Origin of the sequence: Achromobacter marplatensis (assembly GCF_002209535.1) — a bacterium.
In the GTDB taxonomy this organism is placed as follows: Bacteria; Pseudomonadota; Gammaproteobacteria; order Burkholderiales; family Burkholderiaceae_B; genus Achromobacter; species Achromobacter marplatensis.
In genome coordinates, this window is record NZ_NJIG01000003.1 from 393,775 (window position 1) to 450,699 (window position 56,925).

Annotated in this window: 53 protein-coding genes (2 of these 53 cut by a window edge); 19 read left to right on the forward strand and 34 right to left on the reverse strand. The window is 64.2% G+C overall.

Annotation, left to right across the window (positions count from 1 at the left end):
• From fliH to fliR, 11 genes are all read left to right on the forward strand, one after another.
• Positions 1-394: the 3' portion of a flagellar assembly protein FliH gene (gene fliH, locus CEY09_RS08825; RefSeq protein WP_088588350.1), read on the forward strand. 350 nt of this gene lie to the left of the window's left edge; only the last 394 of its 744 coding nucleotides appear in the window; its start codon lies beyond the left edge, outside the window; it ends in the stop codon at positions 392-394.
• An 86-nt stretch (positions 395-480) separates the two neighbouring features.
• Positions 481-1,905 (forward strand): flagellar protein export ATPase FliI, encoded by a 1,425-nt coding sequence (fliI, locus tag CEY09_RS08830; protein ID WP_088588545.1) that lies wholly within the window; start codon positions 481-483, stop codon positions 1,903-1,905.
• Positions 1,898-2,347 carry a flagellar export protein FliJ gene (gene fliJ / locus CEY09_RS08835; protein ID WP_088588351.1) on the forward strand — a complete coding sequence of 150 codons (450 nt, stop codon included), beginning with the start codon at positions 1,898-1,900 and terminating at the stop codon, positions 2,345-2,347. Before fliI ends, fliJ begins: the two co-directional genes overlap by 8 nt.
• A gap of 24 nt (positions 2,348-2,371) precedes the next feature.
• Positions 2,372-3,748 carry a flagellar hook-length control protein FliK gene (locus CEY09_RS08840; RefSeq protein ID WP_088588352.1) on the forward strand — a complete coding sequence of 459 codons (1,377 nt, stop codon included), beginning with the start codon at positions 2,372-2,374 and terminating at the stop codon, positions 3,746-3,748.
• Between the two features lie 170 nt (positions 3,749-3,918).
• A complete protein-coding gene (gene fliL, locus CEY09_RS08845; protein ID WP_088588353.1) occupies positions 3,919-4,539 on the forward strand; it encodes a flagellar basal body-associated protein FliL in 621 nt (206 codons plus the stop codon).
• Between the two features lie 2 nt (positions 4,540-4,541).
• The gene (gene fliM, locus CEY09_RS08850) at positions 4,542-5,549 is read left to right on the forward strand and encodes a flagellar motor switch protein FliM (RefSeq protein WP_088588354.1); all 1,008 of its coding nucleotides are present in this window, start codon (positions 4,542-4,544) and stop codon (positions 5,547-5,549) included.
• Positions 5,542-6,096 (forward strand): flagellar motor switch protein FliN, encoded by a 555-nt coding sequence (gene fliN / locus CEY09_RS08855; protein ID WP_006224611.1) that lies wholly within the window; start codon positions 5,542-5,544, stop codon positions 6,094-6,096. The genes fliM and fliN overlap by 8 nt, the downstream gene beginning before the upstream one ends.
• 13 nt (positions 6,097-6,109) lie before the next feature.
• Positions 6,110-6,433: a flagellar biosynthetic protein FliO gene (gene fliO / locus CEY09_RS08860; RefSeq protein ID WP_006224610.1), complete on the forward strand. Its 324-nt coding sequence runs from the start codon at positions 6,110-6,112 to the stop codon at positions 6,431-6,433.
• 28 nt (positions 6,434-6,461) lie between these two features.
• Positions 6,462-7,253, forward strand: a complete 792-nt coding sequence (gene fliP / locus CEY09_RS08865; RefSeq protein ID WP_088588355.1) for a flagellar type III secretion system pore protein FliP — start codon at positions 6,462-6,464, stop codon at positions 7,251-7,253.
• Between the two features lie 19 nt (positions 7,254-7,272).
• Entirely contained in the window at positions 7,273-7,542 is a 270-nt protein-coding gene (gene fliQ, locus CEY09_RS08870) for a flagellar biosynthesis protein FliQ (RefSeq protein ID WP_006219058.1), read from the forward strand.
• A gap of 35 nt (positions 7,543-7,577) precedes the next feature.
• Positions 7,578-8,366, forward strand: a complete 789-nt coding sequence (fliR, locus tag CEY09_RS08875; RefSeq protein WP_088588356.1) for a flagellar biosynthetic protein FliR — start codon at positions 7,578-7,580, stop codon at positions 8,364-8,366.
• A gap of 94 nt (positions 8,367-8,460) precedes the next feature.
• On the opposite strand, the gene CEY09_RS08880 is transcribed toward fliR, so the two are convergent.
• The 16 genes from CEY09_RS08880 to flgB all read right to left on the reverse strand — a co-directional run bounded on the left by CEY09_RS08880 (position 8,461) and on the right by flgB (position 27,430).
• Positions 8,461-10,056 (reverse strand): methyl-accepting chemotaxis protein, encoded by a 1,596-nt coding sequence (locus CEY09_RS08880; RefSeq protein WP_088588357.1) that lies wholly within the window; start codon positions 10,054-10,056, stop codon positions 8,461-8,463.
• Between the two features lie 323 nt (positions 10,057-10,379).
• Entirely contained in the window at positions 10,380-12,110 is a 1,731-nt protein-coding gene (locus CEY09_RS08885) for a methyl-accepting chemotaxis protein (RefSeq protein ID WP_143219546.1), read from the reverse strand.
• A 141-nt stretch (positions 12,111-12,251) separates the two neighbouring features.
• Complete coding sequence (locus CEY09_RS08890; protein ID WP_088588358.1) at positions 12,252-12,722, reverse strand: hypothetical protein; 471 nt, start codon at positions 12,720-12,722, stop codon at positions 12,252-12,254.
• A gap of 29 nt (positions 12,723-12,751) precedes the next feature.
• Positions 12,752-14,620 (reverse strand): methyl-accepting chemotaxis protein, encoded by a 1,869-nt coding sequence (locus CEY09_RS08895; RefSeq protein WP_088588359.1) that lies wholly within the window; start codon positions 14,618-14,620, stop codon positions 12,752-12,754.
• 109 nt (positions 14,621-14,729) lie between these two features.
• Entirely contained in the window at positions 14,730-16,682 is a 1,953-nt protein-coding gene (locus CEY09_RS08900) for a methyl-accepting chemotaxis protein (protein ID WP_088588360.1), read from the reverse strand.
• A gap of 141 nt (positions 16,683-16,823) precedes the next feature.
• Positions 16,824-18,068: a flagellar hook-associated protein FlgL gene (gene flgL / locus CEY09_RS08905; RefSeq protein WP_088588361.1), complete on the reverse strand. Its 1,245-nt coding sequence runs from the start codon at positions 18,066-18,068 to the stop codon at positions 16,824-16,826.
• A 47-nt stretch (positions 18,069-18,115) separates the two neighbouring features.
• Positions 18,116-19,789, reverse strand: coding sequence for a flagellar hook-associated protein FlgK (flgK, locus tag CEY09_RS08910; RefSeq protein WP_088588362.1), 1,674 nt, complete (start codon positions 19,787-19,789; stop codon positions 18,116-18,118).
• Between the two features lie 73 nt (positions 19,790-19,862).
• Positions 19,863-20,840: a flagellar assembly peptidoglycan hydrolase FlgJ gene (gene flgJ, locus CEY09_RS08915; RefSeq protein ID WP_088588363.1), complete on the reverse strand. Its 978-nt coding sequence runs from the start codon at positions 20,838-20,840 to the stop codon at positions 19,863-19,865.
• 2 nt (positions 20,841-20,842) lie between these two features.
• Positions 20,843-21,979, reverse strand: a complete 1,137-nt coding sequence (locus tag CEY09_RS08920; RefSeq protein ID WP_088588364.1) for a flagellar basal body P-ring protein FlgI — start codon at positions 21,977-21,979, stop codon at positions 20,843-20,845.
• 2 nt (positions 21,980-21,981) lie between these two features.
• Positions 21,982-22,671, reverse strand: a complete 690-nt coding sequence (locus tag CEY09_RS08925) for a flagellar basal body L-ring protein FlgH (RefSeq protein ID WP_088588365.1) — start codon at positions 22,669-22,671, stop codon at positions 21,982-21,984.
• Entirely contained in the window at positions 22,671-23,456 is a 786-nt protein-coding gene (flgG, locus tag CEY09_RS08930) for a flagellar basal-body rod protein FlgG (RefSeq protein ID WP_088588366.1), read from the reverse strand. The genes CEY09_RS08925 and flgG overlap by 1 nt, the downstream gene beginning before the upstream one ends.
• A 64-nt stretch (positions 23,457-23,520) precedes the next feature.
• Positions 23,521-24,282, reverse strand: coding sequence for a flagellar basal body rod protein FlgF (locus tag CEY09_RS08935; RefSeq protein ID WP_006224596.1), 762 nt, complete (start codon positions 24,280-24,282; stop codon positions 23,521-23,523).
• Positions 24,283-24,320: 38 nt separating this feature from the next.
• The gene (locus tag CEY09_RS08940) at positions 24,321-25,790 is read right to left on the reverse strand and encodes a flagellar hook-basal body complex protein (protein ID WP_088588367.1); all 1,470 of its coding nucleotides are present in this window, start codon (positions 25,788-25,790) and stop codon (positions 24,321-24,323) included.
• Positions 25,791-25,861: 71 nt separating this feature from the next.
• Positions 25,862-26,560, reverse strand: a complete 699-nt coding sequence (locus CEY09_RS08945; protein WP_006224594.1) for a flagellar hook capping FlgD N-terminal domain-containing protein — start codon at positions 26,558-26,560, stop codon at positions 25,862-25,864.
• A gap of 20 nt (positions 26,561-26,580) precedes the next feature.
• On the reverse strand, positions 26,581-27,000 hold the full coding sequence (gene flgC, locus CEY09_RS08950) for a flagellar basal body rod protein FlgC (protein WP_006224593.1): 420 nt from the start codon (positions 26,998-27,000) through the stop codon (positions 26,581-26,583).
• Between the two features lie 22 nt (positions 27,001-27,022).
• Positions 27,023-27,430, reverse strand: a complete 408-nt coding sequence (gene flgB / locus CEY09_RS08955) for a flagellar basal body rod protein FlgB (RefSeq protein WP_006224592.1) — start codon at positions 27,428-27,430, stop codon at positions 27,023-27,025.
• A gap of 177 nt (positions 27,431-27,607) precedes the next feature.
• On the opposite strand from flgB, the gene flgA reads away from it, so the two are divergent.
• The 3 genes from flgA to CEY09_RS08970 all read left to right on the forward strand — a co-directional run bounded on the left by flgA (position 27,608) and on the right by CEY09_RS08970 (position 29,260).
• A complete protein-coding gene (gene flgA, locus CEY09_RS08960) occupies positions 27,608-28,324 on the forward strand; it encodes a flagellar basal body P-ring formation chaperone FlgA (protein ID WP_088588546.1) in 717 nt (238 codons plus the stop codon).
• A 127-nt stretch (positions 28,325-28,451) separates the two neighbouring features.
• Positions 28,452-28,745, forward strand: a complete 294-nt coding sequence (flgM, locus tag CEY09_RS08965) for a flagellar biosynthesis anti-sigma factor FlgM (RefSeq protein ID WP_088588368.1) — start codon at positions 28,452-28,454, stop codon at positions 28,743-28,745.
• Positions 28,746-28,783: 38 nt separating this feature from the next.
• The gene (locus CEY09_RS08970) at positions 28,784-29,260 is read left to right on the forward strand and encodes a flagella synthesis protein FlgN (RefSeq protein WP_006224589.1); all 477 of its coding nucleotides are present in this window, start codon (positions 28,784-28,786) and stop codon (positions 29,258-29,260) included.
• An 86-nt stretch (positions 29,261-29,346) separates the two neighbouring features.
• Here the strand turns inward: CEY09_RS08970 and flhF are convergent, their stop codons facing one another.
• From flhF to flhD, 16 genes are all read right to left on the reverse strand, one after another.
• Positions 29,347-32,115, reverse strand: a complete 2,769-nt coding sequence (gene flhF, locus CEY09_RS08975; protein WP_088588369.1) for a flagellar biosynthesis GTPase FlhF — start codon at positions 32,113-32,115, stop codon at positions 29,347-29,349.
• Complete coding sequence (flhA, locus tag CEY09_RS08980; protein ID WP_088588370.1) at positions 32,112-34,232, reverse strand: flagellar biosynthesis protein FlhA; 2,121 nt, start codon at positions 34,230-34,232, stop codon at positions 32,112-32,114. The genes flhF and flhA overlap by 4 nt, the downstream gene beginning before the upstream one ends.
• Positions 34,233-34,235: 3 nt before the next feature.
• Entirely contained in the window at positions 34,236-35,390 is a 1,155-nt protein-coding gene (gene flhB / locus CEY09_RS08985) for a flagellar biosynthesis protein FlhB (protein ID WP_088588371.1), read from the reverse strand.
• A gap of 185 nt (positions 35,391-35,575) precedes the next feature.
• Positions 35,576-37,123 (reverse strand): methyl-accepting chemotaxis protein, encoded by a 1,548-nt coding sequence (locus CEY09_RS08990; protein ID WP_377785542.1) that lies wholly within the window; start codon positions 37,121-37,123, stop codon positions 35,576-35,578.
• Positions 37,124-37,343: 220 nt separating this feature from the next.
• Positions 37,344-37,979: a protein phosphatase CheZ gene (gene cheZ, locus CEY09_RS08995; RefSeq protein WP_088588372.1), complete on the reverse strand. Its 636-nt coding sequence runs from the start codon at positions 37,977-37,979 to the stop codon at positions 37,344-37,346.
• An 8-nt stretch (positions 37,980-37,987) separates the two neighbouring features.
• The gene (cheY, locus tag CEY09_RS09000; protein ID WP_008159684.1) at positions 37,988-38,377 is read right to left on the reverse strand and encodes a chemotaxis response regulator CheY; all 390 of its coding nucleotides are present in this window, start codon (positions 38,375-38,377) and stop codon (positions 37,988-37,990) included.
• Positions 38,378-38,427: 50 nt separating this feature from the next.
• The gene (locus CEY09_RS09005) at positions 38,428-39,486 is read right to left on the reverse strand and encodes a protein-glutamate methylesterase/protein-glutamine glutaminase (RefSeq protein WP_006224582.1); all 1,059 of its coding nucleotides are present in this window, start codon (positions 39,484-39,486) and stop codon (positions 38,428-38,430) included.
• Positions 39,487-39,506: 20 nt separating this feature from the next.
• Positions 39,507-40,361 carry a CheR family methyltransferase gene (locus tag CEY09_RS09010; protein ID WP_035213051.1) on the reverse strand — a complete coding sequence of 285 codons (855 nt, stop codon included), beginning with the start codon at positions 40,359-40,361 and terminating at the stop codon, positions 39,507-39,509.
• Positions 40,362-40,369: 8 nt separating this feature from the next.
• Positions 40,370-42,073, reverse strand: a complete 1,704-nt coding sequence (locus CEY09_RS09015; RefSeq protein ID WP_088588548.1) for a methyl-accepting chemotaxis protein — start codon at positions 42,071-42,073, stop codon at positions 40,370-40,372.
• Between the two features lie 93 nt (positions 42,074-42,166).
• A complete protein-coding gene (gene cheW / locus CEY09_RS09020) occupies positions 42,167-42,667 on the reverse strand; it encodes a chemotaxis protein CheW (protein WP_006224579.1) in 501 nt (166 codons plus the stop codon).
• A gap of 17 nt (positions 42,668-42,684) precedes the next feature.
• Positions 42,685-44,811: a chemotaxis protein CheA gene (cheA, locus tag CEY09_RS09025; RefSeq protein WP_088588373.1), complete on the reverse strand. Its 2,127-nt coding sequence runs from the start codon at positions 44,809-44,811 to the stop codon at positions 42,685-42,687.
• Between the two features lie 30 nt (positions 44,812-44,841).
• A complete protein-coding gene (locus CEY09_RS09030) occupies positions 44,842-45,222 on the reverse strand; it encodes a response regulator (protein ID WP_006227419.1) in 381 nt (126 codons plus the stop codon).
• A gap of 2 nt (positions 45,223-45,224) precedes the next feature.
• Positions 45,225-46,214 (reverse strand): flagellar motor protein MotB, encoded by a 990-nt coding sequence (gene motB, locus CEY09_RS09035; protein ID WP_088588374.1) that lies wholly within the window; start codon positions 46,212-46,214, stop codon positions 45,225-45,227.
• 11 nt (positions 46,215-46,225) lie between these two features.
• Positions 46,226-47,101, reverse strand: a complete 876-nt coding sequence (gene motA / locus CEY09_RS09040; protein ID WP_006227417.1) for a flagellar motor stator protein MotA — start codon at positions 47,099-47,101, stop codon at positions 46,226-46,228.
• A 163-nt stretch (positions 47,102-47,264) separates the two neighbouring features.
• Entirely contained in the window at positions 47,265-47,846 is a 582-nt protein-coding gene (gene flhC, locus CEY09_RS09045) for a flagellar transcriptional regulator FlhC (protein WP_088588375.1), read from the reverse strand.
• Positions 47,847-47,879: 33 nt separating this feature from the next.
• Positions 47,880-48,203 (reverse strand): flagellar transcriptional regulator FlhD, encoded by a 324-nt coding sequence (gene flhD / locus CEY09_RS09050; protein ID WP_006219025.1) that lies wholly within the window; start codon positions 48,201-48,203, stop codon positions 47,880-47,882.
• A 428-nt stretch (positions 48,204-48,631) separates the two neighbouring features.
• Here flhD and CEY09_RS09055 point away from each other — a divergent pair, with 428 nt between their 5' ends.
• The 5 genes from CEY09_RS09055 (at position 48,632) to CEY09_RS09075 (ending at position 53,996) form a co-directional block, all read left to right on the forward strand.
• Positions 48,632-49,387, forward strand: coding sequence for an RNA polymerase sigma factor FliA (locus tag CEY09_RS09055; protein ID WP_006227415.1), 756 nt, complete (start codon positions 48,632-48,634; stop codon positions 49,385-49,387).
• 334 nt (positions 49,388-49,721) lie between these two features.
• The gene (locus CEY09_RS09060; protein WP_088588376.1) at positions 49,722-51,221 is read left to right on the forward strand and encodes a flagellin N-terminal helical domain-containing protein; all 1,500 of its coding nucleotides are present in this window, start codon (positions 49,722-49,724) and stop codon (positions 51,219-51,221) included.
• Between the two features lie 364 nt (positions 51,222-51,585).
• Positions 51,586-52,698, forward strand: a complete 1,113-nt coding sequence (locus tag CEY09_RS09065; protein ID WP_113914590.1) for a hypothetical protein — start codon at positions 51,586-51,588, stop codon at positions 52,696-52,698.
• Positions 52,699-52,884: 186 nt separating this feature from the next.
• Entirely contained in the window at positions 52,885-53,673 is a 789-nt protein-coding gene (locus CEY09_RS09070; RefSeq protein WP_088588378.1) for a hypothetical protein, read from the forward strand.
• Between the two features lie 131 nt (positions 53,674-53,804).
• Entirely contained in the window at positions 53,805-53,996 is a 192-nt protein-coding gene (locus CEY09_RS09075; protein ID WP_088588379.1) for a YjfB family protein, read from the forward strand.
• A gap of 107 nt (positions 53,997-54,103) precedes the next feature.
• On the opposite strand, the gene lpdA is transcribed toward CEY09_RS09075, so the two are convergent.
• Together lpdA and aceF are read right to left on the reverse strand one after the other, a co-directional pair.
• Complete coding sequence (gene lpdA, locus CEY09_RS09080) at positions 54,104-55,885, reverse strand: dihydrolipoyl dehydrogenase (RefSeq protein WP_006227410.1); 1,782 nt, start codon at positions 55,883-55,885, stop codon at positions 54,104-54,106.
• A 12-nt stretch (positions 55,886-55,897) separates the two neighbouring features.
• Positions 55,898-56,925, reverse strand: the 3' portion of a protein-coding gene (gene aceF, locus CEY09_RS09085) for a dihydrolipoyllysine-residue acetyltransferase (protein ID WP_088588380.1). It continues 646 nt past the right edge of the window; the window shows 1,028 of its 1,674 coding nt (coding positions 647-1,674); its start codon lies off the right edge, out of view; the stop codon is at positions 55,898-55,900.

Here is a 56,925-nt window from a genome sequence, read left to right on the forward strand (position 1 = left end):
AGCGTGCGCCGCGTCGCTGGGTTCGCTGGAAGAAAAAATGGGCCAGAGCCTGCTGACGCTGGCGCTGGACATCGCGCAGCAAGTCGTGCGCACGACGCTGGCCGAGCAGCCTGAAACGGTTGCCGCCGCCGTGCGCGACGTGCTGCACATCAACCCGTCGGCCGGCGGCCAGATGCGCTTGTGGGCGAACCCCGACGACATCGAGCTGATCCGCCTGCACCTGGCGGACGAACTGAAAGAAGGCCATTGGCGCGTGCTGGCCGATGAATCCATCGCGCGCGGCGGCTGCCGCGCCGAAACGCCTTACGGCGACATCGACGCCACGCTGCAGACGCGCTGGCGCCGGGTGGCGGCCTCGCTGGGCCGCAATGTCTCCTGGGAGGAGCCGGCGTGAACAGCCACCCGGCTCCGGCACAGCCCGGCCAGACGGCCGCGCCGACGTCGTCCGCGCCCGCCGTTGCGGCACCTGCCGTCCCGGTCATCGACCGCTGGAAGACGCAGCTGGAGATCGGCTCGATCCGCGCCGCGTCGACCGACCCGTGGCTGGTCAGTGGCAAGATCACCCGCGCGACCGGCCTGGTGCTGCATGCCACCGGCCTGCGCCTGCCCGTCGGCGCAGCCGCCCGCATTGAAATCGCGCGTGGCCATGACCATTGGGCCGACGCCGAGGTCGTGGGTTTCGACGGCCACACGCTGTACCTGATGCCGCAGGCCGACATTTCCGGCCTGCCGCCCGGCGCGCGCGTCGTGCCCGGCGAACCGCCCGTACAGCGGCAGATCCCGCTACCGCGCAAGGCTGAACTGAACGGCAACGCCAAGCCTCAGCTTGGCCGCCACCTGCCCGTGGGCAACGCCCTGCTGGGCCGCGTACTGGACGGCGCGGGCCGCCCGCTGGACGGGCTGGGTCCGTTGACGGGCGCTGAACTGGCGCCGCTGTCCGCCCTGCCCATCAACCCCTTGTCGCGCGCACCGATCGACACCGTGCTGGACACCGGCGTGCGCGCCATCAACGGGTTGCTGACCGTCGGGCGCGGGCAGCGCATGGGTCTCTTCGCCGGTTCGGGCGTGGGGAAATCCGTGTTGCTGGGCATGATGGCCCGCTACACCAAGGCCGACGTGATCGTCGTGGGCCTGATTGGCGAGCGGGGCCGCGAAGTCAAGGAATTCATCGAGCACAACCTGGGCCCCGAGGGCCTGGCGCGCTCGGTCGTGGTGGCGGCGCCTGCCGACGTGTCGGCCCTGCTGCGCCTGCAAGGCGCGGCCTACGCCACGCGCCTGGCCGAACACTTCCGCGACCAAGGCCTGGATGTGCTGCTCATCATGGACTCGCTGACCCGCTACGCCATGGCGCAACGGGAAATCGCGTTGGCCATCGGCGAACCGCCTGCCACCAAAGGCTACCCGCCGTCGGTGTTCGCCAAGCTGCCCATGCTGGTCGAACGCGCCGGGATGGGTGCGCCCGGCCCGTCGGGCAAGGCCGGATCCATCACCGCGTTCTATACGGTGCTGGCCGAAGGCGATGACCAGCAGGATCCTATCGCCGATTCGGCGCGCGCGATCCTGGACGGCCACGTGGTGCTGTCGCGCCATCTGGCTGAAGCCGGCCACTACCCCGCCATCGACATCGAGGCGTCGATTTCCCGTGCGATGACCTCGCTGATCACGCCGCAGCAGTTCGCCGTCGTGCGCCGGTTCAAGCAGAACCTGTCGCGCTACCAGCGTAACCGCGATCTGATCGCCGTAGGCGCCTATGCCGCCGGCAACGATCCGCAACTGGACGAAGCCATCGCGCGCTATCCCCGTCTGGAGGCGTACTTGCAGCAGGACATCGGTGAAAACGTCGGTTACGACGACGCCGTCAACCAGTTGCGCGCCAGTTTCGAGTTAAGGGACACCTATGCCTAGCCAATTGCCTTTGGACATGCTGATCAACCTGGCCAAGGAAAGCACGGATGAAGCCGCGCGCCTGTTGGGCCGGCTCAGCGCCGAACGCACCAATGCCGAGCGCCAGCTGGGCATGCTGAACGACTACCGCCAAGACTACCTGGAGCGCCTGCAACAGGCGATGACGACGGGAATGTCGGCGAGCGACTGCCATAACTACCAGCGTTTCATCGGCACCCTGGACGACGCGATCGGCCAACAGCAGACCGTACTGCGCCAGGCGGACGAGAACCTGGCCAAGGGCCGCCAGTACTGGCAGCAGGAAAAACGCAAGCTCAATTCCTACGACGCCCTGGCGCAGCGCGAAATGCGCGCGCAGGCCGTCGTGGAATCCCGCCGCGAACAGCGCGCCAACGATGAATACTCCGCCCGCCTGGTCCAGCGCCAGGCCGGCCTGCATTAAGCAATACCTCACAGGAAGCCCAAGATGACCGCTCCCCTGCCCTTGCCCACGATCGCACCCGTCGCGCCGACGTCGATCGCCGACGCGCTTGGCGCCAACAAATCCGCGTCCGCGAACAAGAAAGGTCCGAGCTTTTCCGACGTGCTGGCCCAGCAGCGTCCGAAGCCGTCCACCGATTCGCGCCCTGCGAACAATGGCGCCAAGACGCCCGGCAAGAACACGACTGCCAACGACCCGGCCAGCAAGGCTGAAAACGCTGCCGCCGGCGCAATCGACGATGCGGTGAAGACCGCCGCTGCCGCGGAAGCCGGCGCAATGGCTGTTGCCGCCACCCAACAACCGGCCGCGCCGGTCTTGCCGCAGCAAGCGCTTGAAATCGCCGCCCAGGCGGCTGAACAAGTGCAGCTTGCCCGCGGCAACGCCGAAGCCGCCGCGGCGGCGCTGGGTTCCGGCGCGGCCGTGCTCACCGCCACGCTGAATGCCGCCAACGTCAACGCCGGCGCCGCCGCTGCGCCTGGCACGCCGGTCGCCGCAACGGCCCAACAGGCCGAAGCGGCCGCCGCGCTTGCCGCGCGCGATGCCCAGGCCGCCTTGCCGGTGGTGACCGCCGCCGTCAAGCCGGGCAGCGCCGCGGCCCCGGCCGTGGAAGCCGCGCCCGCCAACGCGAAGCCTGCGGCGAAGACCGAGTCGGTTCGTCTTGCCACCGACCTTACGCTGCCGCGCGTACCGCGCGATGCCCGCGCCGAGACCGAACACACAACTACGCTGCCGGCGCGCACCGAAGAAGAACTGACCGCGGCGTTGACCAGCACAGCGCAACAATTCCAGGCGCCGCAACACGGCGCTTCGGCCCAGGATCATCTGGCCCAGGCCTTGGCCGCTGCTACGCAGCGCCAGGCCGTGCCCGTGGTGAATCAAGCCGCAGTTGCCGCACCGGCCGTGCCCGTCGTGATGCAGATCGCCACTCCCGTGGGCGGCACGCACTGGGGTACTGAACTGGGCCAGCAAGTCGTGATGATGAGCACCAACGCGCGCCAAGGCATGCAAACGGCAGAACTGCGCCTGGATCCGCCCGACCTGGGCCCCCTGCGCGTCAGCCTGAACCTGGCCGATGGCGTGGCTAGCGCCTCGTTCGTGTCGGCTCACGCGTCGGTGCGCCAGGCGATCGAAACCGCCATCCCGCAATTGCAGCAAGCGCTGGCGCAAGCCGGCATTTCATTGGGCCAGACCAGTGTCGGTGAACAGGCCGCGCAGCAGGAATTCGCGCAACAGCAGGGCGGCAATGGCTCGCAACGTCAGAACGGCGGCGGATCGGTGGTTGCCGATGCGACGGCCGGCAACGCCGCGCCCGTAGTGCCCTCGCCGCGCAATGCCAACGCCCTGGTCGACACCTTCGCGTAGCAAACAGGCGGCCCGCAGCCAGCAATGGATGCGGGCAGTGCAGCAATAGCTTGAGATACGCGGCTTTCGCCCTGTTTTTCGCCTCCAAGCCGAGGCGGGAATTGGGGCAGAATGCTTTCATCCACTAAGTATCCGTTTTCACCAGCGGCCCAATACGCATCGAAACCGAGATGGCGACTTCCAAAACCTTATCCGCGCCGTCGGGCGCGAAGACCTCCGGCGGCATCGGCCGCATCCTTCGCCCGATCCTGGCCATACTGGTCCTGCTCCTCGTCGCGGCCGCCAGCGCCGGCGCAACCTGGTTCATCACCCAACGCATGCAGCAGCCGCAACCCGGCGCCGCGGTGCAACTGGGCGTGGGCCAGGTCCCGGGCGGCCAGCCTGGCCAACCCGGTCAGCCGGGCCAGCCCGGCCAAGGCCCGCAGGCAGCGCCGACGACCTTCGTCGCCCCGCCCGCCGCTCCTGTCGCCGTGCCTGCGCCGATCTTCGTGCCGATCGAAGCATTCACCGTTACGTTGCAGAACGCCGACACCGAACGCATCATGCACGTGGGCCTGACCCTGCGCGTGAGCGACGAACAGACCCGCACCCGGCTTGAAAAGTACATGCCTGAAGTGCGCAGCCGCATCCTGATGGTGCTGTCCTCGCAATCGCCCACCGGCGTGCAGACGCAGCAAGGCAAGACGGATATGGCCACCGCGATCAAGCAGGCGGTCAACCGCCCCTTCTCGCCCCTGCCGGACGGCCAGTATGTCACCGACGTACTGTTCACGGCGTTCGTGGTGCAATAAGCATGGCCTACGAGGCATTCCTTTCACAGGACGAAGTCGATGCGCTGCTTGCCGGCGTCACCGGCGAGAGCGACAGCAAGTCCGAGGCGGCCAGTACCAACGATGGCGCGCGCGCCTATGACCTGAGCTCGCCCGAACGCGTCGTGCGCCGCCGCATGCAGACGCTGGAGTTGATCAACGAACGTTTCGCGCGCCATATGCGCAACGTGCTGTTGAACTTCATGCGCCGCAGCGCGGACATCACGGTCGGCTCGATCAAGATCCAGAAGTACGCAGACTTCGAACGCAACCTGCCCGTGCCGAGCAATCTGAACATGATTCAGATGAAGCCCCTGCGCGGCACGGCGCTCTTCACCTATGACCCGAACCTGGTGTTCCTGGTCATCGACAGCCTGTTCGGCGGCGATGGCCGCTACCACACGCGCGTCGAAGGCCGGGATTTCACCACGACCGAACAGCGCATCATCCGGCGCCTGCTCAACCTGACCCTGGAAAGCTACGGCAAGTCCTGGGACCCCGTCTATCCGATCGAATTCGAGTACGTGCGCTCGGAGATGCACACCAAGTTCGCCAGCATCACCGGCAACAATGAAGTGGTGGTCGTCACCTCGTTCCATATCGAATTCGGCGCGACCGGCGGCGACCTGAACATCTGCCTGCCCTACTCCATGATCGAGCCGGTGCGCGATCTGCTGACGCGGCCACTGCAGGAAACCACGCTGGAAGAAGTGGACCAACGCTGGTCGCAGCAGTTGTCGCGCCAGGTTCGCAGCGCCGACATCGACGTGGTCGCGGAATTCGCGCGCATCCCCTCGTCGATCCGCGAGCTGATGAGCCTGAAAGTGGGTGACGTCCTTCCCGTGGACGTGCCCGAAACCATCATTGCCAACGTGGATGGCGTGCCGCTGATGGAATGCGGCTACGGCGTCTTCAACGGCCAGTACGCGCTGCGCGTACAGAACATGTTTACCTACGATACCGATTCACACGAGGCCCCCGACCATGACTGACAAGAACGAGCCCGGCACCGGCTCGTCCCCGGCCGACGACTGGGCCGACGCGCTCGCCGAACAATCCCGCGCCAATCCGCCCACCCAGGCCGATGGCTTGAAGCCGCAGGACGACTGGGCAGCCGCGATGGCTGAACAATCCGCCGCCACGCCGGCAGCCCCCGCACAGGCCGCGCCCGCCGCGCCTGCTGCCCCGGCACCGGCGCCGGCAAAGCCTGCCGCGCAATCCGCGGCCCAGTCGGTGTTCAAGCCCCTGGCCGGCGCTACCGCCGGCGCCGGCACCGACATCGACCTGATCATGGACGTGCCCGTCCAGTTGACGGTCGAACTGGGTCGCACCCGACTGACCATCAAGAACCTGCTCCAGCTGGGCCAGGGCTCGGTGGTCGAGCTCGACGGCCTGGCCGGCGAGCCGATGGACATCTTTGTCAACGGCTACCTGATCGCCCAGGGCGAAGTCGTCGTCGTCGAAGACAAGTACGGCATCCGCCTGACCGACATCATCACCCCGTCCGAGCGGATCAACCGCTTGAACAACCGTCGTTGACGGCACCGGCGCCATGACCGAATCCTCCCTGCTGCGCGTCATCATCGGCCTTGTGCTGGTGGTGGCCGCCATCCTGGTTTCGGCATGGCTCGCCAAGCGCGCCGGATTGACCCAGCGCGGCGGCGGCAACTTGCTCAAGCAGGTCGCCAGCCTGCCGGTCGGTGCGCGCCAAAGCATCGTCGTCGTCGAAATCGACAACACCTGGCTGGTGGTGGGCGTCAGCCCTAACCAGATCAGCACCCTGCATACCCTGCCCGCCGGCCAGTTGCCGGAGGGTTCGCCCTTGCCCGCCGCAGCATTCGCGGCCAAGCTGGGCCAGGCGCTCAAGCGCCGCTAGCGCCACCCGCGCGATCCAAGCGATACCCATGAGTTTGCTCACCCGCACGACCTCCACCCGCGCCCGTCAGAACGCGCTGCCGTTGCTGGCTGCCGCCGCGGTGCTGGCCCTGGCCTTCTTTCCCGCCGGCGTCGTCGCCCAGGCCACGCTGCCGGCACTGACCACCACCCCTGGCCCCAACGGCTCCGAGACGTACTCGCTCAGCATGCAGACGCTGCTGCTGATGACCTCGCTGTCGTTCCTGCCGGCCGCGCTGCTGATGATGACCGGCTTCACCCGCATCATCATCGTGCTGGGCCTGTTGCGCAGCGCAATGGGCACGGCGATGTCGCCACCCAACCACGTGCTGATCGGGCTGGCGCTGTTTCTGACCTTCTATACGATGTCGCCGGTGTTCGACAAGATCTACGCCGACGCCTACAAGCCGCTGTCCGAGGGCTCGATCCAGTTCGAGACCGCCGTCGAACGGGCCGCGGGGCCGCTGCGTACCTTCATGCTGCACCAGACCCGCGAGAACGACCTGTCGCTGTTCGCCAACCTGGCCAAGCAGCCGGCACTGGAAGATCCCTCCCAAGTGCCGCTGCGCATCCTGGTGCCGGCGTTCATCACCAGCGAACTGAAGACCGCGTTCCAGATCGGTTTCACCATCTTCATTCCGTTCCTGATCATCGATCTGGTGGTCGCCAGCGTGCTGATGGCGCTGGGCATGATGATGGTGCCGCCCGTCACCGTGGCGCTGCCGTTCAAGCTGATGCTGTTCGTGCTGGCCGACGGCTGGAACCTGCTCATGGGCTCGCTCGCCCAGAGCTTCTACCAATAACGCCCGGAGCAGAATCGCCATGACAGCCGAAACCGTCATGACCATGGCCTACCAGGCGATGAAGATCGTCCTGGCGATGGCCGGCCCGCTGCTGCTGGTCGTGCTGGTGGTGGGTCTCGTCATCAGCATTTTCCAGGCCGCCACGCAAATCAACGAAATGACGCTGTCGTTCATTCCGAAGCTGCTGGCGATGTGCGGCGTGCTGGTGCTGCTGGGCCCGTGGCTGATCGGCGTCATGGTCGACTACATCCGGCAATTGATCGGCCAGATCCCCATGCTGGTGTCCTGAGCGGCCCACCCCGCCAGACGCCAGACGCTCCTCCCATGATCGCCTTCACGCTCGAACAGCTCAACGGCTGGATCGGCCAGTTCCTCTGGCCGTTCGTGCGCATCCTGGCGCTGGTGGGCACGGCCCCCCTGTTCTCCGAATCCATCATCCCCGTCAAGGTCAAGGTCGGTCTGGCCTTTGTGCTGGCCGTCGCCGTCAGCCCGGCGCTGGACCCCATGCCGCCGATCGCGCCTGGGTCGTTCGCGGGCCTGTGGATGGTGATGCAGCAGGTGCTGATCGGCATCGCCATGGGGTTCACAATGCGGCTGGTGTTCGCCGCCGTGCAGACGGCGGGGGAGTTCGTGGGCCTGCAAATGGGTTTGTCGTTCGCGTCGTTCTTCGACCCCAGCTCCGGCGCCAACACCGCTGTGCTCTCGCGCCTGTTCAACATCGTCGCAATGCTGACCTTCCTGGCGCTGGACGGCCATCTGCTGGTCCTGGCGGCCTTGGTGCGGTCTTTCGACACACTGCCCGTGGCCATGATCCAGCTGCATCAGAACGGCTGGGGAGTGGTCGTGGAATGGGGCAAGACCGTATTCGTTTCCGGCCTGTTGCTGGCGTTGCCGCTGATCTGCGCGCTGCTGACCATCAACCTGGCGATGGGTATCCTGAACCGTGCGGCGCAGCAGCTGTCGGTGTTTTCGGTGGGCTTTCCGGTCACCCTCATCGTCGGCGTCACGATGCTGACCGTGGTGCTGCCGCATGCCGGGCCTTTTTTGGAATCGCTGTTCGAATCCGGGCTGGGCGCCATGAGCCGGGTGGTCGACGCCTTGGCGGGCCGATAGCACCCCGGGTTCGCCAGCTTTTACCAGCACATCATGCAAAACGGCCGCTTTTCAGCGGCCGCTTCTTTAGGAGGATGTTGATCGCTCGGGCAGATCAGGGCTGACCGGTCAAGCGGAACACACGGATCGTTTCGCGCAGTGCGCCGGACTGGTTGCCCAGCTGTATCACTGCACCGCCCAGTTCCTGCACCAGCGCGGTGTTCTGCACCGTCATCACGTCCATCTGCGACACGGCGGAATCCACCTGTTCAATACCGCTGGACTGCTCTTGCGAGGCCTGCGAGATCTCGCCGATGATGTCCGTGACGCGATGTACGGCGGCCACGATCTCTTCCATCGTGGCGCCGGCTTGCTCGGCCTGTGCCGACCCTTCCGACACGCGGTCGACCGAATCTTCGATCAAGCCCTTGATTTCCTTGGCGGCCTGCGCGCTCTTTTGCGCCAGGCTGCGCACCTCGCCGGCGACGACCGCGAAGCCCTTGCCGGACTCGCCCGCACGCGCGGCTTCCACCGCAGCGTTCAACGCCAGGATGTTGGTCTGGAACGCGATGCCTTCGATGATGCTGACGATGTCCGCGATCTTGCGCGAGCTGTCAGAAATGCCGTGCATGGTGTTGACCACCTGGCCCACCGCCACGCCGCCGCGGCGCGCCACGTCCATGCTGCTGGCGGCCAATTGATTGGCCTGGCGGGCATTGTCGGCGTTCTGACGCACCGTCGAGGTCAGCTGTTCCATGCTGGCAGCGGTCTGCTGCAGCGAGGCCGCCTGCCCTTCCGTGCGACCCGCCAGTTCCTGGTTGCCACGGGCGATATGCACGGCCGCGTGCGTGGTGCCCTCGATGCCCCGGTAGACGTCCTGTGCAATGCCGATCAGGCTTTTGCGCATGACTTCCAGCGAAAACTTCAGGCTGCCCACTTCATCGTCGGAATCCGCCACGATCTGCGTGGTCAGGTTGCCGGCGGCGACCTGGCGCGCCATGTTGGCGGCATCCACCATCGGATCCAGCAGAGACCGCGACAGGCTCCAGCCCATGCCGAAAATGGCGATTACGCCCAGCGCGATAACCCCGCAGCCGAGGCTGGCGCCCAGGGTATCCATAGTGGCCCAGTTGGCATGCAGCCCGTAGGCGCCGGCGCCCGCAACGATGCCGCCGGACAGCAGCGCCTGGCGCAGCATGCGGCTGCGCACGCTGCGCTTGAAGGGAAACGCCACGAAGTCCAGTCCGCGCCGCCAGCCGGCGCGCACGGGGCGGCCGCGGTGGATGCGCACGCCGCGCGCCGTGCCTTCGCGGATGCGGGCGTACAGTTCCTCGGCCATCTCCACCTGCTCGTCCGACGGACGCACGCGCACCGACGAATACGCGACGACTTCGCCGTTTTCGACAATCGGCGTGGCGTTGGCCAGCACCCAGTAATAGCCCCCGTCCTTGCGGCGGTTCTTGACGAGCCCCAGCCACGATTCGCCCGATTCCAGCGTGTCCCACAGATCCGCATAGGCTTCGGACGGCATGTCGGGGTGGCGCACGATATTGTGCGGCTTGCCGATCAGTTCTTCGCGGGTGAAGCCGCTGACTTCGACGAACGCCGGGTTCGCGTAGACGATGCGGCCCTTGGTATCGGTACGCGAGATCAGGTACTGATCTTCACGCAGCTTGGTTTCCACGTCATGGACGGGTAGGTTCACGCGCACAGCTAGTCTCCGGTTACTTCATAAGAGCAGCGAATGAATGGCAGCGAGCAACCGGACCTGACGCCCCGCATCGACCTGTACCCGCCCGGTTTGTCGGGCAGGATCCGCTGCCGTCAAACACTGTTCACCGCCCATTTCAGGCGTTATTTTTGTTTACGGCCAAATTTTCGAAAACTTAACGTGCGTAGGAATCGCACGCCCCATCCCATTGCCGTTGCCCAACAAGAAACACGGCCGCGCTCAGGCGCGGCCGTGGTCATGCCCGCGGTAGCCGCCCAACCTGCCGCGCCCATCGCGCGGCCGGTTCGGGCACCACCGACACGTCAGCCTTGCGTCAACGTCGGTGCGGCATAGCCGCCCAGTTGATGCGCGGGCACTTCAATCACTTCACCGGCATTGATCTTGAACACCGCGACGGCTTCGGCCAGGCGGTGAGCCTGATCTTGCAGCGAACCTGCGGCAGCGGCCGCTTCTTCCACCAGGGCCGCGTTCTGCTGCGTCACCTCGTCCATCTGCGACACGGCGCGGTTGACCTGGTCGATACCGCTGGATTGTTCTTCGGAAGCTGCGGAGATCTCGCCCATGATGTCCGTCACGCGCTTGACCGAGGCCACGATCTCTTGCATGGTCGCGCCCGCGCGCTCCACCTGCTGCGAACCCGCGCCCACCTTGGTGACCGAATCCTCGATCAGGCCCTTGATTTCCTTGGCCGCCTGGGCGCTGCGCTGCGCCAACGAGCGCACTTCGCCCGCCACCACCGCAAAGCCCTTGCCCTGCTCGCCCGCACGTGCAGCTTCCACTGCGGCGTTCAACGCCAGGATGTTGGTCTGGAACGCAATGCCGTCGATGACGGAGACGATTTCGGAGATCTTGCGCGAGCTGGCGGAAATGCCCTGCATCGTGCTGACCACTTCAGACACCGCCGAACCGCCGCGCTCGGCCACGTCCGAGGCGCTCGCCGCCAGCTGATTCGCCTGGCGCGCGTTGTCGGCGTTCTGCTTCACCGTGGAGGCCAGTTCCTCCATCGAGGCTGCGGTCTCTTCAAGGGACGCGGCCTGTTCTTCCGTCCGGCTGGACAGGTCCGTGTTGCCGGCGGCGATTTCCCGCGAGCCCACCGTGATCTCGTCCACGCCGCGGCGCACCGTCGCCACCGTGCGGGTCAGGCTTTCCTGCATGCGCTTGACCGCCGCCATCAACTGGCCGATTTCGTTGTGCGAACGGACTTCAACGCGGCTGGTCAGGTCGCCAGCGGCGATCTTGTCGAAATGCTGGCCGGCTTCGACCAGCGGGCGCACAACCAGGCGGCCAAACAAGATGCGGCAGAACACCATCAGCACCAGCGCCAGGCCGACTGCGATGCCCACGGCCACCATGGCGCGGTTGAAGTTCGCCTCGGCCTGGTCGATCGTGGCCTGTTGCTGATCGCCGATGTACTTGCCGAAATCGTTCAGCGCCTCGATGAAGGCGGCGCTGCGCGGCGTGCCGTATTCGTTGTTCACCATGTAGAACGTCGAATAGTCTTCGCTGCGCAGGGCCTCCACCATAGTGTCCACGCCGTCGTCGATGTACGAGCGATAGCGGCGGACCAGGTTCATCGACAGCTGGCGGCCCGTGTCGTCCTGCAGCATGTTCTTCTGGAAGTCCGCGAAGCGGGCGCGCACGCCCGTCAGCAGGTCAGTCGCGCCCTTCAGGGCCGCAGCCGCGTCGCGGGCGGAGTTCTCGCCGCTGCCCCAGCCGGATTCCTGAAGGTGGCGCGCCGCCACCATCAGGCTCACGCGGGCGCGCAGCATGTCGCTGTTGATCACTTCAACCTGCTTGGCGCGCTCGGTCAGTGCGTTGACTTCGCGGATGGATTCGTAATTGTGCTGCAGGAAAAACGCAGCCAGGCCGCCTACCGCCGCGATCAAGATCGCGAAGAACGCCATGACCCACAGCAGCATCGTACCGACGCGGGCATCGCGCAACCGGAGCTTGCGCTTCACCTTGGGCGCGCGCGCGGCCTTTTTCTTGCCGCCTTTGCCGGCCTTCGCGCCGGATTCGAGACTCGCTTCCATATTTTTTCCCCATCCCTCAGGAACTGCTCTGACCAAATGAAAAACCACCCTGCCGACACGCCCTGTTACATGGGGTGTACATTCAGGGCGACGGTCATTGCGGCTGGCGCCGCAATGCTCTCTGCCGAACTACAACAAGACTTATTTGCTCGCAGGCGCCAACCCGGCCGGTTCGCCCGGGCCGGGTATGTAGATGGTTTGCACCTCGGGCTCGGCCAAGGGCGCCGGCGGCCAGGCCTGATTCAACTCAGGCGCGGGTGCCGGCCCCAACAACTTCTGGCGTTCCCAAGGTTCCAGCAGAATATTGGTGCTGTCGACCAGCCGCATCAAACGGCCGTCCGGGCCGAACTGCAGCAGGGCTTCCTTGCGGCTGTACAGGCCGTCGGCGACAAACGTGATCTTGAAGGACCAGAGGGCCAGAAGCGTGCCGTCGGTCTGCTTGTATAACTTGTCCGGCGGCGCGGTCAGCGCCCGCGAGGCTTCTTCCAGCGTCGTCTGACCCGGCGTCAGGGTCGACAACTTGCCCGGGTCGAAGTTATGACCAGTCGCCGCGCAGCCGGCCAGCAGTACCGCGATGGCGGCAGTCGCCAGAAGTTGTATATAGCCTCGCATACCTTACCCATTCACCGGCAACGCCGGTATCAGAAAGATTCCCAATCGTCGTCCGACGGCGCCTGGCGGCGGCTTGCGGCCGGCGCCGGCTTGGCGTCGTTGGCAGCCGTTGCCGCGCGCGGCGCAGGACGGCGCAGCGGACGCGCCGCCGTGGCACCCTCGGCGGCTGCCGCCGGCTTGGCGCGCGCCGCATGCGTCAGGCGTGCGGCAGGCGCCGGTTTGGCGGATGCCTCGACGGCCGGCGCTTCGGGTGCCTCCGTGGCAGGCGCCGACACGCGAGCGGCGACGCGCGGAGCGGGCCGCTGCTGCGCCAGTTGGCGGGCCGGCACTTCAATCACTTCACCCGCATTGATCTTGAACACGGCCACGGCCTGCGCCAGACGCTCGGCCTGATCCTGCAGGGAGCCCGCGGCAGCAGCTGCCTCTTCCACCAGGGCCGCGTTCTGCTGCGTCACTTCGTCCATCTGCGACACGGCGCGGTTGACCTGGTCGATGCCGCTGGACTGCTCGTCGGACGCCGCCGAGATCTCGCCCATGATGTCCGTCACGCGCTTGACCGAGGCCACGATCTCTTGCATCGTCGCGCCGGCGCGTTCCACTTGCTGCGAGCCCGCGCCCACCTTCGTGACGGAGTCTTCAATCAGGCCCTTGATTTCCTTGGCCGCCTGGGCGCTGCGCTGCGCCAGCGAGCGCACTTCGCCCGCCACCACCGCAAAACCCTTGCCCTGCTCGCCCGCACGTGCAGCTTCCACTGCGGCGTTCAACGCCAGGATGTTGGTCTGGAATGCAATGCCGTCGATGACGGAGACGATTTCGGAGATCTTGCGCGAGCTGGCGGAAATGCCCTGCATCGTGCTGACCACTTCAGACACCGCCGAACCGCCGCGCTCGGCCACGTCCGACGCGCTGGCTGCCAATTGGTTCGCCTGGCGTGCGTTGTCCGCGTTCTGCTTCACCGTGGAGGCAAGTTGCTCCATCGAAGCCGCCGTCTCTTCAAGCGACGCCGCTTGCTGTTCGGTACGGCTGGACAGGTCCGTGTTGCCCGCGGAAATCTCGCGCGAGCCCACGTTGATCTCGTCCACGCCGCGGCGCACCGTCGACACCGTGCGCGCCAGGCTTTCCTGCATGCGTTTGACCGCCGCCATCAACTGGCCGATCTCGTTGGACGAATTGACATCGACCCGCACCGTCAGATCACCGCCAGCGATCTTGTCGAAGCTGTCGCTGACCGTGCGCAACGGACGCAGGATCACGCGGTTCATGAACAGGAACGCGCCCAGCGACACCACCAGGATCAGCGCGGCCAGCGCAAGATACACAAAGGCCATCGTCGAAGTCTGGCTGCGCGCGGACAGGACCTGCTGTTCGCTGAAGGCGTTGATGTCATTGGCGAATTCGGTCAACTGCTTGGAGAACGCGCCGCTGGCCGCGCCCGCCTTGGTGTTCTTCAAAGACAGATACGCGGCCGAATCACCCTTGTCCAGCGCGCCCATCATGGACTGCAACGCTTCGGAGAAGGTATTGAACGACGTCAGCAGGTCGCCCTCGGCGGCCTTGCCAAGCGCCGTCACCTTGGGAATCGCCTTGAAGCTTTCCATCTTCTTCTTGGCGTCGGCGATCAATTGCTGCACCGTCCGCGAGTTTTCAGCCGCGCCGTTGGCGTCGCCCGCCGCGCGCTGCGCCGCGGTGATGTCGGCGCGTATGGTCGCGCGCAGCATCTGCGTGTAGGCGTCCTTGATCAGGTTGCTTTGCTGGACGCTCAAAGAGTCCAGGGCGTTGATCGTGTCGGCGCTGGAACGCATGCTGTTCCAGCCCAGGGCAATGGCAACCAGTGCGGCCAGGGCAACTGCCAACTGAGCGAGCATCAAGCCCGTGCGCACCTTCAGATTGCTGAACATTTTCCGATAGTTCCGGTAGTCGTCCCGGCGGCGCGCTGTGGCCACCGGACCGTAAAGGGGGGTAATGCGTGTGCTACTGCCTGTTCAATGCACTGAGCGGGTCGACCCGTCAGAAGGACTCCCAATCATCATCCGCGGGTGGAGGCCTGCGGCTGGCGGCGGACGCCGCTGGCGCGGCATCCGTGGCGCTGTCCGCGCGAGTGGCCGGGCGGCGCAAGGGACGCGCCACCGTGGCGGCCGAGGCCGCGGGTTTGGGACGGGCCACTTGTGTCTTGCGAGGCGCGGGCTTTGGAGCCTGCGCTTCGCCCGCATCGGCTTCAGCTTCAGCCTGTGGGGCCTGAGGCGCCTGCGAAACAGTTTGTGCAGCGTTCTGCGCGGGCGCCGCGGCCGGTTTGGCCAAGCGGGCTGCAGGTGCCGCCGGTCGGGACGTCGGAGCCTGCGCGCGCGGTGCCGGCATACGCGGCGCATCCGGCTGTTGTGCCAACCGATGCGCCGGCACTTCAATCACTTCGCCCGCGTTGATCTTGAATACCGCAACCGCTTCGGCCAGACGCTGGGCTTGTTCCTGCAGCGAGCCTGCGGCAGCGGCCGCTTCTTCCACCAAGGCAGCGTTCTGCTGCGTTACCTCGTCCATCTGCGACACGGCACGGTTGACCTGGTCGATGCCACTGGACTGCTCTTCGGACGCCGCCGAGATCTCGCCCATGATGTCCGTCACGCGCTTGACCGAGGACACGATCTCTTGCATCGTCGCGCCTGCGCGCTCCACCTGCTGCGAACCCGCGCCCACCTTGGTGACCGAGTCTTCGATCAGGCCCTTGATTTCCTTGGCCGCCTGGGCGCTACGCTGTGCCAACGAGCGTACTTCGCCTGCCACCACCGCAAAACCCTTGCCTTGTTCGCCCGCACGCGCGGCTTCCACCGCGGCGTTCAGGGCCAGGATGTTGGTCTGGAACGCAATGCCGTCGATGACGGACACGATTTCGGAGATCTTGCGCGAGCTGGCGGAAATACCCTGCATCGTGTTGACCACTTCAGCCACCGCCGAACCGCCGCGCTCGGCCACGTGCGAGGCGCTTGCCGCCAGCTGGTTCGCCTGGCGCGCGTTGTCCGCATTCTGCTTCACTGTGGAAGCCAATTGCTCCATCGAGGCGGCCGTCTCTTCAAGCGACGCTGCCTGCTGTTCGGTACGGCTGGACAGGTCCGTGTTGCCTGCGGAAATCTCGCGCGAGCCCACATTGATCTCGTCCACGCCACGACGCACCATCGCCACCGTGCGCGTCAGGCTTTCCTGCATGCGTTTGATGGCGCCGAACAATTGTCCGATCTCGTTGGTGCTGCGCACTTCGATCCGGCCGGTGAAGTCGCCGCCCGCGATCTTGTCGAAGTGGTCTCCCGCCTGATGCAGCGGACGCAGGACGGTGCGGTTGATGAACACCCAGCAACCCAGGGCCAGGACCAGCGCGATCGCCAGCAACGCGATGGTCACAGTGCGCGAGATGTTGTGGTCGACTTCAGCCTGAACCACCAGTTCGTCGGTACGCTTGTCCAGGAACTCCAATACTGCATTCACGGCTTCGCGGAAGGCCGTGTTGGCGGCGCTGCCCGCATCATTCAGATCCAGGTAGTCCTGCACTGCCATCTTGGACAGTGCTGCGGCTTGGCGTTTGTAAACGTCATCGAACTGCTTGTAGGCCGCTTCAAGCTTGGCCATCAGCGCCTCGGAACCGTCCATGCGCGGCGCCTTGCGGAACTCATCGAGCCACTTGGCGCCTTCCTGCATGAGGACGTCGGCGCGCTTGGTCTGGTCATTGGCCTGTTCGGTCTTGCCTTGCTGCATGTCCATCAGCGAGGTCGCCAACAGCAACCGGCCACGTAGCAAGGCGGCGTTGGCGCGGTTGAGCTGCGTACCCTGATTGGAATAGGCGTCGTTGACCTGCTCCAGCTTATTGTTGCTGGAATTCAACCCCATCCAGGCCACGCCATTGGATATGAACATGGCGCCCGTGAAGAGCAACAGCACCAGAACGATACAGGTGCGAACTTTCAAATTGACAAGCATGAAATATCCGAGCGTTAAGCAACGTGAAACGACACTACCTACCCTGCACGCAACCACGGACGCCCCGGCCTTTGGCCAGAAGCGTCCGTAAGGGCGCAAATCTCCGCACGCGATCCGTGCGCTTTTTGGGGTCCCGCCGCGTTACTTGCGGCTGAACAGGCTGGACCCCTGAATGGTCATGAATGCCGCCGAAGCGGCTTGCAGCGCCACTTGGCGCAACGCAAGCTGGCTGGCGCCGGCGTAGTAGTCCAGATCTTCCAGGTCGGACAGGGACTTGGCGTAGGTCAGGCCCTTCTTCGTACCGGTGGCATCCAGCGCTTCCAGCTCGTTCATGCGGGCGCCCACCGAAGCGGTCACGGTCAGCACGTTGTCGTAGCTGTTCGACAATTTTTTGTTGGCGGTGGCCAGCGCGTTGTTCAAATGCGCGGTAGCCGCCGGATCGCCGCTGCTCGGCGCATCCAATGCCGAGATCAGGTTATCCAGGGTCGAGAAGACGTCCATGTCGGTGGACTGCACGTTTTCGACCTTGATGACGTCCCCCGCCTTGGGTTCACCCGTGACTACCACCGAAACGCCACCGAAGTCGATTGCAGTTCCTGAGGCGTACGCAGTCGCAGGCTGCGAAACATCCGGCACCGTGACCGGATTGCCGCCGTTGGCGTCCGTCGTCGTGACGCGAAAGCCGATCGCGCCCGTTGCATCAGCCTCGAAAGTCACGGAAAAGTTCTTATCCAGATTTCCGCTGCCCGGGGTGACCGACACGGCACTGAACTGCGCAGTGCCGGTATTAGCGGCGGGCGTCGACGCGACATATGCCTGAGAACCCGGGTTGGCGCGGCCGAAAATGTCCACGCCCAGATCGCTGGTCGACAGCTGGCGGCTTTGGTCGACCTGAACGGTGCGTTCGCCCACGGAGCCGCTGTACTGGATCTTGCCGGACGCGTCCTTGGTGTAGGGCATGACGCTACCGTCATTACCCGAGAACAGGTACTGGCCGCTGCCGTCCGTCGTATTGGCCAAGCCCATCAGGGCTTCGCGCGTGCTCTTGAGCGCCGTCGACAAGGTCTGGCGATCGCTGTCGGACATCACGCCGCCTGCCTGGATCACACGCGTGCGCGCTTCCTGCAAGGCGTTCTTGATGGAATCCAGCGTGTTACTTTCCTGGCCGAGGTTCGTATTGGCCGTCTGGCGGTTCATCGCGTACGTCGAATTGATGCTCTGCGTTTGCGCCACGCCGATGGCGAGCGATGCCGACAGAGGATCATCCGCAGGCGTCAGGTACTTTTTACCGCTGCCGACTTGCTCGACCAAGCGGTTCATGTCCGATTCCTGAGAGAGCACGCCGCTCAGGCCGTTCGTGTACATCATCGTGGTGCTCAGGCGCATGGTGCAACTCCGAAATGCTTTTTAGTCATCACAATTCAACGGTCTGATCAGCCACGCAGGCCCAACAGCGTGTCAAAAACGGTGCTCGCCACATCGATGATGCGGGCGCTGGCCTGGTACTGCTCCTGATACAGCGACAGGCTCACGTATTCTTCGTTCAGGTTGACGCCCGACACCGATTGCTGGGCCGCCGCGGTCTGCTTGATCAGATTGGCCTGCGCCGTGGCAGCCGACTTGGCCTGCGCCGTCTGCACACCCACGGTGTTCACGACCTGCGCGAACATGTCAGTGGTACTCATCGTGCCGTGGCCCAGCACCTTGGCGGTCTGCAACTGCGCCAGCTTCAGCGCGTTCTTGCCGTTGGCGTCACCGCCTTCAGCGTCCGCTGCGGCGATGCGCTCCGGGTCTTTGATGAGGACATCGATGTCGCGCGCGGCGTTGCGCGTGGGCGACAGCGACCATTTATCGCCCGCCTGGGGCGGTGCGCTGATTGTCAGCGTCACACCCATCTCGCTTTCCATGTTCAACGTCGCATTGGGCGGCGTGCCGGTAGCCGGGCCGTTGTAGACCTGAGAGCCCTCCGGCATGCGCACGACCTGATAGTTCGTGCCGTCAAACGAGATTTCGTAATCTTTCGCGTTGATGTTGGACAGGTTCGTGAATTGGCCCGAAATCTGCGCGTTGCTCTTGTTCTGCGTATTCGGCACACCTTCCGGCGACGCGACGCTGAAGAAGTCCGTGCCCGGATTGCCGTTCTGGTCCAGGCCCTGTTTGTGCTGTTCGTTGAACGACATCGCCAGGCCAACCGCCATCTGGCCCAGTTGGGCCTGCATGACGTCCAGCGAGGACGAGCGGAACTGCAACAGGCCACCCAGCTTGCCGCCGGTGACTTCGCTGTCGGCCAACTCGACGGATACGGTCTTGCCGGCGCCTGCCGGCAACGTGTAGGCCAGGACCGTGCGGCCGGCGTCCTTGGTCGACGGGACGGCTTGCAGCGGATAAATCGTGGTGCCGGACAGCAACGCCTGGCCGCCCTTTGCCAACGAGATATTGATCTTGTCGCCTTGCTCGTACGTGGTGATGCCCACGAGCTGGTTCAGTTCAGCCACCGCCAGATCACGCTGGTCCAGCAGATCATTGGGGGGGCCATTACCGGCCTTGCCGGTCGCCAGCGAAATCTGCGTATTCAGATCATCGATACGGGTCAGATAGCTGTTGACCTGCTCGACCGTGGACGTGATCTGCGTGTTCAAGCCTTCGCGCTGATTCTGCATTTCCGTGTAGGCGGAACGGATCTGCGTGGCCAGACTGTTCGCCTTGCCCAGCAAATCCTGCCGCGCGGCCGGGTCGGCGGGCTTGCTGGCCACCGCGTTCATGCTGGTGAAAAAGTTGGTCAGGCCTGGGGCGATCCCAACCGTGCGGTCGGCAAACAGGTTATTGACCTGCGAAACCTGATCCAGTTGAGCCTGCAGTTGCGCACCGCTGCCCTGCGCGCCGACCAGCTGCTTGTACAAGAAGCTGTCGTAGCTGCGCACGACGGTGTCGACCTGGACGCCGCGGCCGATGTATCCGTTGCTGGTGGCTTGCGCGCCCGCGGTGGACGTCATGACGCGCTGACGGTTGTAGCCGACCGTGGTGGCATTGTTGATATTGTGGCTGGTGGTGGCCAAACCCGCCTGTGCGGCGTTCAGCCCGCCCAATGCCGTTTTATACAAATTCATGCTGACAATGCCCCGTGTGTAACCGCAGCTGTTATCTCTGGATACTCCATTAACGGCAGGAGATCATCAAAATTTAGAGTCCTTCCAACATCTGGCGAGAATTTTCCACCTGCGTGGCCGCCCCTCTGAGCTGGCCCATGATGCCAATCAGCTTCTGCGCATAGCGCGGGTCGGTCGCATAGCCCGCGTCCTGGATCTTGCGCGCCGCGTCAACCTCGTTGCGTGCCTGGGTGACGGCCTCGTAACGCGGGCTGTTGCCGATCAGGCGGGCGTAGTCCGCGAACGATTCCTCGTACGACGCATAAGCGCGGAAGGGTTGCGTCACCTTTTTCGCGACGCCGTCTTCGTATTCCGTGGTCAGCACATTGACGACCTTGCCCTTCCAGCTAGCGCCCGCCTTGATGCCGAACAGGTTGTAGCTCGTGCTGCCATCGGGGTGCTTGATTTCGCGTTGGCCCCAGCCGGACTCCAGGGCCGCCTGGCCCATGATCAGGCGCGCGGGCACGCCGCTTTGCTGCGACGCCAGATTGGCTGCGCGCGACATCTTCGACACGAAGTCCACGACGTGCTCCGGCGCGCCCTCGGCGGCGGCCAGCGCGCGGTCGCTGGCGCGGTTGTTGCGCATCACGTTCAGCAACGCCGACACTTCCCGAGAACCGCCGGTGCGGAAATCCAGGTCGGCCCCCTGCCCGATCGCACGCACGGCGTCATCGGACACGTCGGCCGGCTTGCCCTGCTGCATCTGCGCCAGGATCGACTGCGACAGCCCGATGCCAGGCGTCGCCAGGTGCAGCGCCAACTGCTCGTCGGCCATGGATTGCAGCATCTGCGTCTGCTGCGAGTCGAATAGCCCTTCCTTGGGCGTCGCCTCGCGCATGCGCTTGACCATCATCTGCAGGAACAAGGCCTCGAACTGCTTGGCGACCTGCTTCTGCTGTTCGGTGCCTTCGGGGTCTTTCTTGACGTCCCGCTTCAGGTCCGACAGGCGACCCATGTCGAAGACCGAGTCTTGCCGGGCGGCGCCCCGGGACGCGTCGTTTGAGACAGCCATCGTCAGATGATTTCCAGTTCGGCGCGCAAGGCGCCAGCGGTCTTCATGGCCTGAAGAATGGCCAGCAGATCCTGCGGCGTCGCGCCCAGGGCGTTCAGGCCCTTGACCACGTCAGCCAGATTGGCGCTGGTGCTCACGCGCTGCAGCGAGCCATTGTCCTGGCGCACTTCGATCTGGGTGTTGGGCACCACCACCGTCTGGCCTTCCGTGAAAGGCGTATCCGGCTGCGACACCTGATTCTGGCGGTTGATGATGACCGACAGGTTGCCGTGTGCCACCGCAGCCTCTTCGATCATGACCGTGCGGTTCATGACGACCGAGCCGGTGCGCGCATTGATGATGACCTTGGCCACGGTCGGCGCGCGAGCTACCTGCAGATCTTCGACCAGCGATAGGAAACGCGCCTGAGAAGCCTGCTCCATCGGCGTGCGCACCTGCACCACGCGCCCGTCCAGCGCGGTCGCCGTGCCTTGGCCGAACTTCTTGTTCAGTGCCGTCGCCACGTTCTGCGCCGTGCCGAAGTCGGTATTGTTCAGCTCCACATGGATGTAGCCGTCGCGCGAGAACGTGGTGGGCACGCCGCGCTCGACAATGGCACCCGCGCTGATGCGACCGCCGTTCAACTGGTTGATCTGCACGCTGGAACCGCCCGCGGAAGCGCCGGCCCCGCCCACCAGGATGTTGCCCTGGGCGATGGCGTAGACCTGGCTGTCCGCGCCCTTCATGGGCGTCATCAGCAAGGTCCCGCCGCGCAGGCTCTTGGCATTGCCCATCGAAGACACCACCACGTCCAGCGTCTGGCCGGGCCGGGCGAACGCGGGCAAGGTAGTCGTGACCATGACCGCCGCCACGTTCTTCAACTGCATGTTGCTGCCGGCGGGCACGGTAATGCCCAATTGCGACAGCATGTTTGTCAGGCTTTGCTGCGTGAACGGGGTCTGCCGCACCTGGTCGCCGCTGCCGTCCAAACCCACGACGAGACCGTAGCCGATCAGCTGGTTGCCCCGCACGCCCTGGATCGTCGCCAGGTCCTTGAGCCGTTCGGCCTGCGCCGCGCCGGCGCCAGCGACCAGTCCGACCGCCACGCAGACGCGGACGAACAGGGACAGCAAGGCGGATATCGGAGTCGGTTGTGTCATGGTCAGAACGGCGAAGCGATCAGGAAGAAGCGTTGCAGCCAGCCCATGGTCTGGACTTCGTCCATGACGCCCTTGCTGCGGTACTCGATGCGGGCGTCGGCCACCTGGGTGGACGACACGGTGTTCGTGCCAGTGATGGAACGCGGATCCACCACGCCTGCGAAGCGGACGTATTCGCTGCCGCGGTTGATGGCGATCTGCTTTTCGCCCGCCACTTGCAGGTTGCCGTTGGACATCACGCCCACGACCGTCGTGGTGATGGTGCCGGTAAAGGCATTGTTGGCCGTGCTGTCGCCCTTGCCCTGCGAGACGTTGCCGCCCTTGGCGTCGGTATTCAGGTTTGCACCCGCCCAACTGTCCATGAAGGACGGCGCGGCAGCGATGCCCAGCGAGGTCGACCCCGTGCGGTTGGTATTGGTCGCGACGTTCTTGGAGGCATTCGTCCGCTCGTTCAGCACGATGGTGACGATGTCGCCCACGTTGCGCGGCCGGCGGTCCTCGAACAAGGGATAATTGCCGTACGTGGTCGGCTGATAGATGGAGCCCGTGGGCTGCGCCATGGGCATCGGCGGCGGCGGCGGTGCGGCCGTGGTCGGCCCGGTCACGATGGGCTCGGGCGGAATCATGGCGCAACCGGCCGCCAGCATAGCCAGCGACGCAGCGAATACCAGACGCAGGACAGACATGGGCATCACAGTTGGGACAGGCGGGCCAGCATCTCGTCAGAGGTCTTGACGGCCTTGCTGTTCATTTCATAGGCGCGTTGCGTGGTGATCATATTGACCAGTTCTTCGGCAACGTTCACGTTGGACGTTTCGACGTAGTTCTGCATGATCGAACCTGCGCCGTCCACACCTGGCTGCAGCAGATTGGCCGGACCCGACGCGTCGGTTTCCAGGTACAGGTTCTCGCCGATGCTTTGCAGGCCGGTGGGGTTGATGAAAGTGGCGATCTGCAATTGGCCGATCTGCACGTTCACGCCAGCGGCGCCGGGCTGCGTCACCGAAACGATGCCGTCCTTGCCGATGGAGATCGACAGCGCGTTGTCGGGCACGTTCATCGGCGGCTGAATCACGTAGCCGCTGACGGTCGTCAACTGGCCGTTCTGGTCGCGTTGCAGCGCGCCGTCGCGGGTGTAGCCCTGGGTGCCGTCAGGCAGTTCGACTTGCAAGAAACCTCGGCCGTTGATGGCGATGTCCATTTCGCTGCCGGTATTGTTCAGGTTGCCTTCCGTGTGGATGCGCTCGGTGGCGGCCACGCGCGCGCCCGTACCCAATTGCAGGCCGGACGGCAGTTGCGTGGCGTCGCCCACCTGGGCGCCGGGCTGGCGCAGCGTCTGGTACATCAGGTCCTGGAACACGGCGCGGCCGCGCTTGAACCCGTTGGTGGAAACGTTGGCCAAGTTGTTGGAAATGACGTCCATGGAGGTCTGTTGACCTTCCAGGCCCGTTTTTGCAATCCACAACGAACGCATCATGATGAAGTACTCCTGGTGCCGCGGCTTGGCCGCGCGCGAAAATTGTTTAAATCAGGCCGCGGGATCAACCGACGGACAGAATCCCGTTGGCGCGTTCCGCGTTGCGGTCCGACTGCTGGATCACCTGCATCTGCTGCTCGAAGCGACGCGCGTTTTCGATCATGCCCACCATCACCTTCATGGGATTCGTGTTGCTGCCTTCCAGCACGCCGGACAACACGCGCAGGCCGGGGTCGGCGGGCGCGGGCGGCGCCGGCTGGCCGTTGACCGGCGCCAGGCGGAAGACGCCGTCATCGCCATGCACCAACTGCGCGTTGTTCGGGTTCGCCAGCTTGATGCGACCCAGGTTCAGGATGTTGTTGGGACCGTCGCCGGCGCCGATGGCCGTGATCGTGCCGTCGGAAGTGATCGTCAGCGCGGCCTGGTCCGGCACGTCGATGGGGCCGCCCTGATCGGACAGTACCGGCTGGCCCAGCGAGGTCTGCAGCAGGCCATTGATGCCGACCTGCAGGCTGCCGCCGCGGGTATAAGCTTCGCCCTGCGGGGTCTGCACTGCGATCCAGCCGTTTTCGCTGGCCAGCGCCACGTCCAGGTCGCGGCCCGTGGTCTGCATCGTGCCCATCTGGAAGCTGTTGCCGGGCGTGGACGCCACCGTCGAAACGCGCGTAGGCAGACTCACTCCGTCCGTCATCGGAACCGACCGGTACAGCGCGATCTGCTCGCGGAATCCCGTCGTGTTCACGTTGGCCATGTTGTTGGCGAGCGCCGCCTGATGCTCAGTGATACGCGCTGCGCCATTCATGGCGGTGTAGATGATTCTGTCCATTGCCTATTCCGTCGGTGTCGTCGCAAGCCTGTCAGGCTTTACTTCAGGTTCATCAGGACTTGCATGATTTCGTCCTGGGTCTTGATGGTTTGCGAGTTAGCCTGATAGGTGCGCTGGGCGATGATCATGTTGACCAGCTCTTTGCTCATGTCGACGTTGGACGCTTCCGTCGCCTGGCCCACGACCTTGGACAGCCCGTTGGTGCCAGGCTGGCCCAGGATCGGCTGGCCGGACGCGGCCGTTTCGGTCCAGGCGTTGTTGCCCACCGGCTGCAACCCTTGCAGGTTGGAGAAGTCGGCCAGCACGATCGTGCCGACGACTTGGGTTTCGCCGTTGGTGTAGCGAGCCACCAGGCTGCCGTCGCCGCTGATGTTGATGCCGCTGAATTCGCCGGACGTGTAGCCATCGGGCTTGGCCACCAGCTTGTAATTGCTGCCGTACTGAGTGGTGCCGGTGTAATCCATCGCAATATTCAGCGGATTCGCAGGAGTCGTCGTACCACCCGGTTGCTCGAACTGCAAGTTCACGACAGGGGCGCTGGTTAACGCACCCGCGTTATTGAACGTGAATTTGGTCGTGCTTGTCCACACGCCGCTGGCTTCAGATGTCGGCGTCATCGCTTTGCCGTCCATCGTGTAGTAGACGTCATAGACACTCGTCCCCGCATCTGCGGGACGCTTCACGAAATACTGCATCACCTGGTGCGAATTTCCCAGCGAGTCGAACACCGTCATGGGCGACGCGTTGGTGTAGCTGCCGGAAATCGTCGGATCGAAAGGTTTACCGATTTCGATCGTCGGAGCGACGTAGGCGACATAGTCAGCCATCCCGCTCAAGTCCTCGTTGGTTCGACCACCCGTGATCGTGATGTTGCCAGTACCAGCGGCATTGGGATAAGCGCCGTCGGCAGGAACGGGCGCGATGTCGAAAACCGCATCGCCGTTTGCGGCGCGACGGAAAGAATAGACAGTCCCGCCCAGATTCGCCTTTCCAACTGTGCCCGGGTCCGTTTCAGTATCGACGGTGTAGATTACCTTCGCATTCGCATCCAGGTTGGCAACAGTCGTGCCCGTGCTGGTCGCCTTGGGCGCGACGTTGGCGGTGGGCAACTGCAGTTCAACGGGATTCGCACCGATCGCGCCGGCCGGGTAGCCCGTCATGCGGTAGCCCTGCGCATTCACGATGAAATTATTCTTGTCGACCAGGAATTCGCCGTTGCGGGTGTACATCACCGCGCCGCTCTGGTCGGTCACGCGGAACATGCCCTTCGCGCCGTCGATGGCGATGTCGTATTCGCCGCCGCCGCCCTGCACCGTACCCACCGTGAAGCGCTGCGTGATCGCCGACACCTTGACGCCCAGGCCCACGCGCGAGCTGGCGTACACGTCGGCAAACGACGCGGTCGACGACTTGAAGCCGACGGTGCCCGAGTTGGCGATGTTGTTGCCGATCACGTCCAGGTTCTGCGATGCGGCGTTCAAGCCGCTCAATCCTTGTCCGAAGCCCATGTTTTCTCTCGCTAATCTTTATCTAGTGAAGCCGCCGCGCATGCGCCGGCGCCGATTCAAATCCGCCCGGTTCAGGCGCCGATTACCTTACGCACGTCCAGCATGCTGGTCTGGCCATCCAGGCCCAGATCCAGACGCAAGCCGTTGGTGGAATACGCCACGCTCTTGACCTGGCCGTAGCTCAGCACTTCCGCATTCACCTTCTTGCCATCGCCGTCGGTCGCCAGCACGGACACGGTGTACGCGCCCGCATCCAGCGCCACGCCGCTGTCGTTCTTGCCGTCCCAGTTCAGCGTGTAGACGCCGGTCTTCTGTTCGCCCATTTCGATGGTGCGCACGACCGCGCCGTTCGAGTCCGAAATGCGGACCTGCACCTTCTGTGCGTCGCCTTGCAGATCCAGGCCGTAAGGGGTAACCACGCGTTCGGCGGCGTTGTCGCCATCCACGCCGACCTTGACCTTGGTGCCGGGGATCAGCACGCCCTTGCCGATCATTGCCACAGCGTTCATCGACTGCGACACGTCGATCTGGCCGCTGATGGCCAGCATGGTGTTCTTCAGGTTGTTGATGCCTTCCACCGTGGAGATCTGCGCCAGCTGCGAGGTCAGCTCGGCGTTCTGCATGGGGTTCAGCGGATCCTGGTTCTGCAGCTGGGTCACCAGCAGCTTCAGGAACTGGTCCTGCAAGCCCTGCGCCGTGCTGGAGCCGTTGGCGCCGCTTTGCGCGAGGCCCAGGCCGGTGGTGCTGGTGTTCTGGTCGACGGTGGTCATGGATTCACTCTGTCAGGAAATTAGGATTGGCCGATGGTCAGCGTCTTCTGCATCAATGCCTTGGCGGTGTTGAGGACCTCGACGTTCGCCTGGTAGGACCGCGATGCCGCGATCATGTTGACCGTTTCGGCCACCGGGTCGACGTTGGGCATGCTGATGTAGCCCTGGGCGTCGGCCAGCGGATGCTTGGGGTCATAGACCTGCTTGAGGGGCGACGGATCCTGGATGACGCCAGCCACCCGGACGCCGCCGATCTCCTGCCCCAGCGCCTGACCAGCAGCCGGGTTGACCTGGAACACGACCTGACGGGCGCGATACGGCTGGCCGTCCGGACCCACCACGCTGTCGGCGTTGGCCATGTTGCTGGCCGACACGTTCATGCGCTGCGATTGCGCGCTGAGCGCCGAACCGGCGATATCGAAAATGCTCAACAAGGACATTGCCTGTCGCTCCCTTTATGAATCAATCCTGAATAGCCGTCTGCATGGTCCGGATACGACCGGAGATCATCTGCATCGTGCTTTGGTAATGCAACGTGTTGTCGGCGAACTGCACGCGCTCGATGTCCATGTCTACCGTGTTGCCGTCCATGCTGGGCTGGTACGGCAGGCGGTACAGCAGCTCGGTCGGCCCCTGGGACACGGCTTTGGCCGGGATGTGGCGGGCCGAGGTCAGCGCCAGCGACGTATCCGGCAGGCGCATGGTGCCTTCCATCGCGGTCTGCATCGCGGCCTTAAAGTCAAAGTCGCGGGCTTTGTAGTTGGGCGTGTCGGCATTGGCGATGTTCGACGACAGCACTTCCTGGCGCTGCGCGCGCAGTCCCAAGGCCTGCTGGTAGAACCGGAAATCTTCGTTAAGCCTGTCTAGCATCGTGGCGCCTTCATGCGTTGCAATACGGATAGAGCAAGGGACTTCGGACGCACCGTTATCCCATTGGATGACGGCATCATAGGGGCCGGCGGCAAAACACAATCAGCCAAATAACCCGCCATTTCTCATCCAATTCCCGTATTGCCGAACGGCCCGGACTCCTACAATTCATCCATCATGAAAATCTCCGCACGACATCTCCGCGCGCGCGCCGGCTGCCTGGTCGCCCTGGCCCTGGCCTCCTCCGGGAAGGCCCTGGCGCAGGACGCCGCCAGCCAGGCGCCCGAAGCGATTGCCGTCGCGGCACAAAGTTATCTGCTGGACCAATTGGCCGGACTGCCTGGACAACCCGCCGTCTCCATCGACCCGCCGCGCGCCGAGCGTCTGGCGCCCTGCGACGCCATGTCCCCATTTATGCCGCCGGGTATGAAGCTGCGGTCGCGCATGACCGTCGGCGTGCGCTGCAATGCGCCCAAGCCCTGGACGACTTACGTGCAGGCGACCGTGAGCGTCCCCGGCTACTACTACGTCGCATCGCGGATGATCTCGGCCGGCCAGGCATTGACGCCGGACGATCTTTCCCCCCGGGATGGCGATCTGGTGTCGCTTCCGCCCGGCGCTATCACTGACCCCCAGACCGTCGTCGGCATGACAGCGGCATTCCGGATCAATGCCGGGCAACCGGTGCGCGGATCGTCGTTGCGCAACGCCCATTCCGTCCTCCGCGGATCCAATGTCCGGATCAATGCGCGCGGCAACGGATTCGTGGTCAGCAGCGAAGGCCAGGCGCTGGACAACGCCGCGCCCGGCGCGATGGTCCAGGTACGCACGGCCAGCGGCCAGGTGGTCAGCGGGGTGGTCAAGAATGCGGGGCTGGTTGAAATACAACTGTAGGTAATGTTACAAATCGCGCTGCGCCAGGCGACGGCCTGCCCTAAAGTTCGTTCCGGCCCTGCCGTTACAGAGACATAAGTAGGCGGATCCGTCGCAAACCGACCCAGGACGCCCTGCGGAGAAAACCTTGAAAATCAATTCGACCACCAACCGGCCCATTTCTGCCGACGCCGTTGCCCAACGCCCGGATTCCGCGGTTGCGCAGGCGTACGGCGCCAGCAATGGCGGCGGCTCCAGCAGCTCGCAAGTGGCGCTGAGCTCGGCGTCGCGCAAGATGTTGGCCCTGCAAGACGGCTCGAACGACATCAACGTCGAGCGCGTGGCCGCCATTCGCGCCGCGATTGCTTCAGGCCAGTTGAAGATCGACACCGGCAAGATTGCCGACAGCCTGATCGCCAGCGCGCGCGATCTGCTGAAGTAATTCCCCGTTCACCGCCCTCCCGCCTTCGAAGCACGATCATGAACCCCGTCGATTCCCTCCAGTCCTGCATGCGGCAGGAAGATGCCCTGATCTCCGAGTTCTCGACCATTCTGGAAGAAGAGACCGAAGTGCTGGTGGGCCCGGGGAACGTCGGCGCGCTGCAGGCCATCACCGAACGCAAGGGGCGCATTGCTCAACAACTGGTCGACCTGAGCGACACCCGGAACGGCCTGCTGTCCGAAATCGGCCTGCCCGTCGGGCATGCCGGCACCGAACAAGCCGCCGTGCTGCACCCGCAGCTGTCCGAGATTTGGCAAGCGCTGCTGACCAAGTCGGCCTCGGCCAACGAAATCAATATGCGCAATGGTGCGCTGATCGACGTACACCTGCGCTATACCCAGCAGTCGCTGGACGCGCTGCGCAACATCAACGGTGTGGGCGTCGCCACCACGTACGACGCTCAGGGCCGTGGAGCGCGCGGTGCCCCAGGCCGCAAGCCCATCGTGGCGGGCTGACCGCCCATTCGGGGCTTCTTCGCTTCGGCGAAAAAAAAGGGCGGCGCAATGCGCCGCCTTTCGCTTGGTGCGGACCCGCCTTGGGATCAGGCGCCGCCGGTCATTTCCAGCATCGCGAACATCTTCAGGATCGCCACGGGCAACATCCGACCCGACAGCTTGCGCTCCGAACCCACAATGCCCGACAACGGCCCCCGCACCACATCGGCGGACGGCGAGTGCGCCATCTGCCAGCACGCCGCGCCCAGCTGTCCCGCCATCAAGGATTGCCGCGCCAAGGTATGCGCGCCATCCACCGCCGGCAACGCCTGCCAGGCATTGGCCATATAGCGGAACCCGGCGCGCGCCTCATCCTGCAGCACCAGCCAGCGTGCCACGGTGGCCGCATCGGCCTGGGACGCCGGCAAGTTCGTCAAACCGAACAGCTGCGCGGCGATCTCGCCGCTTTCGGTATCGATCAGCCGCGCGCACACCAGGCGCATCGCTGCGCCGTCGCTGTTCTTGCCCGACAAGGAGACTTCGGTGCCCGACGCCCATAGCGCAAGCGGCACCCGTTTGCCGGCCTTTTCGGTCAACAGGCCGGGCATGTCGCCCGGCTGGCCCACCGGCAGATAACCCACGCTCTTGCCGACTGCATTCAGATTGGTGGGGCATTCGTCCTGGATCACCCGCATGCCGCCGGGGCAACGCGCCACCCACGATGCGCCCTGCCCGGTCAAGGACTGCCACAGGCCGGACGTGCCCGCCTCCAGCAAGTGCACCAGCGGCAGGCGTGGCAATTGTTCGCCCAGCCAGCGCACGCGGGCCTCCAGCGCCAGGGCCGCATCCGGCTGGCCCGGCGCGGCAGGCGCAAACGACGTCAACATGCCATGCGCCAGCGCCAGCTGCTGCGCGGGCGCGGCCAGGGCGGCGCCACGGTCGCTCATCAGCAACGCGCCCAACAGCGTTCCCCCAGGCAAGCCTTCGCCCTTCATGGTGGTCTTGCCATGCACGGCCAGCAGGTGGCGGTGGCAGGTGGCCGAGAATTCGCGCCGCACCATCGCCAACGGCTCATCGCCCAGCGCGGCCAGGCTTGCGCCCGCCCCGTCGCCGACGTACTCGCGCCACGACGCTCGCGCCTGCGCGCACGCCGGATCGCTGTCCAGCATGGCGATCGTATCGTCAAGATTCTGCGCGGCCGCGATAGACGCCGACCCGCCCTGCGGACGCAGGATCGCGGACGCCAGCAACTGGCGGCGGCGCGCAGGGTCCACCGCGTCGGCCTCGCGGGCGGCCGGCGCCAACGACGCCAGATCTGCTTCGCTGGGCGTGTACAGCGCGCGGGCACGCTCCACCATCGCGAAGGCGCGGTCAATCAGCATGTCGGCGCGCGCAAGCTCCATGTGCTCCGGCACTTTCTGCCCAACGGACATGTAGTGGATCGGCAGCCGATGGCGGATCGCCGTGTCCAGCGCGGCACCCAACCGTGTAGCCTCATCCAGCTTGGTGATGATGCACCCGGCCACGTCCTCGCCCACGCCGTTGCGGTAGGCATGCGCCACTTCGTCCAGGGTGTCGCCCTGGCTGGCGGCGTTCAGCACCAGCAGGCGCCGCACCGGCTTGCCGGCGTTGCACAGCATGGCAGCCTGCTCGGCGACCAGGCGGTCACGCTGGCTGATGCCGGTGGTATCGATCAGCACGATCTTGCGGTTGCCCAATTCAGCCAGGATGCGGCGCAACTCGGCCGCATCGCGCACCGAGTGCGCCGGCACGCCCATGAGGCGGCCATAGATCTGCAATTGTTCCAGCGCGCCGATCCGGAACAAGTCCGTGGTCAGCATCGCGACCTGGTCTCGCCCCTCCCGGGCCACGCAGCGGGCAGCCAATTTGGCCAGCGTCGTGGTCTTGCCCACGCCGGTCGGCCCCACCAGCGCGTAGACGCCGCCGGCCAGGAATTCGTCTTCGGAAGCGACAACCGGCAGGTGCGTCACCAGTTCATTGCGTGCCCAGGACTGGGCGGCGTCAGCCGTCATGCCCTGCGGCAGCCGGTCCACCAGCGCCCGCACCAGCTTCGTGCTGAACCCCGCATCCAGGAGACTGCGGAACAGCGCGGCGGCGGCGGGTTCGCGGCCCGAACCCGGCCGGCCGCCCCACAGCAAGCCGTCCATGCGGGTTTCCAGTGCGCCGCGCAACGCGCTGATGGCATCTTGCAAACCCGCGGCGGTGTCTGCCGGCAGCGCGGCGGCAGGCATGGCCGGCGGCTGGCGCAACGGCGCATCCGGCGTCTGGGCCATGGAAGGCGTGGTGGCGACAGGCGAAGGCATGGGCGCGGCAGCGGCAGCCGTAGGCACAGCGGCAGACACTGGCATGGACACAGCAGCAGGCGCCGGGGTAGCGGACGCCATCGGGCGGGCCGGCGGCAATGCGGGCAACTCCACCCGCGTCGCAACCGCTGCCGGTTGTGTGGGCGCAGGTTGCAGCGCCGTCGGATACGGCACGGCCGGGGCGGAGGTAGCGCCAGCGACGTCTTCAGGGCCCGTGTCCTCGTCCGGCAATGCCGACGACGCAAAGGCAGACTGGTAGGCAGCGATCGACCGGGACGGCGCGGCATAGCCTGTCTGCGGCATGGCGGCAGGCGCGACGGGAGCAGCGGGAGCTGCATAGGACCGCTCGGCGGGCGCCGGGGAATACGGGGCGGCCTCCCGTTGCGGCGTCTCGGTGGCCGCATCGTCAAACGCGCCCTCGACGGTGGCTAGCACTTCCACACCGCCGTCCACGCTGCGGTTCGACACGATCAGCGCATCCGGCCCCAGCACCTGGCGCACCTGGCGCATCACTTCACGGCTGTTGACGCCAAAAAAGCGGCTTATCTTCATGGCCCATTGCTCCCGCCGATCAGCGCGGTCACGCGGACCATGCGCTCATCGGGTATTTCAGTATTCGACAACACGCCAAGCTGCGGCAGGTGGTGGCGCAGGAAGCGCGACAGCGGCGCGCGCAGCACCGGCGACACCAGCAGCACCGGCGCATTGCCCTGCGATTCCTGGCGTTCGACCGCCGCCTGCGTTTCGCGCAGCAAGGTATCTGCCAGGCCGGGTTCCAACCCGCCGGTGCTGGTCATGGCCTGCGACAACACGCGCTCCAGCTTCACATCCAGGCCGATGACCCGCAGCTCGCCCTCGCCGGGGAACCATTGCTGCGTGATCGCCCGGCCCAGCGAACGGCGGGTCAGCATGATCAATTCGTTGATATCGGGCTGGCCGCCCGAGCCGGCCGCCTGCGCCGCCAGGCGCGGCCCGTGTTCGGACAGCGTATCGATGATGGTCCGCATATCGCGGATCGGCACTTCTTCGGACAGCAGGCCCTGCAGCACCTTCTGCAACGCGGTCAGCGACAGCGTCTTGGGCACCAGGTCCTCGACCAGCTTGGGCGCATCGCGGCCGATACGGTCCAGCAGTTGCTGCACTTCCTGGCGGCCCAGCAGATTCGAGCCGTGGCGGTGCATCAAGTGGTTCAAGTGCGTCGCCACCACCGTGCCGGCATCCACCACGGTATAGCCCGCCACTTGGGCCTGGTCGCGCAGGCCGCCGTCGATCCACAGCGCCGGCAGGCCGAACGCGGGGTCGGTCGTGGGTGTGCCCTTGATCTGGACGGTGACGCCGCCCGGGTCGATGGCCAGCCACTGGCCCGGCATCGCCACGCCATGCCCCACTTCCACGCCCGACAGCAGGATGCGGTAATCGTTGGGCTTGAGCTCCAGGTTGTCGCGGATATGCACGACCGGCGGCAGAAAGCCGACGTCCTGCGCGAACTTCTTGCGCAGGCTGCGGATCCGGTGCAGCAGTTCGCCATTCTGGGCGTGGTCCACCAGCGGAATCAGCCGGTAGCCCACTTCCAGGCCCAGCTGGTCGACCATGGACACGTCATCCCAACTCGCCTCCGCAGCCGCGGCCTGGGCCTGCGTGACCGCTTGCGGCGGAATCTGCTCGGCGGCCTGCGCCGCCTTCTGCCGGCGCTTGTGCAGCATCCAGCCGCCCCAGCCCAGCGCGCCGGCCAAGGACAGGAAGGCAATGTGCGGCATGTTGGGGATCAGGCCCATGATGCCGATGATGCCGGCCGTCAGGAACAGCACGGCGGGGTTCGAGAACAGCTGGCTGATGATCTGCTGGCCGATGTCCTGGTCGGTCGACACGCGGGACACGACCACACCAGCGGCGGTCGAGATCACCAGCGCCGGGATCTGCGCAACCAGGCCGTCACCGATGGTCAGCAGCGTGTAAACGCGGGCCGAATCGCTCATCGACATGTCGTGCTGCGCCACGCCCACGATCAGGCCGCCGATGATGTTGATCGCCATGATCAGCAGGCCGGCGATGGCGTCGCCGCGCACGAACTTGCTGGCGCCGTCCATCGAGCCGAAGAAGTCCGATTCCTGAGAAACCTCGGCGCGACGGCGGCGGGCCTCGTCTTCGCCGATCAGGCCCGCGTTCAGGTCGGCGTCGATCGCCATCTGCTTGCCGGGCATGGCGTCCAGGGTGAAGCGCGCGCCCACTTCGGCGATACGGCCGGCACCCTTGGTGATGACGATGAAGTTGATGATGGTCAGGATCACGAACACGATGATCCCGACGGCGAAGTTGCCGCCCACGAGGAAGTGGCCGAACGCCTCGATCACCTTGCCCGCCGCGTCCGGGCCGGTATGGCCGTTGAGCAGCACGACGCGGGTTGACGCCACGTTCAGCGACAGGCGCAGCAGGGTCGCGAACAGCAGGACGGCCGGGAACGCGGCAAAATCCAGCGGCTTGCGTGTGAACATGGCCACCAGCAGGATCATCACGGACAACGCGATGTTGAAGGTGAACAGCAAGTCCAGCAGGAATGTGGGCAGGGGCAGCACCATCATGCCCAGCACCATCACGATCAGGACCGGACCCGCCAGAAGCCGCGCGTGGCCGGCCCCGCTACTCTTCAACATGGTGAGCAAAGCGCTCATTCCTTAAACTCCTTGTGCTGCGGTGTTTGCCTGCGGGTCCAGTGCGGCGGGCACGGCCAGTCGGGTCGGAGCGGTCGGTTCGACCCCCCATCCCGAGCGCCACGAACGCAGCTGGAAGACCCACGCCAGCACTTCCGCCACCGCGGTATATAGCTCGCCCGGGATTTCTTGCCCCAGTTCGACGTGTTGATGCAATGCGCGCGCCAGCGGCGGCGCCTCCAATGTGGGAACGCGGTGCTCGGCGGCCAGTTCGCGGATCTTGGCCGCGATCAGCCCCGTGCCCTTGGCGATCACGCGCGGCGCGCCGCTCTTTTCCTCGTCGTACTTCAGCGCCACGGCGTAATGCGTCGGGTTGGTCACCACGACGTCCGCCTTCGGCACCTCCGACATCATCCGGCGCCGCGCCGCCTGGCGCTGCTGCTGGCGGATGCGCGCCTTCACGTGCGGATCGCCTTCGCTTTCCTTGTGTTCCTGGCGCACGTCTTCCTTGGACATGCGCAGCTTTTTCAAGTGGCTCCAGATCTGCCACGGCACGTCCAGCATCACGATGATCAGCAGGGACGCCACGATGAAGGTGACGCACAGCGCCACCAGCGACAGCGCCTTGGTCAGAGCGGCCGACGGCGCCACGTGCATCAGGCTGAGCATATCGTCGTGGTAACGCCAGATGACCCAGACGGCCACGCCGCCCACCAGCATGGCCTTGGCCAAGGCCTTGATCAATTCCACCACGGTCTGCGACGAGAACATCCGCTTCAGGCCGGCAAAAAGGCTGAGCTTCGAGAAATTCGCCTGCAGCGGCTTGCCCGAAATGACGATGCCCCCCAGCAGGACGCTGGACAGGACCGCCACCACCACCAGCACGCCGAACACCGGCAGGGTCGCCAGCAACGCGTGGCCAAAACCGCTGACGGCCTGTTCCACCATCACGCCGGGGTCGGTCACGATGCGCTGATCGAACGCCAGGCCGTTGCGCAATACGCCGCTCAGGCCCTGGTAGAGGGCGCCGCCGCTCATCCAGATCACCGCGACACCGGCGGCCAGCATCATGAACGTGCCCAATTCCCGGGAACGCGCAATCTGCCCCTCCTCGCGCGCCTTTTCCAGGCGCCTGGGAGAGGCGGCTTCGGATTTTTCGAGGTCGCTTTCTTCGGCCATGCTCTGCGGTGTCGTTGCGGCTCGCGGATTTTCGGATTACGAGCTGCCCGCCGAGATTCTAGGAGGCCCCGGGGTTTGGCGATCACCCAAGAAACGGGGGGAAAGCGGCGCTATTCCCGGATGCGAAACGGGCCTGGCGCTCCGCCCCTGACCGGCTGCCCGGCGGCGGCCGGCCCCGCGCCCGGTCAGCGCCCCGCCGAAACGGCCTCTTGCAGTGGCGCCGCGCCTTCCAGCGCGGCCTGGAAGCGCACGTAGTCCAGGCCGATGCGCACGGCGCCCCAGTGTTCCGGCCCCAAATAAATGGGAATTGAAATGTCGTTCACGATTTCACCGGTGTCCCGCGAATAGGTCTGAAACAACATCGACCCCGTATTGGCGGCCAGCCGGGCGCCGACGGGGTCGTCGAAAATCCGCTTGTGGCGCACCCGCGCGATATCGATCGCCGCGTCGCCCGTGGGCGCGTGCGAGAACCGACTGTTGTGCGCCGGTGCGTAACCCCGGCTATCCACCAGGATCGTGTAGATGCCGCCGGGCACCGCTTCCAGCACGCTGTCCAGCAATCGGGTCAGGGGCCCGTCGATGGCCCGGTCGTACAGGGTGTGGTAGCGCGCCGGCTCACTGCCGGGGATGCGCTGGTAATGCCGGTCGAACACGTCCACCCCTTGACGGCGCGCGTCTTCCAGCAGGCGGACGGCCGCAGCCCGGAAGTCGTCCACGGCCTCGGACAAATGGTCGAACGCGGTATTGCCGGTGCGCATGTCAGCCAGCACTTCCTGCACGCTTTCGGTCTGGCGGCGGATGCGGTCGATCTCGCCCGACATGTGGCCCACACGTTCCAGCACGTCGGCGCTCAGCGCCGCGATGCGTCCGACTTCCTGGCTCATACCGTGGTTGGTGGCGTCGACGTCACCGATCGCCTGCACCACCTCACCCACCTGGCGGTTCATGCTGTCGAAGTCCCGCACGAAACGTTGGAAGTCGGCGCACGTGCGGTCCAGCACCACGCCGGAGGCGTCCACGTCGTCGCGCAACGTGCCCGTCTGCCGCTGGGTGGTATCCACCAGGTCCAGCATCTCTGCCGTGTGCCGGCCGATATCGCTGGTAGCGGCGTTCACGCGTTCGGCCAACCGGCCGACCTCGCTGGCCACCACCGCGAAACCGCGGCCGGCGTCCCCTGCCCTGGCCGCCTCCACGCCCGCGTTCAACGCCAGCAACTGCGTCTGCAAGGCAATGTCCTTGATCAGCTTGCTGATGTCGCCCACCGAACGCGCGCGCCCGGTCAACTGCCCCACGACCTCGGTGAATGCGGCCATCTCGCGCGTCATGCGGTCCACGCGGGCCTTCACCTCAGACAGCTCCGCCAGGGCCTGCTCGGCCGCGTGCAGATTGCGGCCCGAAACCTGGGCAATCTCGCGGGCATGGCTGGAGGTGGAGGTGGACAACGCGGCGATCTGCGTACCGCTGTCGGCCAGCGCGCCGGCCGCCCGCGCCTGTTCCTGCGCAAGCAGCGAGCAGCGTCCCGCCTGGAACTGCGTGCGGGCCGCGTTCAGTGCGATTTCAATGCTGGATTGCCGCACGGTCATGATCCGCCGGCGGATCTGCCCCAGAAAGCGATGCAGTGGAAAAACGGCGGGACTGATCGGCAGCGTGCGATCCGACAGCATGGCGTCGCCGCGGTTAAGCCGGCGCAACAACCCCCACATGCCGCCCAAGCGGAATACGGATCTGGCCAAGATGGACCTCCTTGTGCTGGCCCGGATCGCCTTCTATGGGCATCCGTTGCCTGGCGCGCTTTGCGCGCGCCGTGTCTCTTGCTGCAAGGCCCCGTTTTTTCTTATGGCGGGAAGTCTATCGATCAGGCGCTGATTGCGCCCTTAGGGAATACGTTCATGCGCGCGGACTGCCCGCGCCCCGCACCGCCGGCGCCAAGGCCAAGCGGTGCGGAGCGAAGGATCAGAAGCCCAGGCTGGCCAGCAGGTCGTCGACCTGGTCCTGGCTGGTGACGACGTCCGTCTTGCCCTGCGGGCTGATCTGCGGCCCGTTGAGCAGGCTGTTGGCTTCGTCGCGGCGCTCTTGCGGCACGTTGTCCAGCAGCACTTGCAACAGTTCGCGTTCGATCGCGCCCACCACGTCCATCATGCGCATGATGACCTGGCCCGTCAGATCCTGGAAATCCTGCGCCATGATGATTTCCATCAGCTTGGACTGGGTCTGCTGCGTCTGCTTGGGCACATCCGCCAGGAACGAGCGCGTGTCCTTCACCAGCTCGCGCGCTTCCGGCAATTCCAGCGGCTGGTCATACCATTGCTGCCAACGGGAATCCAGCGCCTGCGCCGAACGCGACATATTGTCCTGGATGGGGCCCGCCTGCTCGGTTGCGTTCAAGACGCGATTGGCCGCCTGCTCGGTCATCTGCGCCACATAGCGCAGGCGATCGCGGGCATCGGGAATCGCATTGGCCGCGTCCTTGATCGCCTGATCCAGGCCCAGTTCGCGCATGCTGTCGCGCAGCATGCGCGTCAGCGAGGCAATGCGGTGGATCAGGTCAGGATTCTCCGCTGCGGGTTCAACGTTTTGCGTTGTGCTCATTGCACACCTCAGCCGGCAATTTTCTCGAAGATCTTGGTGAGCTTTTCTTCCAGCGTCGCCGCGGTGAAAGGCTTGACCACGTACCCGTTGGCGCCGGCCTGAGCCGCCGCCACGATGTTTTCCTTCTTGGCTTCGGCCGTCACCATCAGCACCGGCAACGAGGCCAGCGAGGCGTCGGCACGGATCTGCTTGAGCATTTCCAGGCCGTCGAGGTTGGGCATGTTCCAGTCGGACACGACGAACTGGAAGCCGCCGTTACGCAGCTTTTCCAACCCGATCGCACCGTCTTCGGCCTCATCCACGTTCTCGAAACCCAGCTCTTTGAGCAGGTTGCGGATGATCCGCCGCATCGTGGGGAAGTCATCCACCACCAGAATCTTCAGGCCCTTGTCTACCATCTTTCACTCCAGAAAAAATTTGCTTGAGACCGATCGTGGATACATCCGCGTCAAACGCGGTGCCCACGGTCGCCCAGGCGAGTCAGAATGCGTTCGCTGATTGCCGACAGCGCTACCACTTCGTCCGCAGCGCCAATGGCGATGGCCTCCCGGGGCATGCCAAACACCACGCAGCTGGCTTCATCTTGCGCGATCGTATGGGCGCCCGCACGGTGCATCGCCAGCATGCCGGCGGCGCCGTCCTTGCCCATGCCGGTCAAGATGACGCCGATGGCGTTCTTGCCGGCGGCAATGGCGGCGGAATTGAACAACACGTCTACGGACGGACGGTGGCGGTTGACCGGTTCGCTGGCTTCCAGCTCGATCACATAGTTGGCGCCGCTGCGGCCCAGCCGCATGTGCGTATCGCCGCCCGGCGCCAGGTAGACGTGGCCGGGCAACACCCGGTCGCCGTGAACCGCCTCGCGCACCGTTACGGCGCACAGCGCGTCCAGGCGCTGCGCGAACGATCGCGTGAAGCCGGCGGGCATGTGCTGCGTGATCAGGATGGCCGGGCTGTCCGGCGGCAGGGGTTGCAGGACTTCACGGATGGCTTCGGTGCCGCCCGTGGAGGCGCCTACGATCACCAGTTTTTCCGAGCTTGCCAGTGGCCGGCGCAGCATCGGCGCGGGCGCGGCTTGCGGCGCATGCGGCGTCGGCGTACGCAGCTTGGCTCGCGATGCCGCCCGAATCTTGTCCGCGATGATTTCGGTGTATTCCAGCAAACCGTCGCGAATGCCCAGCTTCGGCTTGGTCACAAAGTCGATGGCGCCCAGTTCCAGCGCGCGCAGCGTGATTTCGCCGCCGCGCTCCGTCAGCGACGACACCATCACGACCGGCATCGGCCGCAGGCGCATCAGTTTTTCCAGAAAATCCAGCCCGTCCATGCGCGGCATTTCGACGTCCAGCGTCAGCACGTCGGGGTTATGGCGCTTGATCAGCTCGCGCGCCACCAGCGGATCCGGCGCGGTCGCGACCACTTCCATATCCGGCTGGCTGTTGATGATCTCCGTCATCAGCCCGCGCACCAGCGCGGAGTCGTCCACACACAAAACGCTTATTTTTTTCATTGTTTGCTGCCTTGGCCCGTTCAGGCCTTACTCGCACATTCGTAGACCGTCTGCCCGCGCAGACGAAAATCCCGGCTGATGTAGGTGAAGTTCTCGGAGTGCCCGGCAAAGAGCAGTCCACCCGGCTTGAGCAGCGGCACGAAACGCTCCAGTATCTTCGCCTGGGTCGGCTTGTCGAAATAGATCATGACATTGCGGCAGAAGATCACATCGAACTTTTCGCTGATCGCCCAGGACGGCGCCAACAGATTCAAGGTTTCGTAGCGCACCATGTCGGCGATCTCGGGGCGCACCCGGACCTGGCCCGCGTTGGCGCCACGGCCCTTGAGGAAGAAGCGCCTCAGGCGCTCGTCTTCCATCTTCGCCACCCGTTCGGCCGGGTACACCGCCGCCCGCGCCCGGTTCAACACGTTCGTGTCGATGTCGGTGGCCAGCACGGTGCAGGCGCTGGCGCGCGGCCCCATCGCCTCGACCAGCGTCATGGCGATGGAATACGGCTCTTCGCCCGTGGAGGCGGCGCAGCACCATACCGACACCGGGCCGCCGCGCTTCTGCGCAAAGTCGGCCAGGATGGGAAAGTGGTGCGACTCGCGGAAGAATGCCGTCAGATTGGTCGTGAGCGCATTGACGAAGTCCTCCCACTCGGCCGCGTCGGGCTCATTTTCCAGCTGGTCCAGATAACTGCCGAAATCCTGCCGGCCCAGGGCGCGCAAGCGCCGCGCCAGCCGGCTGTAGACCATTTCGCGCTTATGCGCGCCCAGCGAAATGCCGGCGCGCGCATGAATCATCTTGCGCACGCGGGAAAAGTCCGCGTCGCGGAAATCGAATTGGCGGTCCACCGGGATGGACGGCGCCGAAGTTGCTGCGGTTGCCACTACGCTCCTCAGTGCCCGAGCGCAAACGCGTCGGGCGCTTGCAAGCGAGAGTCGTCATCGGACGAGCGCGCCGAAGACAGGCGATGCGCCGGCACTTCGATGACTTCGCCCGCATTGATCTTGAATACCGCAACCGCTTCCGCCAGCCGTTGGGCCTGTTCCTGCAAGGAACCTGCGGCAGCGGCCGCTTCTTCCACCAGGGCCGCGTTCTGCTGCGTCACCTCGTCCATCTGCGAGACGGCGCGGTTAACCTGGTCGATACCGCTGGATTGTTCTTCGGAAGCTGCGGAGATCTCACCCATGATGTCCGTCACGCGCTTGACTGAGGCCACGATCTCTTGCATGGTCGCGCCCGCGCGTTCCACCTGCTGCGAACCCGCGCCCACCTTGGTGACCGAGTCTTCGATCAGGCCCTTGATTTCCTTGGCCGCCTGCGCGCTGCGCTGCGCCAGCGAGCGCACTTCGCCCGCGACCACCGCAAAGCCCTTACCCTGCTCGCCTGCGCGCGCGGCTTCCACCGCCGCGTTCAGGGCCAGGATGTTGGTCTGGAACGCGATGCCGTCGATGACGGACACGATTTCCGAGATCTTGCGCGAACTGGCCGAAATACCGTGCATGGTGTTCACCACTTCCGACACCGCGGCGCCGCCACGCTCAGCCACGTCCGAGGCGCTTGCCGCCAGCTGGTTCGCCTGGCGCGCATTGTCGGCGTTCTGCTTCACGGTGGAGGCCAATTGTTCCATCGAGGCCGCGGTTTCCTCAAGGGACGCCGCCTGTTGCTCGGTGCGGCTGGACAGGTCGGTATTGCCGGCCGCGATTTCATGCGAGCCCACATTGATCTCGTCCACACCGCGACGCACCGTCGAGACCGTGCGCGTCAGGCTTTCCTGCATGCGCTTGAGCGCCGCGAACAGTTGGCCAATCTCGTTGGTGTTGCGCACGTCCACGCGGGTGGTCAGGTCGCCGCCTGCGATGCGGTCGAAATGATGGCCGGCTTCCTTCAGCGGCTGCAGCACGCGGCGGCGCAAGAACACATAGGTCGCAAACACCAGCAGCGCGGCGATGACGCCGCCCGCACTGACGGCGATCAGCACGAATTGATAGCGCACCTGCGCCACTTCATGCGCGTCCAGCATCTTGCTGGCACGCCAGAAATCGAACCCTTCGACCGCACGGGCGAAGCGGCCTTCCAGCGCGTCCTGCACCGTCTGCACCTGCTTCTGGTAGGCCGGCATGTCGGCCTTTTCCAGGGCGGCGACCAGCGGCGTCAGGCCTTGCTGCACCAGCGCGCCATACGAGGCCTCGATTTCCTTGAGCGAGTCGGCAGCCTCGACAGGTTGCGGCAGCGTCTTGTAATACTCAAATTCCGCCTGGCCTTTGTTCATGGCCGCTTTGGCGCGCTCCAGCAGGCCGGTGGCCTCCGAGGACAGGCCCTGCGTCAGCAAGGTGGCCTGACCAACGTTGCTGACGATATCCGCATAGTTGGCCGTCGCCGCACGGGCGAGACCATTCATGGAGTCCTTGTAGCTGGAGACCACGCGGCCCACCGCGTCGTCCAGTTCCTGCGATTGCTTGATTTCGGCCAGGGTCCCGTTGCTGATGCGCAGGGACAGCACGCCAAGCGCCGCCCCGATCACCAACATGAATGAGAAAAACGCCAGCACCCACAACAGGCTGCTGCGTATCGTCATGTTCGCGAAAAACTTGCGCATCACAAGAACCATCCCTTGACTGCAATCGTTAAAGGAAAGCGCCACATCGGATTCAATATGGCGCCTCTACCCCGCATTCCGGCCGGATTCCGATCAGGAAGCGGCTTTCTCCACCAGCGCCATTTCATCGCTGGTCATCATCTTTTCGATATCCACCAGGATCAGCATGCGCTCATCCACCGTGCCCAGACCGGTCAGGTATTCGGTGGACAGCGTGGCGCCGAACTCCGGCGCCGGACGGATCTGGCCGGCGTTGAGCATCAGCACGTCGGACACGCCGTCGACCACGATGCCGACCACGCGGCGGTCCAGGTTCAGAATGATCACAACGGTCTGCTCGTTGTATTCGACCCGGTTCAGGTTGAACTTGATACGCAGATCGACGATCGGAACGATGATGCCGCGCAGGTTCGTCACGCCCTTGATGAACGAAGGGACGTTGGCGATGCGGGTCACCGTATCGGCGTCGTAGCCGCGGATTTCCTGCACTTTCAGGATGTCGATGCCGTACTCTTCATCGCCCAGCGTGAAGACCAGGAATTCGCTGCCGACATCTTCGTTGCGCGCGGATTGCGCTTGCGGTTTGGCTGCCATGATTTTTCAGTGCTCCATCAATTCAGAATGGCTTCGGGCTGCGACCAACGTTCACGGTTGGCGCGCGCAAGCGCAAATACGTCGACGATCAGCGCCACGCTGCCATCGCCCAGGATGGTGGCGGCGGAGATGCCGGGGACCTTGCGGTAATTCGACTCAAGATTCTTGACCACGACCTGGTGCTGTCCAATCAGGTGATCGACCAGCAGCGCGAAACGACGGTCTTCGGCCTGCATGATGACGGCGATGGCCTGCGTGGGATCCGTCTGGGCGTCGTTGACGGAGAACACGCGGTGCATCTCGACCAGCGGCAGGTATTCACCGCGGACATGCATCACGCGTTCGTTGCCCGCCACCGAATAGATCTGGTCGTTGGTCGGTTGCAACGATTCGGTCACGTGGTTCAGCGGCAGGATGAAGGTTTCTTCGCCCACGCGCACCGACATGCCGTCCAGGATGGCCAGCGTCAGCGGCAGCACGATACGGGTCGTGGTGCCGTTGCCCGGCTCGCAAGACAGCTGCACGTGGCCGCCCATGTCCTGAATGTTCCGGCGCACGACATCCATGCCGACGCCGCGGCCGGAGATGTCCGTGACCTTTTCGGCCGTGGAGAAGCCCGGCGCGAAGATCAGTTGCCAAATTTCGTCATCCGGCGAGTTCTCGTTGACCGCCAGGCCTTGGGCCATGGCCTTCTTCAGGATCTTGTCCCGGTTCAGGCCGCCGCCGTCATCGCTGACTTCGATGACGATGTTGCCGCCGTTATGCTGGGCGGACAACACCAGTTGACCCACCGGATCCTTGCCGGCGGCGATACGCTTTTCGGGCGTTTCGATGCCGTGGTCCAGGCTGTTGCGCACCAAGTGCGTCAGCGGGTCGATGATGCGTTCGATGAGGCTCTTGTCCAGCTCGGTCGCGCGGCCGTAGGTCTGCAGTTCAATCTGCTTGCCCATCTTGCTGGCGATGTCGCGCACCAGACGGGGGAAGCGGCTGAACACGTAGTCCATCGGCATCATGCGGATTGACATCACCGCTTCCTGCAGATCGCGGGCGTTGCGTTCCAGCTGTTCCATGCCGTTGAGCAGGCGGTCGTGCAGCACCGGATCCAGCGTGGAGGCCGTCTGCGCCAGCATGGCTTGCGTGATGACCAGTTCGCCCACCAGGTTGATAACCTGGTCGACTTTTTCCACACCCACGCGGATCGACGTGGATTCCTTGTCGGCATGCGCCGGAGCCGCCGGACGGGACGCGCGCGCTGCGGCCTGAGTGATCGCTTCGGCGGCAGCCGCCGATTCCGCGACCACCGGCGCCGCAGGCGCAGGAGCCGCCACCGGGGCGGGCGCAGCCGCGACCGCAGCGACGGCTGCGGGTTCCGCCGCCGCCGGCGCCACTTGGGCTGCTGGGGCCGCTTCGCGGCTGATGTTCAATTGATCGCCGTCGACGATGAAGCAGCACACCGCTTCGATGTCGTCCGGCGTGCAGGTGCTGTCCACCCACACCGTCAGGACGCCGTCGGCGCGTTCGCTGGCCTTGACCGTGCCCAGGTTGCCCATTTCTTCCAGCAGGGACGCGGCGTCCTTGTCGGACACTTTGGTGATCCGTACCTTCAGCGGCAAATTGCCGGCTTCCAGAGCCGATTGCGCGGGAGCCGGGGCCGGTGCCGGCACAGGCGTCGGTGCCGCGACAACCGGTGCCGGTGCAGGCGCCGCCGCCGCAGCGGGGACAGCCGCGGCCGCGGCAGGATCCTTATGCTCCAGCGCCAGCTGCCTTAACACGGCGCAGATACGCTCAAACACGGCTTCATCGGGCTCTTCGGAGGCCCGGTAGGCATCCAGTTGGCTTTTGAGCACGTCTTTCGTTTCCAAGAAGATATCAATCATGTCCGTACGCAGCGCCATTTCGCCGCGACGGATTGCGTCCAGAAGGTTTTCCAGCAGATGGGTGGTGCCCGCAAGCTGTGTGAAACAGCCAAATGTCGCCGCACCGCCCTTGATCGAGTGGGCCGCGCGGAAGATGGCGTTGAGCTGCTCGATGTCGGGCGCGCCCACATCCAGTTCCAGCAGCAACTGCTCCATCTGCGCGAGCAGCTCGTCCGCCTCGTCGAAAAAGGTCTCGTAAAACTGACTGAGGTCCAAACCAGAACTCATGACCCGTACGCCTTCATAAATGAACCTGCTTTACGCGCCGGCCTGCTCATCGAGCAGTTCGGTCGCCAATTCCACCAGCACATCGGGGTCGACCGGCTTGGACAGCCAGCCACAAACGCCCAGATCCCGAGCGGCCATCTTGCTACCCACGTCATCTTCGGTGGTGAGCACCAGCACAGGCACGTCCAGGTACTGGTCCTGCTCGCGCAGGCCCTGGATCAGTTGCAACCCGCCCATGACCGGCATATTCCAGTCGCTGACGACCAGGTCCACCGGGTGGTTCTTCGCCACTTCCAGTGCTTCCTGGCCATTACCGGCCGTCAATACCTTCCATCCCGCGCCCGTCAGCGTCGCCTGCACGATCATCCGCATCGTCGCTGAATCGTCCGCCACCAGAATCGTTGCCGCCATTGCTATCGAACCCCTTCGGCGGGCGGCGCATTCGCCGCTTCGCCTTGCTTGGTTGCCCTCGCAGCCTGGGCGGCGGCTTGCACCGCCTCCACGGCCGTTCCCACCTCGCGGGCATCTTTCGCGCTGACGTCCGCCGCGGCGGCGTTCTCGTTTTCGATGCGCTTCTGGGTGTTCATATTGAGCACCACGAGGCTGATACGTCTATTAACGGCCGCGTAAGGATCATCTTTAACCAGACTCATGCTGGAAGACAGCCCCTGAATGCGCATGACCTTGCTTTCGTTCATGCCGCCGGCCACCAGCTCCTGGCGGGACGCGTTGGCACGGTCGGCGGAAAGCTCCCAATTACTGTAGGCACGCTCGCCGCGCGCATACTGCGAAGCGTCGGTGTGACCCGAAATGCTGACCTTGTTCGGCAGCTCGTTCAGTACCGGCCCCAATTCCCGCAGGATGTCGCGCATATAAGGCTGCACTTCCGCGCGGCCGGTCGCGAACATCGGACGGTTCTGGTTGTCGATGATCTGAATGCGCAGGCCTTCCGTCGTCAGGTCGATCAGCAGCTGCGGCCTGAAGCTCTTCAAGACGGGGCTGGTATCGATGACGTTCTCAAGCCGCTTCTTCAGGTTTTCCAGGCGGTGCTGTTCGCGGCGTTCCGCGTCGCCCATGGGCTGCGCTTCCACGCGGTTGCCCTGGGCGCGGCGCACATCGCCCTCGCTGCGCAGGGGATCTTGCCCTCCCCCCGGCACCGCGCTGGTTTCGGCCGAATTGTTGGGCCCGCCCATGATCGCCACGCGCAACGGCATACGGAAATACTCCGCAATGCCCTTGAGTTCTTCGCGCGGCACGATGCTGATCAGCCACATCACCAGGAAAAACGCCATCATCGCCGTGATGAAGTCGGCGTAAGCGATCTTCCAGCTGCCCCCGTGGTGCCCGCCGCCCTTGACCTTCTTGCGGCGGATCACCACACGGTGGTTGTTTACCGTGCTCATGGCCCGCTCCGTCAGGCCTTGCCGGTCGCGGTCGACTTGGTTTGCCGGACGTGCTCTTCCAGCTCACCGAAGGTCGGACGCACGGACGAGAACAGCACCTTGCGGCCGAACTCCACCGCCAACTGGGGCGGGTAGCCGTTCATGCTGGCCAGCAGCGTGGTCTTGATGCATTCCAGCACTTTCATTGCTTCGTCCGTACGGCGCTCAACCCGCGAGGCCAGCGGCCCCACGAAGCCGTAGGCCAGCAAAATGCCCAGGAACGTGCCGACCATGGCCTTGGAGATCAGGTCGCCCAGGATCGCGGGCGGCTGGTCCACGGCGGCCAGCGCCTTGATCACGCCCAGCACTGCGGCCACGATGCCGAATGCGGGCAGGCCGTCTGCCATCTGGTGCAACGCATGCGCCGGGACTTCGCGCTCATGGCGGTAGGTCTCGATTTCCTCGTCCATGAGCGTTTCGATTTCAAACGAGCTCATGTTGCCGCTGATCATGATGCGCAGGTAGTCCGTAATGAACTCCATGAGCTTCGCGTCTTTGGCGATGCGGGGATATTCGCTGAAGATCGGGCTGGAGGCCGGATCTTCGATATGCGATTCGATGGCCATGAGGCCTTCGCGACGCGCTTTATTCAGCAATACGTACAGGAGCGCCATCAGCTCCATGTACACATCCTTGCCGTAGCGCGAACTCTTAAGCGCGTCAGGCAGCGCCTTCTTGACCAGCATCAGCGACTTTTTGCTGTTGCCGGCCAGGAATGCTCCCATAGCCGAACCAAAAATCAGCGTCAGCTCGAAGGGCTGGTAAAGCGCGCCCAAATGGCCGCCCAGCGCTATGAAGCTACCGACGACCGACACGATCACCACGAGAAAACCGATAACAATCAACACATCAGGCCCCTGCCAACGAAGTCTAAAACTGGCGTCAATGATCCCCTGTTCCCCCCGACCCAAAAAGGCGGGTTACGGGGAGTTTTCCAGGGCTTTTGATGTATTTGGCCGTCGCAGGCCCAGGCGCGGGCGGTGCAGACGCGCCCAACCCGGGTGCGGGCAGTCAAGGCCGGGCGGCGTCGACGACGGGCGCCGGACGGCTGCCGGCGCGTGCCTTGGCCGCTGCGCGCGTCTTGCCGGCGCGAGGTGGCGGCCGGCAGATCGCGCATACGAAATCCGATTGCGGATCGTGGGCGTGGGCAATGAAATGGCCGCCGCACTGGCGGCAAGCGGACAGTTGCAACATGCCGCTATCGAAGAAGCGCACCAGCATCCAGGCGCGCGTGAAACTCAGGACGGGTTCGGCATTTTCCGAAGCATCCAGTCCCGCGTTCTCTAGATACAGGCGGTATGCGTCGATGGTGGCACGTATACCCTTGCTGCTGGTGCGCGAGTTCAGGAACGAATACACGTTGTAGAACAGCGACGAATGGATATTCGGCAGCCAGGTCATGAACCAATCGACCGAAAAAGGCAGCATGCCCTTGGGTGGCGAGCAGCCGCGGATTTCGCGATACAAGCGCGCCAGACGGTCGTGGCTGAGGCTGGTTTCAGCCTCCAGCACCTGAAGCCGCGCTCCCAGCGTGATCATGGAGCTAGCTAGCAGGATATCGTCCGCTTCCTGAGAAACGCTTTTCGAGGCCATTGCGCGAGAGTCCGATTGGGTTTCGAACGGCCTTCAGGCCAGTTCTTCTACAGGTTGCTTGGCCAGCAGGATGGTTGCATGCGCTTGTTGCAGCGCACCACCCAGAACGTCATGGGTCAGCGCGGACAACAGGCTGTAATCGTCAAAACGGAATCGGCAGAGGAGCGAGCTGGAGCTAGCCAGTTTCACCAGTTGGGCCGGCGACAGACGCATCAGGATGTCGGCAACTTCGTTGCTGAACCCCAGACGGAACATCGATGCGGCATAGTCATCACGCAACATACGTTGCGCAAGTAACAGATATGACAGATTCACTTCGCGAATATCTGCCAGCAATGAATTTTCGACTTGTTGCACGCCCTACTCCCTATCCCTATCCCACCCACGGGGCTCGATAACTAAAAGCGCCGGCAATTTGGATTGCCTGGCGGCTTGCTGCATCCTGTTTTAATGCGAAATGTATCATTTGTTCGCAATTTAAGTAAAATTTACCACAGGTGATGTCATTTTCTATGACTTATATGACAAATCTTTGTTGATATTGCGCAACTTACGAAAATAGATACACCTTGACATAGTTGTTCGACGCGAATTTACGTCAATTTGGCAAATAAGCATTCAAAACATTGCGTACTTCGAGGAATGAAATGTTGTGCAGTCCCGACAATGACACCTTGCCGATCACTTAATTTGTAGCTTTAGCGCAGCCGCGCGTTTGTCGACAATGTCGTAAATTGACAACGTCAGACAATGCGTCACGATGGACACCGCCTGACATTCCCGCAATGCCCCACGCAGATGACAGCTTGGTCGAATATGCCCCGCTAGTGCGGAAGCTGGCCCTGCAATTGCTCGCCCGGCTACCCGCCAGCGTTGAGCTCGACGACTTGATACAGGCCGGCATGATCGGCCTGCTTGACGCCGTAAGGCGCTATCAGGAAACGGCAGACGCCCAATTCGAGACCTACGCCACGACCCGCATTCGTGGCGCGATGCTGGACGAACTCCGCGGCCAGGACTGGCTTCCGCGCAGCGTCCGTGCCAAGGCGCGCAAGATCGAACAAGCTATCCAGCAACTGGAACAGCGCTTGATGCGCGCGCCCAGCGAGGCGGAGATCGCCCATCAGCTGGAAATGCCGATCGGCGAATACCAGACGCTGCTGCACGACGCCCAGGGCGTGCAGATCGTGCACTACGAAGATTTCACGGTGGAGCCCGATTCGGCCTCCGGCCAATCGGACTGGACCGCGACGCTCAACCACGGATCCGCCGGCGGCAATCCGCTGGACGCATTGCTTGCGGGCGATTTCCGCCAGGCGCTGATCCACGCCATCGACTCCCTGCCCGACCGCGAAAAATTGTTGCTGTCGCTCTGTTACGAGCAAGGGCTCAACCTGAAGGAAATCGGCGCGATCATGAATGTCACCGAAGCGCGGGTGTGCCAGTTGCGCTCGCAGGCCACGGCTCGCATTCGCGCCAAGCTGAAAGACCAGGCCTGGCAGGAATTGCCCCAGGAAGGGCAGATCGCGCAAATCATCTAGGTGCCGGTCAAGCGCGCTTCTATATATAGGTAGAACGCGCGCTTGCAAAACCAGATACTGCAATACGAACGGGCGCCTGAGGCGCCCGTTTCCATTTCCGTGGCGACCACAACGCATCGCCTGCCCGCCCGTCGCGCCTGGCGCCCAGGCCTTCCCGGCTGATACAACAATAAATACGACTTTCGCGAAATAGGCCTAAAGAATGATTTGGGACTGCCGTAATCCTTGCAACGGAGAGATTCCTAGACAAGAAGTCGACGAACTTTCCCGTTAACACCAGTGGGCGGCCTTGCTGCCCAGTTTGAAGAAGCCTTTCTCTCTTGGGAGCACCGACATGGCTGCCGTTATCAATACCAACTACCTCTCGCTGGTTGCTCAAAACAACCTGAACAAGTCGCAATCGACCCTGGGCACCGCCATCGAGCGCCTGTCGTCGGGCCTGCGCATCAACAGCGCCAAGGATGACGCCGCTGGCCAAGCCATCGCCAACCGCTTCACCGCTAACGTCAATGGCCTGAACCAAGCCGCCCGTAATGCCAATGATGGCATCTCGATCGCCCAGACGACCGAAGGCGCGCTGAACGAGATCAACAACAACCTGCAGCGTATTCGTCAGTTGTCGGTTCAAGCTTCAACCGGCACGAACTCCACCTCCGACCTGGATTCCATTCAAGCTGAAATCCAACAACGCCTCGAAGAAATCGACCGTGTGTCCGACCAAACCCAATTCAACGGCGTTCGGGTTCTGGCTGCGGACAACACGCTGAAGATCCAAGTCGGCGCCAATGACAATGAAACCATCAGCATTGATCTGAAGTCCATCACTAAGCAATCTCTCGGTTTGGGCAACTTCACGGTCAGTGGCGACCGCACCGCCACGATGGACGACATGGTTAAGAGCTTCGGAGCTACTGGCTACTCGACCTTTACCGTGGATATCGATGGCGCTGCGGCGACTGGTGTCAAAGTCGACGCGAACTCCGGAAAAGTAACCACCAGTGCCGACGCCCAGTTGTACGTCAGCGCTACTACCAACAAAATTACCGCCTCTAACACGAACAATGCGGTAACCGGCGCCGGCGCAGTTGCCGACGCATTCGGCACTGCCTTTGACGGCAAGGCTCAGGGCGACACCGCCACCATCGGCGGAGCGAGTTGGGAGCGTGTCACGACGGGTACCAGCGCCGAAGGCGAAGGTACCTATCGCGCAACGATCAATGGCGCGCAAGTCGAAGTGACGATCACCGGCGGTACTTCTGGCACCGGTGGCACCCTGGCGGTCTCGTCGGGCAGTTTGTACATGGATGATGCCGCGTACGTCGGCGGCACCACCAAGTTCACTAACCACCAAACCAACGAAAAGGCCACCGTGGCATCGTTGGAGAGTGCTGGTGCCGTAAAGACTGGCGGCAAGCTCGAAATTGGCACCACCGGCGATTACACCGTTGATGCCAATGGTGTTGTGACAGATGACAATGCGGCCAACCGCGTTATGTACATCCAAAATGCCGGCAAGGCGAACGAAAAGCTCATCGATAGCTCGACGGCGCAAATAGCCTCGCGCAATCCGCTGGAAAAGATTGATGCTGCCCTGGCTAATGTCGACGCACTACGCAGCGATCTTGGCGCTGTCCAGAATCGTTTCGAATCGACCGTTGCCAACCTGAACAACACGGTCAATAACCTGTCCGCCGCTCGTTCGCGTATCGAAGATGCCGACTACGCTACGGAAGTGTCGAACATGACCAAGGCCCAAATCCTGCAACAGGCTGGCACCTCGGTTCTGGCACAAGCCAACCAAGTCCCGCAATCCGTCCTGTCGCTGCTGCGTTAATCACGCCGCTACACCTGACGGTAGTGCAGGAGCGGGCCTGATCGGCCCGCCCTGCAACACGCAAAGCCGGAATTATTCCGGCGCTCCACACAAGCCGGCACCAGCCGGCTTGTGCTTTTTCTGAATTGATTCATTTCCGGCCCGCCACTTCGAGCTGCCCGTCGCCATCATGGTTTTTAGCCCGACGGCAAGCTCTTGCCCGGCGGACGTACGCGAGTCTGTCATGCCAAGCCCTCCTCATGCGCCCCCAGCTGACGCTAGCCCCCCGCAATCGCTACCGCACCGACGCTTTCTTCGCGCTGCCCATACGCGGCGCGTAGCCTCGGATAAAAGCGCTAGCCTGCTCGGCCTGTTGCCGCTGTTTATGTCCCTGGCGTTGATCCCTGCCCTATTGCTGGTCTGGTTTCACCTGAGCGAGCTTCACTATCTGGAAATCGTATCGCTTTCGTCAGTAGGAGCGGCCAGTTTAGGAATCGTGCTGCTGGTCGGGCTGATGATGCTTACGTACTCGCTCTTGTCCGTGGCCCTGCCATCGGTGATCATCGCGCTGGCAGCCGCCCAGCACGGGCATGGGCGTATCCCGGAGGCGACAGTCGCCGCCTGGGCGACCAGCGGCGGCTTACTCGTGGTCGTCTGGTTCATCTCCGCATTGAAACCAAGCTTTGAGTCGGCCTTCATGTTTTGGCCCGCGCATCTAGCCGCTGGTGCGCTCATTGGGGCATGGAACGTCTGCGCGGCCTATCCACGCGCCAATAGTCGGTGCACGACATCAACTACAGTCACTGCCTTCCTGAAAAATCCTCTGGCCCTGGGTATCGGAAACGGTGTCTGTGGACTTCTGGCATTCCTGCTATTGGTAATTCCCCTCAAGCACTTGGCCGATGACCACGCCACCGGGCTGCTGCCAAGTTGGGGGCGGACGGCGCTGCCGCTACTGATCGCCTTCCTCATTGCAATGGGCCCTGGCTTGATCTACATGTGGAGCAACCGGGTAGGCTCCACTGGCATGAACAAGCGGCAATTCATGGTATTGCTGCTGACGGCCGCCTTCCTGATGCTCATGATCTCGTACTCGGCGTCGAGGGAAGTCCGGCAACTAACCTTGGTGGCAGCCGGCATAGTTGGCAACCCCACAAGCCCGCGCTTGTATAGGCTGCCGGATAGTTGGACCGAGCAGGACAAAGCAATGGTGACGGTGGCGTTCAATAAGAACAGCTGCCCCGTCAACGGAGATTCGCAAACCGTCGTCCGCGCCATCGCAGGGCATTGGCTCTGCGGCTACCAGAATTTCTCGTTCGGACGCGCCAGGCTGATCTGCAATCACCCCTATATGGATGCGGACTACAAGTTTACGGACAACCGCCTGACCTGCGTCCTCTATATCGACAACACGCTAGCTAGCCTGGTGACCTTGCCTCCTCCGGGTCCTCTCAAGCCTACGGAAGAGATATCGCATCGCGACGCTTCGCCTGACTGAGTGAAGACCAATTCAGGCCATGCGGCGGTTTTACACGACTGTTCTCGATTTCGGCTAGGCCTCTATTGCCTCATAATTCACTTCGCAGGATTATGTATCTATAGTTTCCGAAATATGACAGAAACGCCAACAGCCTCCCGTACTACGCAGCACGACGGCACCCCGGATCCAAACCCTGAGGCACCGGTGGATCCGCAGACGTTACGTCTGCGCGAAGAGAACCGCGCGTTGCGCGAATTGCTGGCCGCTCAAGTACAGGCGGCTCACCCCTTGCCAGCGCCGGGCTGCCTACGCCGGATTGGCTGGTGGTTGATTTCCGCTCCGGGCGCCGCCCTGGTCGGCTGGCGCGCCCTGTTGGGCCGAGACGACGCTGCGCCGATGACCGGGCGACGCGTCGGGTCAGCCACCCTGACCGTGCTCTACACCCTGGCGATCTATGGCGCGCTGGTGCTGCTGGTCGTATCGTGGAACGCGCCGAACAACGGGATCACTGGCGCCACGTCCGCCAGCCCGGTCCGCGTGCCGCTTTTGCCTTTGCCCCCTCGTGCACCCGAAGACGCACCGTCCGACTGGGAGACCGACCCGCCGGCAAAAGCCGATCCAGACGCGTCGACCGCGGCAACAGCCGGATCGGCTCCGGAAACGGCACCCGTCCCGACGGCAGATCCCGAATCCGGGGCTGGGCCGCATGCGCCTGCCGCAAGCACCGCCCCGGTTTCCCGCCCCGAAGCCCCGCGCCCGCATGTCTCGGCAGATCCTCCGCCGCCCGCCCGCGGGCCGCAGTCGACGCTGCGCATCACCGAAATCCCCGCCCAGAACCCCATGGCCTGGGTGGATGCGTTGAAGGGCGAACTGGCCCGTTGCGCCCAATTGGGATTTTTCGAACGGCCGGATTGTGCCTGGGCGGCACGCAAGCAGTTCTGCGAACCGAACCAGGGCTGGGGCATGGTCAAGGAATGCCCGAAGCAGCCCTAACCCAACGTTCAGGCTTGGCGCCGCTGGCCACTGGGCCTGTGACAATCCTTTGCATCGAACTGGAAACGTGCGCAATAATGCGTAGACTTCGGGGCTGGCCCCACCTTCTTTCCGATTAGGACACCGCGACCATGGACTCCGTCAACAACACCGTCAATACCGCCTTGGCCCTGAAAGACGCAAACCTCGTTCAGGAAGTGCAGGCCCGTGTGCTGAAGAAAGCGTTGAACGCCCAAGCCGACACGATTGCGACGCTGATGCAGTCCGTTGCCCCGACGGCCATCGACAGCACGCTGGGTTCGCGCATCAACACCCACGCCTGATTTCCCGTCGCGCCGCCTTGACGCAACCGATAAAAAAAGCGCCGGCCCCTTGAACAGGGCCGGCGCTTTTGCTTTTACGCGCGGACGGCAATGCCGCCGCGACGTAATTACTTCTTCTTCATCGGCGGCAAGTCGGTGCACACGCCTTCGGCCACTTCGGCTGCCATGCCCACCGATTCACCCAGCGTGGGGTGCGGGTGGATGGTCTTGGCGATGTCGACGACGTCCGCGCCCATTTCCACGGCCAGGGCCAGTTCGCTGATCAGGTCGCCAGCGTGGGTGCCCACGATGCTGCCGCCCAGGATGCGATGCGTTTCCGCGTCGAAAATCAGCTTGGTGAAGCCCTCGTCGCGGCCATTGGCGATGGCGCGGCCGGAAGCCGCCCACGGGAACACGCCCTTCTCGATCTTGATGCCTTGCTTCTTGGCTTCGTCTTCGGTCAGGCCGACCCATGCCACTTCCGGATCGGTATAGGCCACCGACGGGATGACGCGCGCGTCGAAGAACGACTTCTGGCCGGCCGCGGCTTCCGCCGCCACGTGGCCTTCATGCACGGCCTTGTGCGCCAGCATCGGCTGGCCGACGATGTCGCCAATGGCGTAGATGTGCGGCACGTTGGTGCGCATCTGGCGATCGACCTCGATGAATCCGCGGTCGGTCACGGCGATGCCGGCGCGGTCAGCGCCGATCTTCTTGCCGTTCGGGCTGCGGCCAACGGCTTGCAGCACCAGGTCGTAGCGTTGCGGCTCTTTGGGTGCGCCCTCGCCTTCGAAGGTGACGTAGATGCCGTCTTTCTTGGCTTCCGCGCCCACGGTCTTGGTCTTCAACATGATGTTGTCGAAGCGGTAGGCGTTCTTCTTCTGCCATACCTTGACCAGGTCGCGGTCGGCGCCCTGCATCAGGCCGTCCAGCATTTCCACGACGTCCAGGCGGGCGCCCAGGGTCGAGTACACCGTGCCCATTTCCAGACCGATGATGCCACCGCCGATGATCAGCATCTTCTTGGGCACTTCACGCAGCAGCAAGGCGCCGGTGGAGTCGACGACGCGGTCGTCGGCGGGCATGAACGGCAGCTTCACCGACTGGCTGCCGGCGGCGATGATGGCTTGCTTGAAGCGCAGCGTCTGGCTCTTGCCGTCGGCCGCCTTCACGGTCAGGTGGTTGGCATCGGCGAATTCGCCCACGCCGTGCACCACGGTGACCTTGCGCGCCTTCGCCATGCCGGCCAGACCGCCGGTCAGCTTGGCAACCACGCTGTCCTTGTAGCCGCGCAGCTTGTCCAGGTCGATCTTCGGTTCGCCGAAGCTGATGCCATGGGCAGCCAGCTCGCGGGCTTCATCGATGACCGCGGCGTTGTGCAGCAACGCCTTGGACGGAATGCAGCCCACGTTCAGGCAGACGCCGCCCAGCGTTTCGTAGCGTTCGACCAGCACCACGGACAGGCCGAGGTCGGCAGCGCGGAAGGCGGCGGAATAGCCGCCAGGCCCCGCGCCCAACACAAGCATGTCGTATTCGCCGTCAGCCGAACCCTTGAAGGTGGCTGCGGCGGGTGCAGCGGCCTTGGCGGCCGGCGCCGGTGCGGCAGCGGCTTGCTTGGGGGCCTCGGCGGCCTTGGGCGCTTCCTTGGCGGGCGCCGCGGCGGATTCGCCGCCCGCTTCCACTTCCAGCACAACCGCGCCCTCAGCGACCTTGTCGCCGACCTTCACTGCGATGGACTTCACCACGCCGCCTTGCGACGCGGGGATCTCCATCGAGGCCTTGTCGGATTCGACCGTGATCAGGCTTTGTTCGGCCTTGATCGTGTCGCCCACGGCGACCAGCACTTCGATGACTTCCACTTCCTTGAAGTCGCCGATGTCCGGCACTTTGATTTGAACGGTATTGCTCATAGGGCTCCCCGTTTACAGCGCGATGCGGCGGAAGTCGGCCAGCAAGGCGCCCAGATAGGCGTTGAAGCGGGCAGCGGAGGCGCCGTCGATGACGCGGTGGTCGTACGACAGCGACAGCGGCACGATCAGGCGCGGCACGAACTGCTTGCCGTCCCAGACGGGCTTGTGCGACGAACGCGACACGCCCAGGATGGCCACTTCAGGCGCGTTGATGATCGGCGTGAACGAGGTGCCGCCGATGCCGCCCAAGGACGAGATCGAGAAGCAGCCGCCCTGCATTTCCGCAGGCGAGATCTTGCCGTCGCGGGCCTTCTTGGACAGTTCGGTCATTTCCTGCGCGATCTGCAGGATGCCCTTCTTGTCGGCATCGCGGATCACCGGCACCACCAGCCCGTTGGGCGTATCGGCAGCGAAACCGATGTGGTAGTACTGCTTGAGCACCAGGTTGTCGCCATCCAGCGACGCGTTGAACTCGGGGAATTTCTTCAGGGCCGCAACCACGGCCTTGATCAGGAAGGCCAGCATCGTGACCTTCACGCCCGACTTCTCGTTTTCCTTGTTCAGCGTGACGCGCAGCGCCTCCAGGTCGGTGATGTCCGCTTCGTCGTTGTTGGTGACGTGCGGGATCATGACCCAGTTGCGGTGCAGGTTCGCGCCGGAAATCTTCTTGATACGCGACAACGGGCGGGCTTCGATCGGGCCGAACTTGGTGAAGTCGACCTTCGGCCACGGCAGCAGGCCAAGGGCGGCGCCATCGCCCGAACCGCTTGCGGCGGCAACCGGACCGGCGGCCAGCGCCTGCTTGACGAAACCGCGCACGTCTTCAGCGGTGATGCGTTCCTTCGGACCCGAACCCTTGACCTTGCTCAGGTTCACGCCCAGTTCGCGGGCGAACTTGCGCACCGACGGCGAAGCGTGCGGCAGTTGGCCGGGCTTGAGGTTGGGATCTTCCAGCGCGGCGGCGGGAGCCGGGCGCGACGCCGGCGCAGCAGCAGCCGGGGCCTCGGCCTTGGTTTCTGCCTTGGCCGCCGGGGCGGCAG

What these genes read in the sequence shown, in the direction of transcription:
- fliJ (WP_088588351.1), top strand. Translation starts at nt 1,898, where the DNA reads ATGCCTAGCCAATTGCCTTTGGACATGCTGATCAACCTGGCCAAGGAA.
- CEY09_RS08840 (WP_088588352.1), top strand. Translation starts at nt 2,372, where the DNA reads ATGACCGCTCCCCTGCCCTTGCCCACGATCGCACCCGTCGCGCCGACG.
- fliL (WP_088588353.1), top strand. Translation starts at nt 3,919, where the DNA reads ATGGCGACTTCCAAAACCTTATCCGCGCCGTCGGGCGCGAAGACCTCC.
- fliM (WP_088588354.1), top strand. Translation starts at nt 4,542, where the DNA reads ATGGCCTACGAGGCATTCCTTTCACAGGACGAAGTCGATGCGCTGCTT.
- fliN (WP_006224611.1), top strand. Translation starts at nt 5,542, where the DNA reads ATGACTGACAAGAACGAGCCCGGCACCGGCTCGTCCCCGGCCGACGAC.
- fliO (WP_006224610.1), top strand. Translation starts at nt 6,110, where the DNA reads ATGACCGAATCCTCCCTGCTGCGCGTCATCATCGGCCTTGTGCTGGTG.
- fliP (WP_088588355.1), top strand. Translation starts at nt 6,462, where the DNA reads ATGAGTTTGCTCACCCGCACGACCTCCACCCGCGCCCGTCAGAACGCG.
- fliQ (WP_006219058.1), top strand. Translation starts at nt 7,273, where the DNA reads ATGACAGCCGAAACCGTCATGACCATGGCCTACCAGGCGATGAAGATC.
- fliR (WP_088588356.1), top strand. Translation starts at nt 7,578, where the DNA reads ATGATCGCCTTCACGCTCGAACAGCTCAACGGCTGGATCGGCCAGTTC.
- CEY09_RS08885 (WP_143219546.1), bottom strand. Translation starts at nt 12,110, where the DNA reads ATGGAAGCGAGTCTCGAATCCGGCGCGAAGGCCGGCAAAGGCGGCAAG.
- CEY09_RS08890 (WP_088588358.1), bottom strand. Translation starts at nt 12,722, where the DNA reads ATGCGAGGCTATATACAACTTCTGGCGACTGCCGCCATCGCGGTACTG.
- CEY09_RS08895 (WP_088588359.1), bottom strand. Translation starts at nt 14,620, where the DNA reads ATGTTCAGCAATCTGAAGGTGCGCACGGGCTTGATGCTCGCTCAGTTG.
- CEY09_RS08900 (WP_088588360.1), bottom strand. Translation starts at nt 16,682, where the DNA reads ATGCTTGTCAATTTGAAAGTTCGCACCTGTATCGTTCTGGTGCTGTTG.
- flgL (WP_088588361.1), bottom strand. Translation starts at nt 18,068, where the DNA reads ATGCGCCTGAGCACCACGATGATGTACACGAACGGCCTGAGCGGCGTG.
- flgK (WP_088588362.1), bottom strand. Translation starts at nt 19,789, where the DNA reads ATGAATTTGTATAAAACGGCATTGGGCGGGCTGAACGCCGCACAGGCG.
- flgJ (WP_088588363.1), bottom strand. Translation starts at nt 20,840, where the DNA reads ATGGCTGTCTCAAACGACGCGTCCCGGGGCGCCGCCCGGCAAGACTCG.
- CEY09_RS08920 (WP_088588364.1), bottom strand. Translation starts at nt 21,979, where the DNA reads ATGACACAACCGACTCCGATATCCGCCTTGCTGTCCCTGTTCGTCCGC.
- CEY09_RS08925 (WP_088588365.1), bottom strand. Translation starts at nt 22,671, where the DNA reads ATGCCCATGTCTGTCCTGCGTCTGGTATTCGCTGCGTCGCTGGCTATG.
- flgG (WP_088588366.1), bottom strand. Translation starts at nt 23,456, where the DNA reads ATGATGCGTTCGTTGTGGATTGCAAAAACGGGCCTGGAAGGTCAACAG.
- CEY09_RS08935 (WP_006224596.1), bottom strand. Translation starts at nt 24,282, where the DNA reads ATGGACAGAATCATCTACACCGCCATGAATGGCGCAGCGCGTATCACT.
- CEY09_RS08940 (WP_088588367.1), bottom strand. Translation starts at nt 25,790, where the DNA reads ATGGGCTTCGGACAAGGATTGAGCGGCTTGAACGCCGCATCGCAGAAC.
- CEY09_RS08945 (WP_006224594.1), bottom strand. Translation starts at nt 26,560, where the DNA reads ATGACCACCGTCGACCAGAACACCAGCACCACCGGCCTGGGCCTCGCG.
- flgC (WP_006224593.1), bottom strand. Translation starts at nt 27,000, where the DNA reads ATGTCCTTGTTGAGCATTTTCGATATCGCCGGTTCGGCGCTCAGCGCG.
- flgB (WP_006224592.1), bottom strand. Translation starts at nt 27,430, where the DNA reads ATGCTAGACAGGCTTAACGAAGATTTCCGGTTCTACCAGCAGGCCTTG.
- flgA (WP_088588546.1), top strand. Translation starts at nt 27,608, where the DNA reads ATGAAAATCTCCGCACGACATCTCCGCGCGCGCGCCGGCTGCCTGGTC.
- CEY09_RS08970 (WP_006224589.1), top strand. Translation starts at nt 28,784, where the DNA reads ATGAACCCCGTCGATTCCCTCCAGTCCTGCATGCGGCAGGAAGATGCC.
- flhF (WP_088588369.1), bottom strand. Translation starts at nt 32,115, where the DNA reads ATGAAGATAAGCCGCTTTTTTGGCGTCAACAGCCGTGAAGTGATGCGC.
- flhA (WP_088588370.1), bottom strand. Translation starts at nt 34,232, where the DNA reads ATGAGCGCTTTGCTCACCATGTTGAAGAGTAGCGGGGCCGGCCACGCG.
- flhB (WP_088588371.1), bottom strand. Translation starts at nt 35,390, where the DNA reads ATGGCCGAAGAAAGCGACCTCGAAAAATCCGAAGCCGCCTCTCCCAGG.
- cheZ (WP_088588372.1), bottom strand. Translation starts at nt 37,979, where the DNA reads ATGAGCACAACGCAAAACGTTGAACCCGCAGCGGAGAATCCTGACCTG.
- cheY (WP_008159684.1), bottom strand. Translation starts at nt 38,377, where the DNA reads ATGGTAGACAAGGGCCTGAAGATTCTGGTGGTGGATGACTTCCCCACG.
- CEY09_RS09005 (WP_006224582.1), bottom strand. Translation starts at nt 39,486, where the DNA reads ATGAAAAAAATAAGCGTTTTGTGTGTGGACGACTCCGCGCTGGTGCGC.
- CEY09_RS09015 (WP_088588548.1), bottom strand. Translation starts at nt 42,073, where the DNA reads ATGCGCAAGTTTTTCGCGAACATGACGATACGCAGCAGCCTGTTGTGG.
- cheW (WP_006224579.1), bottom strand. Translation starts at nt 42,667, where the DNA reads ATGGCAGCCAAACCGCAAGCGCAATCCGCGCGCAACGAAGATGTCGGC.
- cheA (WP_088588373.1), bottom strand. Translation starts at nt 44,811, where the DNA reads ATGAGTTCTGGTTTGGACCTCAGTCAGTTTTACGAGACCTTTTTCGAC.
- CEY09_RS09030 (WP_006227419.1), bottom strand. Translation starts at nt 45,222, where the DNA reads ATGGCGGCAACGATTCTGGTGGCGGACGATTCAGCGACGATGCGGATG.
- motB (WP_088588374.1), bottom strand. Translation starts at nt 46,214, where the DNA reads ATGAGCACGGTAAACAACCACCGTGTGGTGATCCGCCGCAAGAAGGTC.
- flhC (WP_088588375.1), bottom strand. Translation starts at nt 47,846, where the DNA reads ATGGCCTCGAAAAGCGTTTCTCAGGAAGCGGACGATATCCTGCTAGCT.
- CEY09_RS09055 (WP_006227415.1), top strand. Translation starts at nt 48,632, where the DNA reads ATGCCCCACGCAGATGACAGCTTGGTCGAATATGCCCCGCTAGTGCGG.
- CEY09_RS09060 (WP_088588376.1), top strand. Translation starts at nt 49,722, where the DNA reads ATGGCTGCCGTTATCAATACCAACTACCTCTCGCTGGTTGCTCAAAAC.
- CEY09_RS09065 (WP_113914590.1), top strand. Translation starts at nt 51,586, where the DNA reads ATGTCCCTGGCGTTGATCCCTGCCCTATTGCTGGTCTGGTTTCACCTG.
- CEY09_RS09075 (WP_088588379.1), top strand. Translation starts at nt 53,805, where the DNA reads ATGGACTCCGTCAACAACACCGTCAATACCGCCTTGGCCCTGAAAGAC.
- lpdA (WP_006227410.1), bottom strand. Translation starts at nt 55,885, where the DNA reads ATGAGCAATACCGTTCAAATCAAAGTGCCGGACATCGGCGACTTCAAG.